General features: G+C 65.4%; 42 protein-coding genes and 1 pseudogene (1 of these 43 running past the window's edge). 18 read left to right on the forward strand and 25 right to left on the reverse strand.

Translation table 11 applies throughout. The annotated features are described in order from the left end of the window. From GCN75_RS12390 to kdpF, 5 genes and pseudogenes are all read right to left on the reverse strand, one after another. Positions 1 to 1,187, reverse strand: a pseudogene (locus GCN75_RS12390) (two-component system sensor histidine kinase KdbD); the annotation flags it as partial. A gap of 57 nt (positions 1,188 to 1,244) precedes the next feature. Next, the gene (gene kdpC / locus GCN75_RS12395; protein ID WP_152282794.1) at positions 1,245 to 1,820 is read right to left on the reverse strand and encodes a potassium-transporting ATPase subunit KdpC; all 576 of its coding nucleotides are present in this window, start codon (positions 1,818 to 1,820) and stop codon (positions 1,245 to 1,247) included. Positions 1,821 to 1,830: 10 nt separating this feature from the next. Beyond that, on the reverse strand, positions 1,831 to 3,909 hold the full coding sequence (kdpB, locus tag GCN75_RS12400) for a potassium-transporting ATPase subunit KdpB (protein ID WP_152282795.1): 2,079 nt from the start codon (positions 3,907 to 3,909) through the stop codon (positions 1,831 to 1,833). 9 nt (positions 3,910 to 3,918) lie between these two features. Further along, positions 3,919 to 5,724 carry a potassium-transporting ATPase subunit KdpA gene (kdpA, locus tag GCN75_RS12405; protein ID WP_152282796.1) on the reverse strand — a complete coding sequence of 602 codons (1,806 nt, stop codon included), beginning with the start codon at positions 5,722 to 5,724 and terminating at the stop codon, positions 3,919 to 3,921. Continuing rightward, a complete protein-coding gene (gene kdpF / locus GCN75_RS12410; RefSeq protein ID WP_152255096.1) occupies positions 5,724 to 5,813 on the reverse strand; it encodes a K(+)-transporting ATPase subunit F in 90 nt (29 codons plus the stop codon). The genes kdpA and kdpF overlap by 1 nt, the downstream gene beginning before the upstream one ends. Before the next feature lie 462 nt (positions 5,814 to 6,275). Between kdpF and GCN75_RS12415 the strand changes: the two genes are divergently transcribed. The 5 genes from GCN75_RS12415 (at position 6,276) to GCN75_RS12435 (ending at position 14,764) form a co-directional block, all read left to right on the forward strand. Continuing rightward, positions 6,276 to 8,273, forward strand: a complete 1,998-nt coding sequence (locus GCN75_RS12415; RefSeq protein ID WP_152282797.1) for a DNA topoisomerase IV subunit B — start codon at positions 6,276 to 6,278, stop codon at positions 8,271 to 8,273. Then, on the forward strand, positions 8,273 to 9,982 hold the full coding sequence (locus GCN75_RS12420; protein WP_152282798.1) for a molecular chaperone HscC: 1,710 nt from the start codon (positions 8,273 to 8,275) through the stop codon (positions 9,980 to 9,982). Before GCN75_RS12415 ends, GCN75_RS12420 begins: the two co-directional genes overlap by 1 nt. A 12-nt stretch (positions 9,983 to 9,994) precedes the next feature. Continuing rightward, positions 9,995 to 11,845, forward strand: a complete 1,851-nt coding sequence (locus GCN75_RS12425; protein WP_152282799.1) for a J domain-containing protein — start codon at positions 9,995 to 9,997, stop codon at positions 11,843 to 11,845. A gap of 48 nt (positions 11,846 to 11,893) precedes the next feature. Beyond that, the gene (parC, locus tag GCN75_RS12430; protein ID WP_152282800.1) at positions 11,894 to 14,248 is read left to right on the forward strand and encodes a DNA topoisomerase IV subunit A; all 2,355 of its coding nucleotides are present in this window, start codon (positions 11,894 to 11,896) and stop codon (positions 14,246 to 14,248) included. A gap of 288 nt (positions 14,249 to 14,536) precedes the next feature. Further along, entirely contained in the window at positions 14,537 to 14,764 is a 228-nt protein-coding gene (locus tag GCN75_RS12435) for a helix-turn-helix domain-containing protein (protein ID WP_193317482.1), read from the forward strand. Here GCN75_RS12435 and GCN75_RS12440 read toward each other — a convergent pair. The 13 genes from GCN75_RS12440 to GCN75_RS12505 form a co-directional block, all read right to left on the reverse strand. Then, on the reverse strand, positions 14,761 to 15,108 hold the full coding sequence (locus GCN75_RS12440; protein WP_152282802.1) for a hypothetical protein: 348 nt from the start codon (positions 15,106 to 15,108) through the stop codon (positions 14,761 to 14,763). The two genes, GCN75_RS12435 and GCN75_RS12440, sit on opposite strands and share 4 nt — an antisense overlap. 26 nt (positions 15,109 to 15,134) lie before the next feature. Then, positions 15,135 to 17,471 (reverse strand): M43 family zinc metalloprotease, encoded by a 2,337-nt coding sequence (locus GCN75_RS12445; protein ID WP_226941342.1) that lies wholly within the window; start codon positions 17,469 to 17,471, stop codon positions 15,135 to 15,137. Positions 17,472 to 17,636: 165 nt separating this feature from the next. Next, positions 17,637 to 18,113: a hypothetical protein gene (locus tag GCN75_RS12455; RefSeq protein WP_152282805.1), complete on the reverse strand. Its 477-nt coding sequence runs from the start codon at positions 18,111 to 18,113 to the stop codon at positions 17,637 to 17,639. Between the two features lie 215 nt (positions 18,114 to 18,328). Continuing rightward, entirely contained in the window at positions 18,329 to 19,546 is a 1,218-nt protein-coding gene (locus tag GCN75_RS12460) for an acetate/propionate family kinase (protein ID WP_152282806.1), read from the reverse strand. Continuing rightward, a complete protein-coding gene (locus GCN75_RS12465) occupies positions 19,543 to 20,958 on the reverse strand; it encodes a bifunctional enoyl-CoA hydratase/phosphate acetyltransferase (RefSeq protein WP_152282807.1) in 1,416 nt (471 codons plus the stop codon). The genes GCN75_RS12460 and GCN75_RS12465 overlap by 4 nt, the downstream gene beginning before the upstream one ends. Positions 20,959 to 20,967: 9 nt before the next feature. Beyond that, positions 20,968 to 23,256: a DUF3141 domain-containing protein gene (locus GCN75_RS12470; protein WP_152282808.1), complete on the reverse strand. Its 2,289-nt coding sequence runs from the start codon at positions 23,254 to 23,256 to the stop codon at positions 20,968 to 20,970. Positions 23,257 to 23,304: 48 nt separating this feature from the next. Beyond that, positions 23,305 to 24,429, reverse strand: coding sequence for an ABC transporter permease (locus GCN75_RS12475; RefSeq protein ID WP_152282809.1), 1,125 nt, complete (start codon positions 24,427 to 24,429; stop codon positions 23,305 to 23,307). A gap of 1 nt (position 24,430) precedes the next feature. Further along, complete coding sequence (gene rbbA / locus GCN75_RS12480; protein WP_152282810.1) at positions 24,431 to 27,178, reverse strand: ribosome-associated ATPase/putative transporter RbbA; 2,748 nt, start codon at positions 27,176 to 27,178, stop codon at positions 24,431 to 24,433. Continuing rightward, on the reverse strand, positions 27,175 to 28,248 hold the full coding sequence (locus GCN75_RS12485) for an HlyD family secretion protein (RefSeq protein WP_152282811.1): 1,074 nt from the start codon (positions 28,246 to 28,248) through the stop codon (positions 27,175 to 27,177). The genes rbbA and GCN75_RS12485 overlap by 4 nt, the downstream gene beginning before the upstream one ends. A gap of 17 nt (positions 28,249 to 28,265) precedes the next feature. After that, positions 28,266 to 29,711 carry an efflux transporter outer membrane subunit gene (locus tag GCN75_RS12490; protein WP_405002808.1) on the reverse strand — a complete coding sequence of 482 codons (1,446 nt, stop codon included), beginning with the start codon at positions 29,709 to 29,711 and terminating at the stop codon, positions 28,266 to 28,268. Positions 29,712 to 29,721: 10 nt separating this feature from the next. Further along, the gene (gene fabI, locus GCN75_RS12495; protein WP_152282813.1) at positions 29,722 to 30,507 is read right to left on the reverse strand and encodes an enoyl-ACP reductase FabI; all 786 of its coding nucleotides are present in this window, start codon (positions 30,505 to 30,507) and stop codon (positions 29,722 to 29,724) included. Next, complete coding sequence (locus GCN75_RS12500; RefSeq protein ID WP_152282814.1) at positions 30,504 to 30,689, reverse strand: hypothetical protein; 186 nt, start codon at positions 30,687 to 30,689, stop codon at positions 30,504 to 30,506. The genes fabI and GCN75_RS12500 overlap by 4 nt, the downstream gene beginning before the upstream one ends. A 431-nt stretch (positions 30,690 to 31,120) precedes the next feature. Beyond that, complete coding sequence (locus tag GCN75_RS12505) at positions 31,121 to 32,563, reverse strand: IgA Peptidase M64 (protein ID WP_152282815.1); 1,443 nt, start codon at positions 32,561 to 32,563, stop codon at positions 31,121 to 31,123. 214 nt (positions 32,564 to 32,777) lie between these two features. Between GCN75_RS12505 and GCN75_RS12510 the strand changes: the two genes are divergently transcribed. Both GCN75_RS12510 and GCN75_RS12515 read left to right on the forward strand, forming a co-directional pair. Then, complete coding sequence (locus tag GCN75_RS12510; RefSeq protein WP_152282816.1) at positions 32,778 to 33,380, forward strand: TetR/AcrR family transcriptional regulator; 603 nt, start codon at positions 32,778 to 32,780, stop codon at positions 33,378 to 33,380. A gap of 8 nt (positions 33,381 to 33,388) precedes the next feature. Beyond that, the gene (locus GCN75_RS12515; protein WP_193317483.1) at positions 33,389 to 34,591 is read left to right on the forward strand and encodes a DUF418 domain-containing protein; all 1,203 of its coding nucleotides are present in this window, start codon (positions 33,389 to 33,391) and stop codon (positions 34,589 to 34,591) included. Here the strand turns inward: GCN75_RS12515 and GCN75_RS12520 are convergent. From GCN75_RS12520 to GCN75_RS12530, 3 genes are all read right to left on the reverse strand, one after another. Further along, positions 34,582 to 35,835, reverse strand: a complete 1,254-nt coding sequence (locus GCN75_RS12520) for a cyanophycinase (protein WP_152255079.1) — start codon at positions 35,833 to 35,835, stop codon at positions 34,582 to 34,584. The genes GCN75_RS12515 and GCN75_RS12520 overlap by 10 nt on opposite strands. Before the next feature lie 145 nt (positions 35,836 to 35,980). Next, positions 35,981 to 38,770 (reverse strand): TonB-dependent receptor, encoded by a 2,790-nt coding sequence (locus GCN75_RS12525; protein ID WP_152282818.1) that lies wholly within the window; start codon positions 38,768 to 38,770, stop codon positions 35,981 to 35,983. A 33-nt stretch (positions 38,771 to 38,803) separates the two neighbouring features. Beyond that, entirely contained in the window at positions 38,804 to 39,811 is a 1,008-nt protein-coding gene (locus tag GCN75_RS12530; protein ID WP_152282819.1) for a MurR/RpiR family transcriptional regulator, read from the reverse strand. 202 nt (positions 39,812 to 40,013) lie between these two features. Here GCN75_RS12530 and GCN75_RS12535 point away from each other — a divergent pair, with 202 nt between their 5' ends. After that, a complete protein-coding gene (locus GCN75_RS12535) occupies positions 40,014 to 41,150 on the forward strand; it encodes a succinylglutamate desuccinylase/aspartoacylase family protein (protein ID WP_152282820.1) in 1,137 nt (378 codons plus the stop codon). Between the two features lie 18 nt (positions 41,151 to 41,168). Further along, the gene (locus tag GCN75_RS12540; protein WP_101482831.1) at positions 41,169 to 42,557 is read left to right on the forward strand and encodes a YfcC family protein; all 1,389 of its coding nucleotides are present in this window, start codon (positions 41,169 to 41,171) and stop codon (positions 42,555 to 42,557) included. A gap of 32 nt (positions 42,558 to 42,589) precedes the next feature. Here the strand turns inward: GCN75_RS12540 and GCN75_RS12545 are convergent, their stop codons facing one another. The 3 genes from GCN75_RS12545 to GCN75_RS12555 all read right to left on the reverse strand — a co-directional run bounded on the left by GCN75_RS12545 (position 42,590) and on the right by GCN75_RS12555 (position 44,695). Further along, complete coding sequence (locus GCN75_RS12545; protein ID WP_152282821.1) at positions 42,590 to 43,855, reverse strand: alpha/beta hydrolase family protein; 1,266 nt, start codon at positions 43,853 to 43,855, stop codon at positions 42,590 to 42,592. An 81-nt stretch (positions 43,856 to 43,936) separates the two neighbouring features. Beyond that, the gene (locus GCN75_RS12550; protein ID WP_152282822.1) at positions 43,937 to 44,362 is read right to left on the reverse strand and encodes a GNAT family N-acetyltransferase; all 426 of its coding nucleotides are present in this window, start codon (positions 44,360 to 44,362) and stop codon (positions 43,937 to 43,939) included. A 135-nt stretch (positions 44,363 to 44,497) separates the two neighbouring features. After that, on the reverse strand, positions 44,498 to 44,695 hold the full coding sequence (locus GCN75_RS12555; RefSeq protein ID WP_152255072.1) for a hypothetical protein: 198 nt from the start codon (positions 44,693 to 44,695) through the stop codon (positions 44,498 to 44,500). Positions 44,696 to 44,960: 265 nt separating this feature from the next. Here GCN75_RS12555 and argH point away from each other — a divergent pair, with 265 nt between their 5' ends. Next, a complete protein-coding gene (argH, locus tag GCN75_RS12560) occupies positions 44,961 to 46,358 on the forward strand; it encodes an argininosuccinate lyase (RefSeq protein WP_152255071.1) in 1,398 nt (465 codons plus the stop codon). Between the two features lie 52 nt (positions 46,359 to 46,410). Here the strand turns inward: argH and GCN75_RS12565 are convergent, their stop codons facing one another. Next, complete coding sequence (locus GCN75_RS12565) at positions 46,411 to 47,067, reverse strand: hypothetical protein (protein ID WP_152282823.1); 657 nt, start codon at positions 47,065 to 47,067, stop codon at positions 46,411 to 46,413. Between the two features lie 674 nt (positions 47,068 to 47,741). On the opposite strand from GCN75_RS12565, the gene GCN75_RS12570 reads away from it, so the two are divergent. From GCN75_RS12570 to GCN75_RS12605, 8 genes are all read left to right on the forward strand, one after another. Further along, positions 47,742 to 50,273 (forward strand): M4 family metallopeptidase, encoded by a 2,532-nt coding sequence (locus GCN75_RS12570; RefSeq protein WP_152282824.1) that lies wholly within the window; start codon positions 47,742 to 47,744, stop codon positions 50,271 to 50,273. A 249-nt stretch (positions 50,274 to 50,522) separates the two neighbouring features. Continuing rightward, entirely contained in the window at positions 50,523 to 51,716 is a 1,194-nt protein-coding gene (locus GCN75_RS12575; protein ID WP_152282825.1) for a type II secretion system F family protein, read from the forward strand. Positions 51,717 to 51,726: 10 nt separating this feature from the next. After that, positions 51,727 to 53,424 (forward strand): GspE/PulE family protein, encoded by a 1,698-nt coding sequence (locus tag GCN75_RS12580; protein WP_152282826.1) that lies wholly within the window; start codon positions 51,727 to 51,729, stop codon positions 53,422 to 53,424. Next, a complete protein-coding gene (locus tag GCN75_RS12585) occupies positions 53,411 to 54,199 on the forward strand; it encodes a hypothetical protein (RefSeq protein ID WP_152282827.1) in 789 nt (262 codons plus the stop codon). Before GCN75_RS12580 ends, GCN75_RS12585 begins: the two co-directional genes overlap by 14 nt. Continuing rightward, entirely contained in the window at positions 54,190 to 54,732 is a 543-nt protein-coding gene (locus tag GCN75_RS12590) for a hypothetical protein (RefSeq protein ID WP_152282828.1), read from the forward strand. Before GCN75_RS12585 ends, GCN75_RS12590 begins: the two co-directional genes overlap by 10 nt. After that, positions 54,720 to 55,346 (forward strand): type 4a pilus biogenesis protein PilO, encoded by a 627-nt coding sequence (gene pilO, locus GCN75_RS12595; RefSeq protein ID WP_152282829.1) that lies wholly within the window; start codon positions 54,720 to 54,722, stop codon positions 55,344 to 55,346. The genes GCN75_RS12590 and pilO overlap by 13 nt, the downstream gene beginning before the upstream one ends. Then, entirely contained in the window at positions 55,343 to 55,882 is a 540-nt protein-coding gene (locus tag GCN75_RS12600; protein WP_152282830.1) for a hypothetical protein, read from the forward strand. Before pilO ends, GCN75_RS12600 begins: the two co-directional genes overlap by 4 nt. After that, positions 55,879 to 57,671, forward strand: partial view of a secretin and TonB N-terminal domain-containing protein gene (locus tag GCN75_RS12605; protein WP_226941344.1) — the 5' portion only. Its footprint extends 112 nt past the window's final position; 1,793 of the gene's 1,905 nt are visible here — the first part of the coding sequence; it begins with the start codon at positions 55,879 to 55,881; its stop codon lies off the right edge, out of view. Before GCN75_RS12600 ends, GCN75_RS12605 begins: the two co-directional genes overlap by 4 nt.

Genomic DNA, 57,671 nt, shown 5'->3' on the forward strand with positions numbered 1-57,671 from the left:
GCCTCGTCGCCCGCCGCGCGGCGGGGCGCCGCATCGGCGGCCGGCAAGCCCACTTCGATCAGGTCGATATCGGGCGCTAGGCTGGCCATGCGCGCGGCCGGCGGCGTATGCCACAGGCGCGCCAGCGCGCCGGCGCGGCCACGGCCCACGATGACTTTCGAGATATTCGCGCTGCGCGCATACTCGACCACGGCGCCGGCAATGTCGGCCGACGGCACTATGGCCGTGCGCGCGCCCAGGTCCTGTGCCAGCTTCAGGGTTTTCAGGATGCGTTCGCGCTCGCGCGCCGGCAGGCGCTGCAGGCGCGGCGTTTCCACGTACAGCGCATGCCATTCCGCGTTCAGCTGGCTGGCCAGGCGCGCCGTACTGCGGATCACGTGTTCGCCTCCCGCGTGCGGTCCCACGCAGGCGAGCAGCGCGACCCCCGTCTTCCACACAGGATTGATGGATTTTTCGACGCGGTAAGCCTGCACGTCGTCCTGCACCCGGTCGGCCGTGCGGCGCAAGGCCAGTTCGCGCAGGGCGATCAAATTACCCTTGCGGAAAAAATGCTGCGACGCCCGTTCGGCCTGCTGTGGCTGGTACACCTTGCCCTGCTTCAGGCGGCGCAGTAATTCATCGGCGGGAATATCGACCAGCACCACTTCATCGGCGCGGTCGAACACCGTGTCAGGCAAGGTTTCAGCCACGCGCACGCCCGTGATCCCGCCCACCACGTCATTGAGGCTTTCCAGGTGCTGCACATTCACGGTCGACAGCACGTCGATGCCGGCCGCCAGCAATTCCTCGACATCCTGCCAGCGCTTCGGATGGCGCGAACCGGCCACGTTCGAGTGCGCCAGTTCATCCATCAGTATCAGCGGCGGCGCGCGCCGCAGCGCTTCGTCCAGGTCGAACTCGAACAGGGTCTTGCCCCGGTATTCAATCGCCTTGAGCGGCAGCACGGGCAAGCCGTCAAGCTGGGCCGCCGTATCCTGGCGCCCATGCGTCTCCACCACGCCCACCAGCAAATCCTGGCCATCGGCCAGCAATTTGCGAGCAGCGGCCAGCATCGCATAGGTCTTGCCGACGCCGGCCGAGGCGCCGAAGTAAATGCGCAGCCGGCCGCGCGCGGCTTTCTTTTCCTGCGCCTGCACTTGCGCCAGCAGGGCATCAGGGTCGGGGCGTTGGCTGTCGTTAGGGAGCATGGGCATCTTTAATATCAAAACCAGGGGCAAAACCGGCGGCTCCGCCCCTGCATCATCTTACTTCGCGGCCGCATCGAGCGCCAGATTCAGTTCCAGCACATTGACCCGCGGTTCGCCGAAAAAGCCGATATACGCGGTTTTCTGTACCTTGGCGATGGCGTTTTCCACCTGCGCCAGCGGCACGGCGCGCACGCGGGCCACGCGCGGCGCCTGATACAGGGCGCCCGCCAGGCTGATTTCCGGATCCAGGCCGCTGCTCGACGCCGTCACCAGGTCGACAGGGATCGGGTTGCGGTTGCCGGGATCGGCCGCCTGCAGGGCGGCGATGCGCGCCTTGACGGCGTCCACCAGGGCCGGATTGCTCGGTCCCTGGTTGGAGCCGCCCGAACCGGCGCCATTGTTCGCCATCGGCGCGGTGGCCGATGGCCGGCCCCAGAAGTACTGGGGCGAGGTGAAGGACTGACCGATCAGGCTCGAGCCGACTGGCTTGCCGCCGCGCTCGACGATGCTGCCGTTGACTTCATCGTTGAAAGCCAGCTGGCCGATGCCGGCCGTGGCAAACGGATAGACGACGCCGCAGATCACGGTCAGCGCGGCAAACAGGACCAGGGCGGGACGTACGATAGTGCTCATGATGGTTCCTTTAGACTAAATTGAGAGCGGACAGCAGCATGTCGATCAGCTTGATCCCGATGAAGGGCAGGATGATGCCGCCCAGGCCGTAGATCAGCAGGTTGCGGCGCAACAGGCTGGCTGCGCCGATGGCGCGGTATTGCACGCCCTTCAGGGCCAGCGGAATCAGCACGACGATGATCAAGGCATTGAACATCACGGCCGACATGATGGCCGAGGCGGGGCTGGCCAGGTGCATGATGTCGAGCGCCTTCAGCTGCGGATACGTGCCCACGAAGGCGGCCGGGATGATGGCGAAGTACTTGGCGATGTCGTTCGAGATCGAGAACGTCGTCAGCGAACCGCGCGTCATCAGCATCTGCTTGCCGATCTCGACGATTTCCAGCAGCTTGGTCGGATTCGAATCCAGGTCCACCATATTGCCCGCCTCCTTGGCCGCCTGCGTGCCCGAATTCATGGCCACGGCCACGTCGGCCTGGGCCAGCGCGGGCGCATCGTTGGTGCCGTCGCCCGTCATGGCCACCAGGCGGCCTTCGGACTGGTAGCTGCGGATCAGTTTGAGCTTGTCTTCGGGCGTCGCTTCGGCGAGGAAGTCGTCCACGCCCGCTTCGGCGGCGATGGCAGCTGCCGTCAGCTTGTTGTCGCCCGTGATCATCACCGTCTTGATGCCCATACGGCGCAATTCCGCAAAGCGCTCCTTGATGCCGCCCTTGACGATATCCTTCAGTTCCACCACGCCCATGACGCGGCCGTCGTCGACCACCACCAGCGGCGTGCTGCCGCGGCGCGCGATATCGTCGACGGCGCGCGCTACCTCGGCCGGATACGGCTGGCCCAGCGCTTCCACATACTTTTTCATGGAGTCGGCCGCGCCCTTGCGCAGCTGGCGCACCTGCTGTTCGCCCGGAATATCCACGCCGCTCATGCGCGTTTGCGCCGTGAACGGTACGAAGGTGGCGTGCAGGTTGCCCATCTCGCGTTCGCGGATATTGAACTTCTGCTTGGCCAGCACGACGATGCTGCGCCCTTCCGGCGTTTCATCGGCCAGGGAAGCCAGTTGCGCCGCGTCGGCCAGTTGCTGCTCCGTCACGCCGGGCGCCGGTACAAAGCTCGACGCCTGGCGGTTGCCCAGGGTGATGGTGCCGGTTTTATCGAGCAGCAGCACGTCCACGTCGCCCGCCGCTTCCACGGCGCGGCCCGACGTGGCGATCACATTGGCCTGCATCATGCGGCTCATGCCGGCCACGCCGATGGCCGACAGCAGGCCGCCGATGGTGGTCGGGATCAGGCACACGAGCAGCGCGATCAGCACGGTGATCGTGACGGGCGTGCCGCTGCCGGCTGCCGCCACGGAAAACAGCGAGTACGGCAGCAGGGTCACGGTGACGATCAGGAAGACGATGGACAGGGCCACGAGCAGGATCGTCAGGGCGATCTCGTTCGGCGTCTTCTGGCGCTTGGCGCCTTCGACCATGGCGATCATGCGGTCGATGAAGGCTTCGCCGGGATTGACGGAAACGCGCACCAGCAGCCAGTCCGACAGCACGCGGGTGCCGCCCGTGACGGCGGAAAAATCGCCGCCCGATTCGCGGATCACGGGCGCCGATTCGCCCGTGATGGCGCTCTCGTCGACGGAGGCCACGCCGGCCGTCACTTCGCCGTCGGCGGGAATCACGTCACCCGCCTCGACCAGCACCGTCATGCCCTTGCGCAGGTCGGTGGCCGGCGTGGGCAGCCAGGAGGTGCCGTACTTCGGCGTCTGCATTTTTTTCGCCATCACCGTCTGCTTCAGGGCGCGCAGCGAGGCCGCCTGGGCCTTGCTGCGGCCTTCGGCCAGCGCTTCGGCGAAGTTCGCGAACATCACGGTAAACCACAGCCAGACGGCGACGGCGACGATGAAGCCGAACGGCGCCTCGCCTTGGCCATTCAGGGCCTGGATGGCCAGCAGGGTGGTGATGATGCTGCCCACGTAGACGACGAACATCACGGGGCTGCGCCACTGCGTGCGGGGGTCGAGTTTTTTGAACGCATCGACGATGGCGGGGCCAATCAGTGCGGAATCGAACAAGGTCAGGCTTGTGCGTGACATGGTAGCCTCTTATTTTATGAAAAGTTGCAGGTGTTCCACGATCGGGCCCAGGGCCAGCGCGGGAACGTAATTGAGCACGCCGACCAGCACCACCACGCCGATCAGCAGGCCGATGAACATGGGGCCATGCGTGGGCATGGTGCCGGCATTGACCGACAGGCGCTGCTTGCCTGCCAGCGAACCGGCCACGGCCAGCACGGGCACGATCACGCCGAAGCGGCCGAACCACATGGCGATCGCCAGCATCACGTTATAGAACGGCGTGTTGGCGGACAGGCCGGCAAACGCGCTGCCGTTGTTGTTGGCCGCAGACGTGAAGGCGTACAGGATTTCGGAGAAACCGTGCGCGCCCGGATTGGCCACGCCCACCGTGCCCGGTTCGACCATCACGGCAATCGCCGTGCCCGTCAATACAAGGGCTGGCGTGACCAGGATGGCCAGCGACACCATCTTCATTTCATAGGCCTGGATTTTCTTGCCCAGGTATTCAGGCGTGCGGCCTATCATCAGGCCGGCGATGAAGACGGCCAGGATGGCGAACATCAGCATGCCGTACAGGCCCGTGCCCACGCCGCCGAAAATCACTTCGCCGAACTGCATCAGCAGCAGCGGCACCATGCCGCCCAGGGGCATGTAGGAGTCGTGCATGGAATTGACGGCGCCGCAGGAGGCTGCCGTCGTCACCGCCGCGAACAGGGTCGAGGAACTGATGCCGAAGCGCGTTTCCTTGCCTTCCATATTGCCGCCCGATTGCAGGCTGCTGGCCTGCTGGTCCACGCCCAGGGCTTGCAAGACGGGATTGGCTTGCTGCTCGGCGCTCATCACGCCGGCCGTCATGACGACAAAGATCAGGGTCATCGCGGCCAGCACGGCCCAGCCCTGGCGCATGTCGCCCACCATGCGGCCAAACGTGAAGCACAGGCCGGCGGGAATGATGAAGATGGCCAGCATCTGCAGGAAGTTCGACAGCACGGTGGGGTTTTCGTACGGATGCGAAGAGTTGGCATTGAAGAAGCCGCCGCCATTCGTGCCCAGCAGCTTGATCGATTCCTGCGACGCGACGGGGCCCATGGCGATCGTCTGCGTCGTCGCCACTTGCGCTTCCATCACGGGCTTGCCGGCAGCGTCCAGCACGGGCTGGCCATCGGCCGTCACTTTCGGCGTTTCATACGCCACGTGGTCGAGCAGGGTCACTTCCTTGTAGGCGGAAAAATTCTGGATCATGCCTTCGCCCATGAAGACGACGGACAGGGCCAGCGACAGCGGCAGCAGGATGTACAGGGTGGAGCGCACCAGGTCGACCCAGAAATTGCCGATCGATTTGCCCGAGCGCGAGGCGAAGCCGCGCACCAGCGCGAAGATCACGGCAATGCCGGTAGCGGCCGAAAAGAAGTTCTGGCACGCCAGGCCCAGCATCTGGGTCAGATAGCTCATGGTCTGCTCGCCGCCGTAGCCCTGCCAGTTGGTATTGGCGACGAAGCTGACGGTGGTATTGAACGAGGAATCGGGGCTGACGGCGCCCAGGCCCTGGGGATTCAAGGGAAAAAAGCCCTGCAGGCGCTGCAGGCCGTATACAAAGACGGCGCCCACGGTATTGAAGACGATCAGGGCGATGGCATAGCTTTTCCAGCCCATGGCCTTGTCGGCAGGCAGGCCGGACCAGCGGTACAGCAGGTTTTCCAGCTTCTGCAGCCAGCCCAGGCCGCGCACGGGGCCATCGCCAGCCACCTTGGCCATGTACAGGCCCAGCGGATAGCCGGCGGCCAGCAGCACGGCCAGGAAAGCCACCAGCAGCAATATCGATTGCGTCGTCATCACAGTTCCTCCGCCTTCAGCAGCGCCACCAGCAGGTACACGAACAGGCCAGCCGACACGACGGCGCCCAGCACATAAAACGCGTTCATTTGACGCTCCCTAATTTGTCGCAGGCGACGGCAAAGCCGGCGGCCACGACGAAAAACACGGCAATCAAGCCGAGATACACGATATCCATTCCCACCCTCATTCAGGTTTGTTTTGATAGTGTGCAGATTAGCCAAAAGGGTCTAAAAAATTCGTAAAGACTGGGGAGGCAGCTGTAAACAAGATGTAAAAACGGAGGCTTTACCGCATAAAATCCATCACAATTGGCGCCAAACCACGCGCGCAGCGCACTGTTGTTGCCCTGGAGTAGCGCTATTGCTCGCGGGACAAGATAGAATGCGCGAGCGTCCGCACAAGGACGCCATGCCTGCCGCACTGCCCTCCCCCAGTGACGCTGGACGAGATATACTGTATATTCATACAGCTATCGCCGCCGCTGTCATTGCGCCATGCAGTGCCCTGGCCTGGCGTTCCAACCACTGTCTTTATTAGCTTGAACACGTATGGCCACTAAAAAACCAGCATCCGACTACAGCGAATCATCCATCCGTGTCCTGAAAGGACTGGAACCCGTCAAGCAGCGCCCGGGGATGTACACCCGCACTGAAAATCCGCTGCACATCATTCAGGAAGTGATCGACAATGCCTCCGACGAGGCGCTGGGCGGTCATTGCACGCATATCGCCGTCACGCAAAACACGGATGGCAGCATCACCGTGGAAGACAATGGCCGCGGCATTCCCGTCGGCCTGCACCCGGAAGAAGGCGTGCCGACGGTGGAAATCGTGTTTACACGGCTGCACGCGGGCGGCAAGTTCGACAAGGGTTCGGGCGGCGCCTACGCGTTCTCGGGCGGCCTGCACGGCGTCGGCGTGTCCGTCACCAATGCGCTGTCCACGCGGCTGGAAATCACCGTCTGGCGCAAGGAAAGCGACGGCAACGGCCTGCACCACATGGTGTTTGCCAATGGCGACGTGATCGAACCGCTGAATTCGCGTCCCGCCCCGCGCGACGGCAAGAAGTCCGGCACGCGCGTGACGGCCTGGCCCGACGCGAAATATTTTGACTCGCCGAACATCTCGCAAACCGAGCTGCAGCGCCTGCTGCGCTCGAAGGCCGTGCTGCTGCCCGGCGTCACCGTCACGCTCACCAACGCGAAGACGGGCGATACGCAGACCTGGCTGTACGCGGAAGGCTTGCGCGGCTACCTGACCGAATCGCTGGCGCAGGTCTCGAATGGCGAAACCCTGATTCCCCTGTTCGAAGGCGCGCAATATGCGGGCCCGGACTCGGAAGGCTTTGCCGAAGGCGAAGGCGCCGCCTGGGTCGTGGCATGGACGGAAGAAGGCGCCATCGTGCGCGAATCGTATGTCAACCTGATTCCCACCTCGAATGGCGGCACGCACGAATCGGGCTTGCGCGACGGCCTGTTCGGCGCCGTGAAAAACTTCGTCGAAATGCACTCGCTGCTGCCCAAGGGCGTGAAACTGCTGCCCGAAGACGTGTTCGCGCGCGCTTCGTTCGTGCTGTCGGCGAAAGTGCTGGACCCGCAATTCCAGGGCCAGATCAAGGAACGCCTCAATTCGCGCGACGCCGTGCGCCTGGTCTCGACCTTCGCCAAGCCGCCGCTGGAACTGTGGCTGAACCAGCACGTCGACTATGGCAAGAAGCTGGCCGAACTGGTGATCAAGCAGGCGCAATCGCGCCAGCGCTCGCTGCAGAAAGTGGAAAAGAAAAAATCCTCGGGCGTAGCCGTCCTGCCCGGCAAGCTGACGGACTGCGAATCGTCGGACATCGCGCGCAATGAACTGTTCCTCGTCGAGGGCGACTCGGCGGGTGGCTCGGCCAAGATGGGCCGCGACAAGGAATTCCAGGCGATCCTGCCCCTGCGCGGCAAGGTCCTGAACTCGTGGGAAACGGACCGCGACCGCCTGTTCGCCAATAACGAGATCCACGATATTGCCGTCGCCATCGGCGTCGACCCGCACAGCATCGGCGACACGCCCGACCTGTCCGGCCTGCGCTACGGCAAGATCTGCATCCTGTCCGATGCGGACGTGGACGGCTCGCACATCCAGGTATTGCTGCTGACCCTGTTCTTCAAGCACTTCCCCGCGCTGATCAACAAGGGCCACATCTGCATCGCCCGTCCGCCCCTGTACCGCGTGGACGCGCCGGCGCGCGGCAAGAAGCCGATGCAGAAGATCTACGCGCTCGACGACGGCGAACTGCTGGCCATCGAGGACAAGCTGCGCAAGGAAGGCGTGAAACAGGGCGCCTGGTCGATCTCGCGCTTCAAGGGCCTGGGCGAGATGAACGCGGAGCAGCTGTGGGAAACGACGATGAACCCGGACACGCGCCGCCTGCTGCCCGTCACGCTCGGTGAAATCGACCACATGACGTCCGCCGCCCGCTTCAATATGCTGATGGGCAAGGGCGAAGCGGCCGGACGCCGTGCCTGGATCGAGGAACACGGCAATGAGGCGGAGGCGGATATCTGATGATCATCGGCATCGACCTGGGCACCACCAACAGCCTGGTCGCCATCTGGCGCGACGGCAAGGCTTCCATCATCCCGAATGCGCTGGGCGAACACCTGACGCCGTCGTGCGTGAGCATCGACGACGACGGCACCGTGCTGGTGGGCCGCGCCGCGCGCGAGCGCCTGCAGACGCACCCGCAGCTGACGGCGGCCGTCTTCAAGCGCTACATGGGCAGCGAAAAGAAGATCACCCTCGGCACGCAGCAATTCCGTCCGGAAGAGCTGTCGTCGATGGTGCTGCGCGCGCTGAAGGAAGATGCGGAAGCCTTCCTGGGCCACAAGGTCGAGGAAGCCATCATCACCGTGCCCGCGTATTTCAGCGATGCGCAGCGCAAGGCCACGCGCATCGCCGGCCAGCTGGCGGGCTTGCGCGTGGAGCGCCTGCTGAATGAACCGACGGCCGCCGCGCTGGCCTACGGCATCCGCGACAAGGAACAGGAAAGCAAATTCCTCGTCTTCGACCTGGGCGGCGGCACCTTCGACGTGTCGATCCTGGAACTGTTCGAAGGCGTGATGGAAGTGCGCGCCTCGGCCGGCGACAATTTTTTAGGGGGCGAAGACTTCGTCACCGTGCTGGTCGACGCCTTTTTGGAAGGCAGCGGCCTGCGCGACGCCGTCGGCAGCCGCCTGCTCGACCCGCGCCAGCAGCAGCTGCTGCGCGATGAAGCGGAGCGCGTCAAGCGCCTGCTGTCGGAACAGCCGTCCGTGCGCATGGCCACGCGCTACCAGGACAAGGAATACAGCTGGGAGATCAACGAGGACAAACTGGCGCAACTGTGCGAACCGCTGCTGGCGCGCCTGCGCCTGCCCGTGGAACGGGCGCTGCGCGACGCCACCATCCGCGCCGCGGAATTGAATGAAGTGGTGCTGGCCGGCGGCGCCACGCGCATGCCGCTGGTACGCAAGCTGGTGTCGCGCATGTTCGGCCGCTTCCCCGCCATCCACCTGGACCCGGACGAAGCCGTGGCGCTGGGCGCCGCCGTGCAGGCGGGCCTGAAGATGCGCGACGCCGCTCTCGATGAAGTGGTCATGACGGACGTGGCGCCGTATTCGCTGGGCATTTCGATTTCGCGCCAGGTCGGCGCGAACCAGTACGAAGGCGGGCATTACCTGCCCATCATCGAACGCAATTCCGTGGTGCCCGTCTCGCGCACGGAAAACATCACCACAATCTACGACAACCAGAAGGAAATCAACGTGGCGATCTTCCAGGGCGAGTCGCGCCTGGTGGCCGACAACGTCTTCCTCGGCAAGATCAGCTTCCCGATTCCCGCGAAAAAGGCGGGCGAGATCGGCATCGACGTGCGCTTCACCTACGACATCAGCGGCGTGCTGGAAGCGGAAGTGACGGTGCTGGCCACGCAGGAAAAGCACAAGATGGTCATCAGCGACAACGCGGGCGTGATGACGCCGGAACAGATCGAGCAGCGTTTTCTTGAACTGGCCGACCTGAAGATCCACCCGCGCGAGCAGCTGGAAAACCGCACCCTGGTCACGCGCGCCGACCGCCTGTACGAACAGTCGCTGGGCGACGTGCGCCAGTACTTGGCCGCGCATACGGCCAATTTCCAGGCGGCGCTGGAGACGCAGGACCCGAGCACCATCCGCAAGGCGCGCCAGGCACTGGATGACGTGCTGCGCCAGGTCGAGAGCGAGAGCTTTTTGTAGATGGACGGCGGCATGCACAACGGGCAGCGCAGCCTGTGGGATATCCTGGACACGGAGCCGACCGGCGACGAGCGCGCCCTCAAGCGCGCGTATGCGAAACGCCTGAAGGTGACGCGTCCCGAAGACGATCCTGCCGCCTTCCAGGAGCTGCGCGACGCGTATGAATATGCGCTGCGCCACGCGCACCTGTTTGCCGCCGACCTGCAGGAGCAAGGGCACACGGCGCCCGTGGCGGCGCCTGAAGCGACGGCCGAAACGGCGCGCGTCGAAACCGAGCAGGCCGAAGCGGCGCCCGCGGAACCGGCCGATCTGTGGGGCATCGTCGACGACGCCGCGCAAGACACGGGCGCAGAACTGTGGGGCGTGATAGCAGAACCCGCGCCAGCACTGGCGCCACCGCCGGAACAATGGGGCGTGGTCGCCATCGACCCGGTCCAGGAAGCGGCCAGCCTGTGGCAGGCATTCCTGGAGCAGACGCGGCACCGCAACGGAGCGGCTCTGCTGCCCGGCTTCCTGGAGCGCGAGGAGCTGCTCAACCTTGACGTGCGCGAGGAATTCGACCTGTGTGCGCTGCGCTATTGCGCCAGCGCCGGCTACGACCTGCCGCTGCGCCAGGCCCTGTTCGAGCAGCTGGGCTGGGAACACGATTTTGCCTACCTGGGCCGCAGCCATGGCGACCTGGTACGCGCTGCCGTGCAGCGTTACCGGGCGGACCGCTCGTTCGCCCATTTCAGCGACAACCGCGACAGCTATCCGGGCCTGGACTGCATCATGTCGCAGCAAGCGCCATCGGCCTATGCGCGCCAGCTGTTCGACCAAAAATTCAATCAGCAGCTGCGCGAGCTGCTGCAGACGATACGCTGGCAGCATGCCGAAATGCTGGCCTACAAGCTCGATATGGACTTGTTCGAGCGATGGGAGCAGGCGGTATTCTCCAAGCGCTACTTCAAGCAGACGGCGCTGGCCTCGGGCGGCCTGGGTTTCGTGCTGCACTTCATGCTGGCCGGCGTGCTCGATGCGGGCGGTTTCAAGCTGGGCGACATCGGCGCCTATGCCAGCCAGCTGGGTTTCCAGGTGCTGGCCTTTGCCCTGCTGGCCGTGCATGCCTTGCGCTGGCCGGCGCCGCTGTTCACGCGCCTGGACGCGTTGCAGGAACGGCTGCAGGAGCGCCTGCCCGTGCTGTGGGCGCGACCAGGCTTGCGGCAACTGGGCTGGATCGTGCCCTATGTACTGCTGGCACTGCTGCTCTTCCTGCCCGAACGCAGCGACACGATGCGCCTTGTCGCCTCGGCCGGCTTGTGCGCGTCGGCCTTGCTTGCCTATGCGATGAACCGCCAACTGCTGCATGGCATGCTGCTGCTCCTGTCCCTGGGCCTGTCGCTGTTCGTCGGCATGTTCATGAGCGGCAAAGGTCCGGCGGCGCTGGCCATCGGCGAAGCCATGCCATTGATGTTTTGCCTGGCCGCGCTGGCCCTGCGCAGCGCGACGGGCCTGTATGGCGATTGCCGCTTCCCCGAGGCGCTCTTGCCGCGCCTGCGCGCAGCATGGCTGATCGGCTGCGCGGGCCTACTGCTGCAATTGCATGTGCAGCAGCTGCCGGCCGCCCTCGTCGGCGCCGCATTATATGTCTGGTCGTGTGCGGGCTTGCTGTTTTCTCCCAGCGATTTCCGCTGGAAGACGATGTGGCCGCTGGTGCTGGCGCCATCGATCGGCAGTTTTCTGCTGGCCGCCCAGGCGCCGTCCGTCCGCGCCATGCCGATGATGCATAACAGCGTCGAACTGGCCGTGGCCGTGCTGTATCTCACCTTGCGCTACATGTATCTGACGTACGGCAAGTCCTTTTCCAAATCCGGGCTGTCATAATCAGCTCCACGAATTCAACCGCAACCACTTAATACCGAAACAAGCGCCATGTCCACACAAACCAATTTATTTGACGATGCCCAGCCTGAGCCGATCGAGCCGGATGAACCGGTATTCGACGGCGAAGCGCTGACCCTGTCCACCTTCGCCGAGCGCGCCTATCTCGACTACGCCATCTCCGTGGTCAAGGGCCGCGCCCTGCCCGACGTGTGCGATGGCCAGAAGCCCGTGCAACGCCGCATCCTGTATGCGATGAACGAGCTGGGCTTGAACTCCACGGCGAAGCCGCGCAAATCGGCGGCCGTGGTCGGCGACGTGCTGGGTAAATTGCACCCGCACGGCGACCAGTCCGTGTACGACGCGCTGGTGCGCATGGCGCAGGATTTCTCCCTGCGCTACCCGCTGATCGATGGCCAGGGCAACTTCGGCTCGCGCGACGGCGATGGCGCCGCGGCCATGCGCTACACGGAAGCGCGCCTGACGCCGATCGCCAAGCTGCTGATGGATGAAATCGGCATGGGCACGGTGGACTTCCAGCCCAACTACGACGGTTCGACGGAAGAACCGAAGCTGCTGCCGGCCCGCCTGCCGATGGTGCTGCTGAACGGCGCATCCGGCATCGCCGTGGGCCTGGCCACAGAAATCCCGTCGCACAACCTGGCGGAAGTGGCCAAGGCAGCGGTGGCCATGATCCGCGATCCGAAGATCACGCACGCCGAACTGATGGCCATCATGCCCGGCCCCGACTTCCCCGGCGGCGGCCAGATCATCACGCCGCCCTCGCAGATCCAGGACATGTATGCGAGCGGCCGTGGCAGCATGAAGGTGCGCGCGCGCTGGAAGATCGAAGAGCTGGCGCGCGGCCAGTGGCAAGCCGTCGTGACGGAACTGCCGCCCGGCACCTCGTCGCAAAAGGTGCTGGAAGAAATCGAGGAACTGACCAATCCGAAGATCAAGCTGGGCAAGAAGGCGCTGTCGCCGGACCAGGTGGCCCTGAAGGCGCTGATCCTCAATTCGCTCGACACCATCCGCGACGAATCGGGCCGCGCCGCACCCGTGCGCCTGGTGTTCGAACCGAAATCGAAGAACCAGGACCAGACGGAATTCATGCTGATGCTGCTGGCGCATACGTCGCTGGAATCGTCGACCTCGATCAACCTGGTGATGATAGGCGGCGATGGCCGTCCGCGCCAGAAAGGCCTGGGCGACATCCTGCGCGAGTGGATCGACTTCCGCTTCGAGACTGTCACGCGCCGCACCGGCTACAAACTGGGCAAGGTCAAGGACCGCATCCATATCCTGGAAGGGCGCGAAGCGATCCTGCTCAATATCGACAAGGTGATCCAGATCATCCGCAATTCGGATGAACCGAAAGCGGCCTTGATCGAAGCGTTCAAGCTGTCCGAACGCCAGGCCGACGACATCCTGGAAATCCGCTTGCGCCAGCTGGCGCGCCTGGAAACGATCAAGATCCAGCAGGAACTGGCCGAGCTGCGCAAGGAAGAAAAGTCGCTGCAAGACCTGCTCGACAACCCGGGCTCGATGAAGCGCGCCATCATCCGCGAAATCGAAGCGGACGCCAAACAGTTTGGCGACGCGCGCCGCACCCTGATCGAGGAAGCGCAGAAAGCCGTGGCCGAACAGAAAGTGGTCGATGAACCGGTCACCGTCATCATTTCGGAAAAAGGCTGGGTGCGCGCGCGCACCGGCATCGGCCACGATGCGGCGCAGTTCACCTTCAAGGCCGGAGACAGCCTGCATGGCGCCTTCGAGTGCCGCACGGTGGACACTTTGCTGGGTTTTGGCAACAACGGCAAGATTTACTCGGTTCCCGTCTCGGCGCTGCCCAACGCGCGCGGCGACGGCGTGCCGATCACGACCTTGTGCGACCTGAGCGGCGGCACGCCCGGCAACGCCGTGCGCATCCTCCATTACTTTGCGGGCAATGGCGCCACCAGCCTGCTGCTGGCGACGAGCGCCGGCTACGGCTTCATCGCCAAGGCGGGCGACATGACGAGCCGCCTGAAGGGCGGCAAGGCCTTCATCACTCTCGATGACGGCGACGTGCCTCTGGCGCCGAAGGTCATCCCAGAAGCAGCCAGCGCCCTGGCCTGCCTGACGGAAGGCGCGCGCCTGCTGGTGTTCGGCCTCGATGAAATGAAAACCCTGTCCAAGGGCGGCACCGGCGTCAAGCTGATCGACCTGGACGCCAAGGACAAGCTGCTGGCCGTGCAGCCGATCACCCAGCGCGGCGTGGTGGTCTCGGGCATCGGCCGGGGATCGAAGCCACAGGATGCGTCGCTGGGCGCCACGGCTCTGACCGACCACTTCGGCAAGCGCGCGAAGAAGGGCAAGGCATTGGCGGCCAAGCTGAAACCGGTCTCGATGGCGGCGATCGGCTGACAGGCTGACAGGCTGACAGGTACGGCCGCGAGGCCGTGCGCAGTGCAGAAAAAGACAGGTCCGCCTGTCTTTTTTTTCGCCTGCCCTGGCACCTGCCACGGTCCCTTCCACGGTCCCTGCCTCGGCTCGTGCTACGGTCCCCGCTTCCTGCTCCGGCTCCGGCTCCGGCTCCGGCTCCGGCTCCAGCAAGCGTCACCGGTCCTGCAATAATTTTGCATATTCCCCGTCCGCCTCCGTTATCCCTGCAGGCATGCCATCGGCATGCCGCCCCACCACAGGAGTACAGGGATGAGCAACAATATTTCAGGCACGCTGCCATGCGCCAGCTTGACCCCGGCCGAGCGACTGGTCGCGGCCATGGCGGCCGAAGGCTTGCCGTACAAAAGCATCGCCAGGGAACTGGGCAAGTCGCCGGCCACCGTCCGCAACCAGCTGCATGCGATTTACCAGAAACTCGGCGTGGGCAACCGCACGGCGCTCGCATACAAGCTGCGCGGCGAACCCGGCGAGCCTTAGCGCCGCGACAGGCGCAGCACGTCGGGCGTCGCTTCGACGATGTCGATCACACCTTGCTCTCCGGCGGCGGCATCAACGGCATAGCGGCCCATGCCCAGCGGACGCAGCCGGGCAACGGGGCCGGCGCGGGGCCGGTCATCGGGGCCGGGCGCCATGCTGGTCATGCTCGCCTCCCCGCCTGCCAGGCTCCCGGTTCCGCCTCCGAACTCCAGCACCTTGCGCCCCTTGCGGCTGGGCGGAAAGGGAAACGTGGCCGTGGGCCGGTACACCTCGATACCGTCCGCATCTTCCTCGAAGGAATGCGTCCAGCTACCGCTGGGCAAAACCATCGTCATGCCGTGCATGCTGCCTCCCGTTTAAAACATGAACGTCAGAAACACGATACCACGCCGCCCAGGCTTTCATAGCCGCTCACGGAGGGCGACCAGGCCGTGCCGTTCCACGCCTTGTGGAACAGGGCGCCATTCGTTCCCGTGACAAACACGTCGAGGCGGTTCGGCGCCCACGCCGTGGCGCGCGGACGCGAGGTGCTGATGCCGCCCAGGTTCTCAAATCCCGTCAGCGACGGACTCCAGGCGCTGCCGTTCCACGCCTTGTGGTACAGCGCGCTGTCCGTGCCGATGACGAACAGGTCGAGCCGGTTGGGCGCCCACGACACGGCTTCCACCTCGCCCACGCAGATGCCGCCCAGGCGCTCGAAGCCATCGTTCGACGGCCCCCATTTCGCGCCGTCCCACCACTTGTGGTACAGGGCGCCATCGGTGCCCGTGACGAATACGTCGAGGCGGTTCGGCCCCCACGCCACTGCCTTGGGCGACGAAGTGCAGATGCCGCCCAGGCGCTCGTAGCCCGTCAGCGACGGCCCCCAGGCCGTGCCGTCCCACCACTTGTGGTACAGGGCATGGTCCGTGCCGATGACGAACACGTCAAGGCGGTTCGCTCCCCACGCCACGGCTTCCGGCTGGCCCAGGCAAATGCCGCCCATGGCTTCATACCCCGTCAGCGACGGCCCCCAGGCGCTGCCGTTCCACCATTTGTGGTACAGCCCGCGGTCCGTGCCGACGACAAACACGTCGAGGCGGTTCGGCCCCCAGGCCACGGCGCGCGGATCTCCCACACACAAGCCGCCCAGCGCCTCATAGCCGGTCAGGGACGGCCCCCAGGCCGTGCCATTCCACCACTTGTGGAACAGGCCGCTGTCGGTGCCCGTGACAAACACGTCCAGCCGGTTCGGCGCCCACGAAACCGCCTGCGGCGCACTGGTGCCGATGCCGCCCTGCCCTTCGTAAGCGGTGGCGGAGGGTGCCCAGGCCGTGCCATTCCAGGCCTTGTGGTAGAGCGCGCGGTCCGTGCCCAGCACGAAGACGTCGAGGCGGTTCGCGCCCCAGGCCACGACGGGCGAGGAACTCTGGCGCGGCGTGGCGCCCGTGCCGCCAGTCCCGCCCGTCCCGGTGCCGATGCTGGCGCGCGGTCCGTCGAGGCAAGCCTGCATGCGCGCCACCTGGCCCGCCGTGAACATGAACATGGCGGGATCGTCGACATAATCCATGTAGTTCATGAACATGTCGCCATTCGGTCCATTGCTGCAGGAAATATGCGGGAACGACGGCTGGCCCGTGTTCGGCCCGCCCTGGTTCGGCGTGTCGGCCACATTGTCCGTGCCCGAGCAGCCCGTGCCGTCGTCTCCCCAGATATGGTTCAGGTTCAGCCAGTGGCCGATTTCATGCGTGGCCGTGCGGCCCAGGTGGAACGGCGGCGCCGCCGTGCCGGTCGTGCCGAAGGCCGATTGCAGGATCACCACCCCGTCGGTGGCGGCCGGACCACCGGGAAACTGCGCGTAGCCCAGCAAGCCGCCGCCCAGCTGGCACGCCCAGATATTCAGATAGCTGTCGGCCGGCCAGGCATCCATGCCGCCCGTCGCCTGCGACTTGACGGCATCGTCCGCGCCGAAGGATGCCACCGTAGTCTGGCGCCGCTCGATGCCGCTGGTCGCCGCGCCATGGGGATCGGTCGTGGCCAGCGCGAACTCCACGCGCGCATCGGCCGTCAGCGGCAGGAACGGCGCCGGCGTGCCGTTCACATCCGGGTTGACGCGCCGGAAATCGCGGTTCAATACGTCGATCTGGCTGGCGATCTGCGCATCCGAAATATTTTGCGCGGCCGTGTTCCACACCACGTGCACCACCACCGGTATCTGCGTCACGCCGGAACGTCCGGCGACGCTGCCGCCGCCCCCATAGAGCCCGGCCAGGTTTTCGATATCGGCGCGTACGCCCGCATAGGACTGATCTTCCGTCAGCAGGCGGCGGTGCACATCCATCGTGGCGCAGGTGCGCACCTGCGGCGTGCCGCCGCCCTGCCCCCCTCCGCCGCCGCCCATGCCGCCACCGCCATCATCGCCATCATCGCGGCCGCCGCCCATGCCGCCGCCATCGCCCACGTGCATGCAACTGGCGCCGGCCATGCCCTGCGATGCCTGCTGCATGCCACCACCAGGCATGCTTCCGGCTGCGGCTGCGGCATGCGTGGCGGCCTGCTGGTCCGCGTATGACACGCCCAGGCGCGGCCCCGGCATGGCGTCGCTGCTCCCGGCGGCAACGCTGGCGTGGATATCGCCCTCGACCGGCATCGCCTGCATGGAAGACATGGCGGACATGCCTTCGGCCGAACCGGTAGCCGGTGCTTTTTTCGTTTTAGCGGTGCTCATGATGTCTCCTTCGTCTATTTGCCAGCTCACTATGGCATGACGAAAAGCGGAGCATTTGCGCCAGATCAAGGCTGGCAAGCGGCGGCAGCGAAAAGCCGCGGACGTAAAAAAAGACAGCCGAAGCTGTCTTTTGGGGCCTGCAGGCCGTGGCCTGCAAACGGGGAATTACTTGGCGGCGGCAGCCTTGACTTCAGCGTCGGCCTTGGCCTTCGCTTCTTCCGTCTTGGTGGCGGCGAGGGCCTTGTCGGCATTCGCTTCCACTTTTTCCTTGGCGACCTTGGCGTTCGCTTTCACGGCAGCCTTGGTGGCTTTCGCATCGGCCTTGGCATCGGTTTTGTCTGCCTTGGCTTCCGCTTTCAGCTTGTCTTCCGCATCGGCGTTGGCGACTTTGTCGTGGGCCTTGGCCTTGGTTTTATTGGCCTTGTGATGGGCGTCGGCTTTCTTTTCGTCGGCCTTCATTTCTGCCTTGGCGACATTGGCGTCAGCCTTGGCATCGACCTTGGCTTCCGAAGCGGCAGCCTTGTTGACATCTTTTTGTGCGGAAGCCTGGGCTTTCACGACCGCTTCCGTTGCGGGTGCGGTTTGAGCGAAGGCAGCGGTAGCAAACAGGGTGGCGATCAGAGCGGCGAGTAATTTGTTCATGATGAGACCTTTCAATATGGATTCGAGTTATTTTTACTAAAGGCGGGCAAAATGTTCCAAATTTGCCAGGCATCGGGCTGTGGTTGACAGCAGCTCGATGGCATGACTTCATAGTAAAGACAAAGCAGCAACCACACAGTGCGTTAGCGCACTCAACGGAAAATATGTGCAATTCGGCAAATTTTCCATTGAGCACGCTGCCGGCGTTCAGGACCTCATGCGCACACGGCCAATGCCGCGTGGCGGGCCGCCACCCATTCCTCGTTGGCCGGTTCCACGCCCACCACGATGCGGCTGGCATCGGTGGAAATACGGCTGGCGTTGCGCGCGTTCGCTTCGCTGTCGAGCACGGGACCGATGAAGCCCAGCTCGGCGCAGATGCGCTGGCGCAGCTCCGCGCTGTGCTCGCCGATACCGGCCGTAAACACCAGCATGTCCAGCCCGCCCAGCACGGCCGTCAGGGCGCCGATCTCGCGCACGATGCGGCGGATGTACAGGGCCAGCGCGGCGCGGATGCGCTCGCCCGTGGCATCCTGCCGGCCCTGCTGCGCCAGCAGCACGGGCGGGTCGGCCGACACGCCGGACACGCCCAGCAAGCCCGATTCGTGGTACAGCACGTGCGCCACTTTTTCCAGCGACAGTTTTTCGATTTCCATCAGGTAGATGACGGCGCCCGGGTCCAGCGAACCGCAGCGCGTGCCCATCATCAGGCCGTCGAGCGCGGAAAAGCCCATGGTGGTGGCCACGCTGTGCAGATTGTCCATCGCGCACAGGCTGGCGCCGCTGCCCAGGTGGGCCACGATGACCTTGCCGCGCGCGACGGAGCCGAAACGCTGCTCCAGCACCAGCGACTGGTATTCGTACGACAGGCCGTGGAAACCGTAGCGGCGCAAGCCCCGCTCCCACGCATCGTACGGCAGGGCCAGCATCTGCTCGACCTGCGGCACCGTGTGGTGGAACGCCGTGTCGAAGCACGCCACCTGGGCGATATCGGGGCGCGATTCGAGCAGCACCTCGATCGCCTCCAGGGCGAACGGCTGGTGCAGGGGCGCCAGCGGGACGAAGCTTTTCAGGTCCGCCAGCACGGCAAAATCGATGCGCACGGGGGCGAAATACTTGCTGCCACCGTGCACCACGCGGTGCGCCACGGCGCGCAACGGGCGCCCGGCCAGCTGCGCCACGACTTGCGCGCGGATGTATTCGAGGGCCGCGTGGTGCGGCTGCGCCGGATCCAGCTGCAGCGGGACGGCAGGCAGGCCGCCGGCCCGGTAGGTGGCATGTTCGCGGCCGATGCCTTCGACCTTGCCGCTCCATTGCGCCTGCTGCGGCAGCACGCCGTCCGCCTGTTCGAACAGGGCGAACTTGATGCTCGACGAGCCGCAATTGAGCACCAGGATCAGGGTGCCGTCTGCATATGTCACGGGTGCGTTCATGGCGGCGTGCTCCGGTAATGGTTGGCCAGCATCACGGCGATGGCGCACGAGGCGATGCGGCTGGCGCGCGAGTCGGCGCGGCTGGTCAGGATGACGGGGATCTTCGCGCCCAGCACGATGCCGGCGCTGTCCGCGTCGCCCATGTATTCGAGCTGCTTGGCCAGCATGTTGCCGCTTTCCAGGTCGGGCACCAACAGGATATCGGCGCGGCCCGCCACCTCCGAGACGATGCCCTTGACGGTAGCGGCAGCGATCGAGACGGCGTTGTCGAAAGCCAGCGGGCCGTCGAGGATGGCGCCCGTGATCTGGCCGCGGTCGGCCATCTTGCACAGGGCGGCGGCATCGAGCGTGGCCGGCATGTCCGCGTTCACCGTTTCCACGGCGGCCAGGATGGCCACGCGCGGCTGGGCCACGCCGATCACGTGCGCCAGGTCGATGGCGTTGCGCACGATGTCGGCCTTCATGGCCAGGTTGGGCGCGATATTGATGGCGGCGTCGGTGATGATGAAAGGACGCGGATACGCGGGCGTCTGCATCAGGAAGCAGTGGCTGATGCGGCGCTTGGTGCGCAGGCCGGCGCTGGCGGCCAGCACGGCCGACATCAGTTCATCCGTGTGCAGGCTGCCCTTCATCAGCGCCTCCACTTCGCCCTTGCCCGCCAGTTCGGCGCCGCGCGCGGCGGCCGCATGGCTATGCTCGACGTCCTCGATGGCGATGCCGGCCAGGCTCAGGCCAGCTTCCAGCGCCACCGCTTCCAGGCGCGCGCGCGGCGCCACCAGCACGGGCGTGATCAGGCCGGCCGCATGCGCGTCGAGCGCGCCCGACAGGCTCAGTTCATCGCAAGGATGGATCACGGCCACCTTGATAGGGCCCAGGGTACGCGCATGTTCCAGCAGGCGCCGCGTGCCGTCGCCGTTGTGCAGACGCACTTCGGGCAGGGTGGCGCGCTGGCGTTCGATCTGTTCGGCGGGCGCGATCACCTGCGCCTCGCCGTCGAGCACCACGGCGCCATGCTGGTTGACGCAGCGGCACGCCAGGGTCACGTGGCGGCTGCGCGGATCGAGGGCCGTGACGGTGACGCTGATGGCCAGGGTGTCGCCCACGCGCACGGGCTGCAGGAAGCGCAGGGTCTGGCCCGTGTAGACGGTGCCGGCGCCGGGCAGGCGCGTGCCCAGCACGGCGGAAATGAGGGCCGCGCCCCACATGCCGTGGGCGATGACGCCCTGGTAGCGGCTGGAGGCGGCAAATTCGGCGTCCAGGTGCTGCGGGTTGTCGTCGCCCGACATCACCGCGAACAGGGCGATATCGTCCATGCTCAGGGTGCGCGTGATGCTGGCGCTGTCGCCGATGGCGATCTGGTCGAAGGTGCGGTTACGCACGATATGCAAATCATCGTCTTGGTTGGTAGTCATCGTGGTCTTCTAGGCAGGGGTAATGTTTTTGGCGGATTTGGCCTTGGCCTTGGTCCGGGAAGCAGGCTGCGATGCCGGCTGGGATGCGCGCGCGGCCGGCGGCAGCGCCCTGGCTTGCGCCTGGATGGCCCGGTCGAATACCTCCAGCATCTGCTGCAGGCTCGCTTCCTCGTCCGGCGTCGGCGCTTCGGGCACTTGCAGCACCTGCTGCAGCCATTCGCCCAGCGCGCCGATGGCATCCGGTTCCGCACGCGACAGCAAGGTCGGCAAGGCAGCGATGGCGGCATCGAAATCATGCAGCATCAAGCGCGCCTGCTGGCGCACGATGCCGCGGAATTCCTCCATGCTGAAATCCTGCGTGTACTGCGGCTTGATCAGTTTCAAGGCCAGGTTGACGCGGCGCTCGTCGGCGATCATGCGGAAGCGGTAGATGTAGAACAGCGCGCGCACAGCCGCTTCCACCAGGCCGCCGCGCTGCATGTCCTCGTCCATCTTGCGCGTTTCGCAGCGCACGTATTCGCAATGCTCGGGCGAGATGCCGGGATGGGGGCGCGGCGGCGTAGTGTCGCCGATGGCTTGTCCCGTCAGCGCCTGCACCAGGGGCGAGCCGTACACCAGGTCGAAGGTGGTTTCCTGCACCGTATCACGCCAGTCGCGCCAGCTGTTCAAGCCGGCCGTGATGGCGCCGGAGATGGCTTCCTGCATGGCCAGCAGCGGATTGTCGGGCGCCACCGGCTGGCGGTGAGCGCGCACTTTTTCCGCCTCCCTGGCCACCAGCTTGGCCAGGGGATTGTGGTCGGTCCAGCGCTCGTACGATACGCGCAGCGGATGCGACAGCTGCAGGAAACGCGCCGACTGCGGCGTGACCATGGCGCGCACCCACGGCTGCGCGAACGTGCGGTACAGCGCCAGGTTCACTTCGGACACGCGCGCGGCGGCGGCGAACTTGCGGTCGTTTTCCACGCCAGGCTGCACGATGGCGCGCACGTCCTCGATGCCGCGGTGCTCGACCTGCAGCACGTAGTCGCCGCTGGCCAGGTCGGCGTTCGGCGTGTCGGGCGTCTTGTCGACGATCCGCGCTTCGTAGATGCCGGCCGGCAGCAGATTGATCAGGTCGATATTGCTGGCGAATTTCTGGTGTTCCTTGTGCCCCACCTTGGCCGAGACGAAGATGCCCAGGTGGCCGATGCTGTCATGCACGGCGTAGACAATGGTCTGGTCGTGCATCAGCACATCGTTGTCGTCGCGGTACAGGTCCGTGATCCAGCCCAGCGCCTGCGGCGGCGGCGTGATGTTGTCGCCGTTCGAGCAGAACACGACGATGGGCGAACGGATATTGCGCAAGTCCAGGCGCACGCCGTCGGAGGTGATCAGTTCGGCCGTGGCCAGGCGGTTGCCGATGAACAGATTGTCGACGATGTACTGCATCTCGACGTCGTTGAGGAACACGTGGCCGCCCCAGTATTTTTCAAATTCCAGGTAGCGCGGCGCTTCCGTGTCGATGTTCGCGTACAGGTTGTACTGCTTGGTCCACAGGGTGTTGGCCGGGTTCAGCTTCTCGAAATTCTGCACCAGGCTGGCGCCGTCGAAGCGCCCGTTGCCCAGGTCGCCCGCCAGCGCCGTGGCCCAGCTGCCGCCCATCAGCCCGCCCGCGTAGCGCATGGGGTTGCGGCCATGCCAGCCGGCCCAGTACGACACGGGCGCGCCGGCCACGATGATGGGGCCGAACAGTTCCGGACGCATGGCGGCCGTCATGAGGATCTGCCAGCCCGCCTGGCAATTGCCGATGACGACGGGTTTGCCCTCGCTGAGCGGATGCAGGGCGATGACTTTCTCCAGGAAGGCCGCCTCGGCGTGCATCACGTCTTCCACCGTCTGTCCCGGCACGGGATCGGGCAGGAAGCCGATGAAGTAGCATGGATGGCCAGCGCGCAGGGCCACGCCAATCTCGCTTTCCGCCTTGAAGCCGCCGATGCCGGGACCATGGCCGGCGCGCGGATCGACGACGACGAAGGGGCGTTTCGATGGATCGGGCTGCGGCGCATCGGGCGTCAGGATGCGCGCCAGGCCGTAGTTGACGGGGCGCGCCAGCTCCAGGCCGGACATCACCAGTTCGGCGGGAAAATCCAGCACGTTCGGCACTACCTCGGCCAGGTGCTCCTGGTACTGGTTGCCGCGCCGGCGCATCACGTCCGCATACAGCACGATGCGCTGCCACGAGTCGCGTGCATAGTCGCCCAGCATGCCCAGGGACGGCAAGCCGCCGGTGGAAAAAAATGGAGCAGATTCGATCTTCATGGCTATCCTTTTCATGCAAACAGGCGCCGGAACATTCCGGCGCCGGGCCTACGCCATCTGGCTGATGGTCTTGCGAAAACGCGCCAGCGCGAAGGTAAACAGGGCCGTGCCGATTGCCAGCAGGGCCAGGAACGGTTTCCATACCACGTCGATGCCGGCGCCCCGGTACAGGATCGCCTGGCTCAATTCGACGAAATGCGTGGTCGGGGCGATCAGCATGATGTTCTGCACCAGCTCGGGCATGCTTTCGCGCGGCGTGCTGCCGCCCGAAAGCATCTGCAGCGGCAGCAGCACGAGAATCAGCAGCATGCCGAACTGCGGCATGCTGCGCGCCACGGTGGCGAGGAAAATTCCCATCGACGTGGTGGCAAACAGGTGCAGGGCCGCGCCGCACAGGAACAGCGCGATCGAGCCTTCGATGGGCACGTGCAGCATGCCGCGCACCACCAGGTTCAGCGACAGGGCGGCGGCCAGCAGCACCACCAGGCCCATCGACCAGACCTTGCCCAGCATGATTTCGGCCGGCGTCACGGGCATCACCAGCAGATGTTCGATGGTGCCGTGTTCGCGTTCGCGGATCAGGGCCGCGCCCGTGAGGATGATCGACAGCATCGTCACCTGGTTGATGATTTCCATCAGCGAGCCAAACCACGCCTGGCTCAGCGAAGGATTGAAGCGCGCGCGCATCACCAGTTCCACGGGCGAGACCGTCGCGCCCCGGTAGCGTTTCGCGAATTCGGATATTTCGCCGGCGACGATCTGCTGGATGTAGCCGCTGCCGCTGAAGGCCTGGCTCATGCGCGTGGCGTCCACGTTCAGCTGCAGCTCCGCCTGGCGTCCGCCCAGCACGTCGGCCTGCAGCTTGGGCGGTATCGTCAGCACGAACGTGTACTGGCCCGCATCGAGGCCCGCATCGACCTGGCTCTGGTTGATCATGGCCGGCGGCGTGAACTGCGGCGGGAAGAAGGCCGAGGCGATGCGCCCGGACAGGGGCGAACCATCCTCGTCGACGATGGCGATCGAGGCCATGTGCAGGGTTTCCGGCTTGGCCGTGGCGGCCACGTAGATGGCCAAGGTGAACGTGTAGAGGATCAGGATCAGCATCATCGGGTCGCGGATCAGGCTCCAGATTTCCTTCACGCCCAGGCGGTAGATGTTTTCAAGATGCCGCATATCAGCTCTCCTGTTTCTTCAGCAGCGCCACCGTCACGCCGAGGATCACGGGGATCGCCACGATCAGGGGCCAGAACGAGGCATGCAGGTCGCCGAAGCCCAGCGCCTTGTTGAACACGCCACGGCTGATATTGAGCATGTGCGTGGCCGGATACATCAGGCCGATCGCCTTGCCCACGCCTTCCATCGACGAGACGGGATTGAGCAGGCCGGAAAACTGGATGGCCGGGATCATGGTGCCGATCATCGTCACGAACAGGGCCGCGATCTGGCTGCGCGTAAAGGTCGAAGCAAACAGGCCGATGCCGGTGGCGCAGATATTGAAGATGAAGGTGGCGCCGATCAGGGTCGGCAGGCTGCCCTTGATCGGCACGCCGAAGGCGGTGACCGCCAGCAGCGCCATGAGCACGAAGTTGAGCATGGCCAGCAGCACGTAGGGCACCTGCTTGCCGAGCAGGAATTCCAGGCGCGTGACGGGCGTCACGTACAGATTGATGATGGAACCGAGTTCCTTTTCGCGCACCACGGACAGCGCCGCCAGCATGGCCGGCAGCATCAGCAGCAGCAGGGGAATCACGGCCGGCACCATCGCCGGCAGGCTTTTCACGTCGGGGTTGTAGCGGTAGCGCGTCTCGATGGCGACGGGGTTGCTCATCTTGATGCCATAGCGGTGCAGGGCCTGGTCCGCCAGCCACAGCTGGTGCATGCCCTGCACATAGCCCTGCACGGTTTCGGCGCGCATCGGCATGGCGCCGTCGATCCACGCGCCCACCTGCGCCGGCGCGCCGCGCTGCACGTCGCGCGCGAAGCCGGGCGGAATCTCGATGGCCAGCGACAGTTCGCCGCTGCGCATGCGCTTGTCGATATCGGCATAGTCGCGCAGCGGCGGGCGTTCGACGAAGTAGCGCGAGCCGGCCAGGTTGTTCGTGTAGTTCTGGCTCAGGGTCGTCTGGTCGTGGTCGAGCACCGCGTAGCTCAAGTCTTCGACATCCAGGCTGATGCCGAAGCCGATCACGAACAGCAGCAGCACGGAGCCGCCCAGCGCCAGGGTCAGGCGTACGGGATCGCGGCGCAGTTCCAAGGTTTCGCGCCACATGTAGCTGAGCATGCGTCCCAGGCTGAAGCGGCTGCGTTTATGCTCCTGCTGCGGCTCCGGCGCTGCCGCCTTCTGCACGGGCGCCTCGCTTTCCTGCGCCGCGGCCGTGCCGCCGCCCGCCTCTTCCAGGTAGGCGATGAAAGCCGCTTCCAGCGACGGCGCGCCCTTCTTGCGCACCAGTTCGGCCGGCGCATCGCTGACAAGCACTTTCCCCGCATGCATCAGCGAGATGCGGTCGCAGCGCTCGGCCTCGTTCATGAAGTGGGTGGAAATGAAAATGGTGACGTGGTCGCGCCGCGCCAGCTCGATCATCAGGCGCCAGAAATTGTCGCGTGCAATGGGGTCGACGCCGGACGTGGGCTCGTCGAGGATCAGCATTTCCGGCTTGTGCACCATGGCCACGGCCAGCGACAGGCGCTGGCGTATGCCCAGCGGCAGGCTGTCGGGCAAGTCGTCCATCACCTCGCGCAAGTCGAAGCGCTGCGCCATTTCATCGATCCTGGCCGGGATCTCGCCTTGCGACACGTGGAACAGGCGCGCATGCAGCACCAGGTTCTGGCGCACCGTCAGTTCGCTGTACAGGGAAAACGCCTGCGACATGTAGCCGACCCTGCGCCGCGTATCGATATCGTTGGAATCGACTTCCTTGCCGAACAGCCAGGCCTTGCCTTCCGTGGCCGGCAGCAGGCCCGTGAGCATCTTCATGGTGGTCGACTTGCCGCAGCCGTTCGAACCGAGGAAGCCGAAAATCTCGCCGCGGCCGATGCGGAAATTCACATGGTCGACGGCCGTGAAATCGCCGAAGCGCATGGTCAGGTCCTTGGCCTCGATGGCCACGTCCTGCGCGCTGGCCGCGTCCAGCGGCGTGATCACCACGGGCTGGTGGCCCGCGCGCTTGGCCTCGGGCAGCAGCTTGATGAAGGCCGCTTCCAGGTTGTCGCTGTGCGTGCGCGCCAGCAGCTCGGCCGGCGTGCCCGTGTCGAGCACCTTGCCGTCATCCATGGCCACCAGCCAATCGAAGCGCTGCGCCTCGTCCATGTAGGCGGTGGCCACCATCACGCTCATCTGCGGGCGCTGCACGCGGATGCCAGCGATCAGGTCCCAGAACTGGGCCCGCGCCAGCGGATCGACGCCGGTGGTCGGCTCGTCGAGAATGAGCAGGTCGGGATCGTGGATCAGCGCGCAGCACAGGCCCAGCTTCTGCTTCATGCCGCCCGACAGCTTGCCCGCCGGGCGCGCCAGGAACGGGTGCAGGCCCGTGCTGCGGGTCAGCTGGTCGATGCGGCGCCGGCGTTCGGCCGCGTCGTGACCGAACAGGCGCGCGAAAAACTGCAGGTTTTCCTCGACCGACAGGGTCGGATACAGGTTTTTGCCCAGGCCTTGCGGCATGTAGGCGATGCGCGGACAGACGTCGTCGCGGTGGCGCGCATCCTGCATGTCGCCGCCCAGCGCCACGACGGTACCTTGCTGCACGGCGCGCGCACCGGCCACCAGCGACAGCAGGCTCGATTTGCCCACGCCATCGGGACCGATCAAGCCCACCATGCGGCCGGCCGGCACGTCCAGGTCGATGGCGTCGAGCGCCACCGTCTTGCCGTAATGCTGGCTGACGCCCTTGATGCTGACAACAAAGGAAGTGGCCGCTGCACTCACTGCGGAACCTTCGCCGTCAGTTCAGCGGGCCATGCCTGCTGCGCATCGAGCCGCACCCAGGCCACGCCGGGCAAGCCCACCTTGACCAGGGCCAGGTGCTTTTGCAGCAGCTCGCGGCTGATCTGCGCCTTCACGCGGAACATCAGTTTCTGCCGTTCGCTGGCCGTTTCCACCGTTTTCGGCGTGAACTGCGCGCTGGCCGCGACAAACGAGATCGTTGCCGGAATCACGTAATTGGGCGCCGCGTCGAGGATGATGCGCACTTCGCCGCCCAGCGCCACCTTGCCGGCCGCCGTCTCGGGCAGGAAGAAGGTCATGTAGACGTCCGACAGGTCGACCAGGTTGAGCACCTTGCCGCCGCCAGCCAGCACTTCGCCCTGCTGCGCCACCAGGTACTGCACGCGGCCGTCGCGCGGCGCCGCCAGCTGGCCATCGGCCAGGTCGGCGTCGATGCGCGCCGTGGTCGCCTCGGCGGCCGTCACGGCCGAACGGGAACCGACCACCTGCGCCCTGGCCGCGTCGATGGCGGCCTGCGCCGCCGTCACCTGCGCCTTGGCCGCGTTCAGGGCGGCGGCCACGCTGCGCACGCGTGCGCGGTCGTCGTCGAGTTCCTGCACCGAAGAGGCGCCCTCCTGCGACAGGGTTTCCGAGCGGGCCAGGCGGCGCCTGGCCGCATCGAGTTCGCTTTCGCGCTGCGCCACCATGGCCAGCGCGGCCGCCTTGTCGCTTTCGCGCACGGCCACCTGCGCCTGCGCGCCCACCACGGCGTCGGATGCCTGCTGCTGGCGCGCGCGCGCCTCGTCGCGCTGGGCCGTCAGCGAATCGACCTGCATGGTGGCCAGCGGCTGGCCCGCCTTGACGAAGTCGCCCTCGCGCACGAGGATCTCCTTGACCCGGCCGGCCAGCTTGGTGGCGACATCGATCTCGGTCGCCTCAATGCGGCCATTGCCGCTAACGAAACCTTCGCCGGGGCCCGTGGGACGCATTTTTTTCCAGGCCACAAAGCCCAGCACGAGGACAGCCACGAGCAGCGCGGCGGGAACAAATTTTTTCTTCAATTGTGGAGTCATGGTATCGGCAATCGCGTTTAATTATTGGTGAACGTGGCGGCAGCTGGCGCGCCGCCGCCCAGGGCGGCGTACAGGCTGACCTGGCTCGACAGCAGCGCGCGGCGCGTCTGCACCAGCTGCTGCTCGACCGTCAGCAAGTCGCGCTGCGCATCGAGCACTTCCAGGTAGGGCGCGGCGCCATTGTCATAGCGCAGCTTGGCCAGGCGTGCCCGTTCGCTCTGCGCGGCCAACGTCGTCTTGCCGATGTCGACCTGCAGCGCCAGCCAGCGCCGGTTCGACAGCGCATCGGCCACTTCGCGGAAGGCGCCCTGCACGCTCTTTTCGTAATTGGCCACGGCCACGTCGCGGCGCACCTCGGCCAGGTCCATATTGGCGCGGATGCGGCCCGCGTCGAAGATCGGCAGCACCAGGCGCGGCGCGAAATTCCAGGCGCCGCTGCCCGAATCGAACAAGCCGCTCAATTCCGCGCTGGCCGTGCCGTAGGCCGCCGTCAGCGAAATCGACGGGAAGAAGGCGGCGCGCGCGGCGCCGATATTGGCCTGCGCGGCGCGCAGCTGGTGCTCGGCCGCCACCAGGTCGGGACGCTGCGTGAGTAACGCCGAAGGCAGGCCCGCATGCAGCGGCTGCAGCACGCTGGCGTCGTCGAAGCGGCGCACCTCACCCGCCACCGGCGCCAGGTCGACGGGGCCGCCCACCAGCTGGGCCAGCGCGTGCGCCTGCACGGCGCGCGCCTGTTCCAGCTGGGCCGACAGGGACAGGGCCTGGCTGAGCAGGGTTTCCACCTGCGTCAGGTCCAGCTTGGAAATCGAACCCACCTCAAAGCGGCGCGTGAAGATGCGCAGCGATTCGGCGCGGCTGTCGACCGTGGCGCGCGCCAGCGCCACCCGTTCGTCGAGTTCGCGCAAGCCCAGGTAGCCATTGGCCACCTGCGCCACCAGGGCCACGCCGACGGCGCGGCGCGCCTCGTCGCTGGCCAGCAGGGTTTGCAGCGCGCTGTCCTTCAGGCTGCGCACCCTGCCCCAGAAGTCGAGTTCCCAGGCGCTCACGTTCAAGCCTGCCTGGTACTGCGCGCTCGTCATGGGACGGCCCGTCACGCTCAGGTCGCCGGGCACACGCGCACGGCTGCCGGAGGCGCCCAGCGCGATGGTGGGGAACTGCTCGGCGCGCTGGATGCCATACGCGGCGCGCGCCTCTTCCACGCGCAGGGCGGCGATGCGGATGTCGCGGTTATTGGCCAGCGCCTGCGCAATCAGTGCCTGCAGGCGCGTGTCGGCAAAGTAGGCTTGCCAGGCGATGTCGGTAGCCTGCGCACCGGCGGGATCGGTTTCCGGATACCGGGCCGCCACGGGCAGCGGCGGCGGTGCGTACTGCGGCGCCATCGAGGCGCAGCCGGCCAGGACCAGCGTGGCGGCCAGCGCGGCCAGCCTGGCGCGTGGGAATACAACGGGAACAGCCATGGTCATCATCTTCCAGTCAATTCAGAATGTTGTAGCCGCCATCGACGTACAGGGTGCCGCCCGTGATGGCGCGCGCGCCGTCACCGGCGAGGAAGGCGCACAGCGCGCCCACGTCCTCGATGGTGGCCAGGCGCCGCATGGGCGAGCGTTCGATGGCGTCGGCCATCAGGCGGTCGAAATGGGCGATGCCGGAAGCGGCCCGCGTTTCCAGGGGACCGGGCGAAATGGCGTTGACGCGGATGCCTTGCGGACCCAGTTCCGCCGCCAGGTAGCGCACGGAGGACTCCAGCGCCGCCTTCACGGGGCCCATCAGGCCGTAGTCGGCGATGACTTCCTCCGCGCCCAGGTAGCTCATGGTCATCAGGCTGCCGCCGTCCGGCATCAGCGGTTCGGCCAGCTTCGCCATGCGCATGAAGGAGTGGCAGGAAATGTCCATCGCCTGCGCAAAGCCGCCGGCGGAACTGTCCGTGACCCTGCCATGCAAATCCTGCTTCGGCGCGTAGGCGATGGAGTGGACGACGAAGTCGAGCCGCCCCCACTGCCGTTCGATCTGCGCGAACAGCGCTTCGAGCTGGCCCGGCACGGCCACGTCGAGCGGCGCCATGATGGCCGCCTGTACTTGCTGCGCCAGCGGTTCCACGTGCGGGCGAGCCTTGTCATTGAGCCAGGTGACGGCCAGTTCGGCGCCGGCCGCGCGCAGCGCGCTGGCGCAGCCCCAGGCGATGCTCTGCCCATTGGCGATGCCCACCACCAGCCCCCGTTTTCCCTGCAATGGCAGGAACTGCGGCGCGGGCGCCGTCATGGCTTGTTCGGACGCAGGGCGGGCCACGGCGTGGCCGCGTTCACGCATTGCACCGCGCCGGCGCACACGGAGGCCGCGCACGTGGCCAGCGTCACGCCGCCGGCACGCGCATACGGCAAGGCAATCGGGGTATGGGGATGGAGGGTACTGCACGCGTCAGGCGCGGGGATCTGCATCTTCATGAATCTGGCTTCCGTCACTGAAATTCGAGGCCCGCGCCAGTGCATTGTTGGGGAACTGGTACGGGGCGAAAATTACTCTACAGCATTTAGATGCGTAATTCGTGATGAGTCCGGTCCGCATGCATGACGCTTTTGAGCTAGGTCAACTATAAGTGCGATTGCGGCGATGCAACATTGATGTACATCAAATTCTACATCAATATTATTTAAATGAAACAAATTGTAAGCAATCGAATCGCCGTAGCTATTTGATAACTGTATCGGGCTGACGGGAAGAAAATGGGGGCGGCAAACGACAAGTGGTATGGCCTGCAAAACCAGTGCAGATGCGCGGCGGCGGCGGGGGAACGGCGGAAAAAGGCAAAAATGGGGGCCATGCTATTGCAATGCAACATGGCCCACCATGAATTACAGGAATGGCATGGAGGCCATTATTTGCCTGGCCCCGGGGCGGAACGCGAATACAGGTCGATGATGGTGCTGATGCCATCTTGGCAGACGGAGCAGAACGTCTCGCTGCGGTCGAACATGATGCACTGCATCTCGGGCCGGTAGTAGCCGGACGACTCGTAGTTCGCGCCTTCGAAGGCGCCCACGGCATGGCGCTGCGGCGCCTTCAAGAACAGCTGCTGCGTGTACGCCAGGTCGGCCTTGAACAAGTCGCTCATCTCGCTTTCCGGGCGGTTGGCAGCGCGCAGGGCCGCGCGCTGCTTCTGGTACTCGCGCGCATGGCTGTCGTACGCTTCCTTGGGCCACGGCGTGGGCAGCGGCGTGCCGGCCTTCACGTGGCTTTTCCATTTCAGCCTGGCAGGATCGCGCAGCGCCGTGGCGTTCGGCTCCCACGGTTCCTGCCGCTCGCCATTCGACTGATAGGCGACGGGCGACGTGTAGTACTCGTCGGCCAGGCCGGCGAAATGGTGGCCGAATTCATGCACGAACAGGTAATTGGCCCAGTCGTTGTTGGCCGCCGCCGTGCTGAACTGGCCGAAGATGCCGCCGCCGCCATAGGTATCGTTGTTGACGAGGATCTCGATGAATTCGTACGGCGCATATTGCGCCAGGTCGCGCAGGGCGCGGTTGTCCGTGGTCAGCACATAACGCTCGCTGCCGAAGATATCGTAGCGCGTGCCCAGCGGCGAGGCATGGTGCACGCCCGTCGATGGACGCGACACGCCCGACTCCTGCGTCGGCGCGGCCATGGCCCACACGTTGAAGTCATTGGCCCGCTCGCGGAACGGCGAGACGGTAAACAGGTGCTCGGCCAGTTTGCGCGCCGTCGCTTCGAACTTGCCCATTTCGGCGGCCGTGTAGCCGTCGCCCATGATCAGCAGGTCGACCTTGTCGGGCGATGGCCCGCTGATGCGGATCGGGATCGGCTTGACGGGGGCCGGCGGCTGCTTGCGGATCACGTCCTGCGCGGCCGGGTCGACATCGGTGCTCCACACGATGGAAAACAGGCCGCGCTCGTCGCGCTTGAGGATGCGCACGCGCACGGGCTGCTCGGGCTGCGGGAAGCGCACGGATTCCTGGAAGGCCCGCGTCGTGGTCTTCGCTTCATCGGTGCTGGCCCACTCGCCGAAGATGGTGGAAAAGCCGCGCGAATACAGCACCTTGCCCGACTTGATATCGACCACTTCCAGCATGTTGTTGCCGCGGTTGCTGTCGTCGATGGTACGCGCCATGTTGCCCGCCCATGGCAGCGGTTCGACCAGCACGCGCTCGACCGCATAATGTTCGCCCAGCGCATTGCCGCTGTGCTGGTAATCGAGGCGCATGGTAGCTGGCTGCGGCGCACCGGCAGCGTGCGCGACAGGAAGCATGCCGGCGGCCAGCGCCAGCGCGCATAGGAAGGATCGGATCGGGGTCTGCTGCATGTCATTCCTAAAACGGTAGAAAAACAGGTGAAGGGAACGGTTTTCCAAACAATCAGCGGGCCTGCCGGCAGGCGCGGGAAAAACCGCTGCGGCACATTGTAGCGACAGGAAGGAAGCGTGCAAAGCACCCATTGCGCGCGATGCGCTTGACCATGTCGTCCGCTCCGATTATATTAGACTGACTAGTCGATTAATTAAAAGGAAAGCACACCGCATGCGCACCATCGATCCCGACAAACACGCGGCACGCCGCGACGCCATTCTTGCGGCGGCGCGCCAGTGCTTTGCCCGCAAGGGTTTTCACCAGACCAGCACGGCCGCCATCTGCGCGCAAGCCGGCATGAGTCCCGGCAACCTGTTTCACTACTTCCCTACCAAGCAAGCCATCATCGCCGCCATCGTCGACCAGGAAGGCAGCGAAACGGCCGCCTACTTCGCCGGCGTGCAAGGCAGCGCAGATCCCCATGGCGCGCTGCTCGACTTCATGGACCTGGTGCTGGCACTGGCGGCCGACGGGGACTTTGCGGGACTGGCCCTGGAAATAGCGGCCGAGGCGATGCGCGACGCGGATATCGCGGCCAGGGTTGCCCGCAACGATGGCGTGCTGCGCGCGGGCGTGCAGGCGCTGCTGGAAAGCGCGGCCGCGCAAGGCCAGGTCGACGCCGCGCTCGACCCCGCGCAGACGGCCAGCTGGCTCGCGGCGCTGATCGACGGCATCTTCAACCGGGTCGCCGTCGATCCCCATTACGCACCGCTGGCGCAGCGCGCCAGCCTGCACCTGCTGCTGGCGCGCTTCCTGCGCCCTGCCCTCGCATGAAGGCCGCCATGCCAAGCCCGCCCACGCGCATCGCCGACGTCGACGCCCTGCGCGGCTGCGCCCTGTTCGGCATTTTGGTCGTCAACATCGGCGCCTTCGCCACGCCGTGGTTCGGCCTGGGATTGACCGATCCGGCCTTTCACGGCAGCGTGGACCGCGCCACGCACTTCCTCGTCGCGCTGCTGTTCGAGACCAAGTTCTATCTGCTGTTTTCCTTCCTGTTCGGCTACAGCTTCACCTTGCAGATGCAGGCGGCCGCACGGGCCGACGCGCCGTTCGTGCCGCGCATGCTGCGCCGGCAGGCTGGCCTGTGGCTGATCGGCGCCCTGCATGCGGTGTTCCTGTTTCATGGCGACATACTCACCACCTATGCCGTGCTGGGCATCGTGCTGCTGGCGCTGCACCGCTGCGGCGAGCGGCCCGCCCTGGCCCTGGCCTGTCTCCTCGTCGCCGCCTGCGTGGCGTTCTGGTCCTGCATGGCGTGGCTGCAAAGTCTGCAGCCTGCGGGCGACGCCGCGGACAATGCCGTGGCGATGGCGCGGAAAGCGGCCGCCGCCCTGGCTGCCTACCATGCCACGCCGGCCGCCGTCGTCAATCAGCACCTGCGCGAACTGAGTGAAATCTGGATCGTCCTGCTGCTGGTGCAGGCACCCTGTGCGCTGGCCATGTTCCTGTGCGGCCTGGCCGCCGGCAAGCGCGAGATGCTGCTGCACGCAAGCGATTACCTGCCGCTGCGCCGGCGCCTGCTGCAGGCCGGCGCAGTGGCCGGCCTGCCCGGTGCCGCCATCTATGCGTGGACTTCCGTGTATGGCGACAGCCAGGCATGGCAGGTGGCGGGGCTCGCCGTGGGACTGGCCAGCGCGCCGCTGCTGGCGGGCGCCTACCTGGCGCTGGCGCTGGCCCTGTTCGAACGCCTGCGCGACGGCACGCTGTTTGCGCTGCTGGCCGACACGGGCCGCATGGCCCTGTCGAACTACCTGCTGCAGTCGGCCGTCTGCGCCTGGCTGTTCCTCGCGTATGGCGCGCGGCTGATGGGCAGCGTATCGCCGCTGGGCGCGCTGGCGCTGGCCGCCATCATCTTCGGCCTGCAGTTGCCGTTGAGCCGCTGGTGGCTGCGCCGCCACGCGTATGGCCCCGTCGAGTGGCTGCTCAGGGCCCTGACGATTGCGGCGTGGCCCCGCTGGCGGCGCGCCGGCGCCGGCTATTTGTAGCGGTACAGCGGCTGGCGCAGCTGGATGGGACGGATGTCGAGGCGCAGTTTCAGCACCGAATACGCTTCCGCCTCGGTCGAGCTGTAGCCGACGCTGTTGACGGTCTTACTGAAGCGGAACTCGAAGCCCAGGTCCGGATACGGGTCGCGCGGATTGCCGAAGGCGATGCCGATGGCTTCCTGCTGGGCGTTGTCGATCAGGTTGCCCATCAGGTCCAGCACGGCGTTGTTGCCGAGGATGTCATTGGTGAAAACGGGTTCGCGCATGTCGGGCTGGTTCGGATCGAGCTTGTTGTCGGCCTTGTCCGGCGACGGCGTAAACACGCGCGTGACGAGGTTGAATTTGTCTCCCCGGTCCAGGTAGCTGATGGCCGCATTGCTGATGTTGAAATTTTTCACGCCGCGGTCGCTGATGGCGCCCGACAGGTCGATCAGCAGGGCGCCGCTATAGCCGATGACTTCCACGTCGCGCATGGCGTCGACCACCATGGCGCTGTTTTCATCGATGCCCAGGCCCAGGTGATAGCCTTTTTTCAGCATCACGGGAATCATGCGCGCAAAGCGCCCGCGCACCAGCAGATGCTGGTCCACGAAAACGTCGCTGCCGATGAAGCCCAGTCCGGGCGCGATCTCGCGGCCGTCCGTCACGCCCATCTTGAGCATGTCGAGCACGGGTTTGGCGTCGTAAAACATGGTGGTGCTCATGATGGCCGCGCCGGCGCTGGAACCGGCAATCACGCCGCCGTTGCGGTAGACCGACCAGATGGCTTCCAGCGCGGCCGTGCGGCTGCCGTCCGGGCGCAGCAGGGCTTGCGTGATGCGCCCCTGGTCGCCGCCCGCAAAATAGATGCCGGTGGCCGACTTGATCTGCGTGACGATGGCCGGGTCTTCGGCTGCCTTGCGGTAATCGCGGTTGGGCAGCTTGACGGCCAGCGGCACGAAAAAGGCTTCGGCGCCGTATTGATTGAGTTTTTTGATGATGCTTTCACCCGATTTTTCCGGGTTCATCGCGGCCGAAGCCAGCACGGCGATACGTGCGCCCGGCCCGCCCGACAACTTGACGATGCGCTGCCAGACTTCGGCATTGTCGGCGCGCAGGCCGCCGCCGATGATGACGAGCGTGCCCTGCGGCGCGCTGCCGATGGCACTGCCGCCAGGTGCCGCCACGGCATGGACGCTGCACAGTGCCAGCGCGAACAGCAGCGCGGCGCGGAATGTGTGATACAGGCTTGAAGATGATTTCATGGTGCCTTTCGAATGCAAAGAAAGGGGCGCGCGCCGGACGCGCGCCCTTGCTGCCAATACTGCTGCTTGCAACCCAACCCCATCGAACTACGATACTACCCGCTGCGTGTGACAGCGGTATTGCGGCAGCTCCAGTTTTTCCGCCCTATTTGAAGCTGTAATTGGCGCTGGCATAGAAGCGCCGGCCGCGCGGGTCCGTATACGTCGGGTCGTAGCCGGACAGGAAATAGTACGCCTGGTTCGAGTACGGCGGACTGGTATTGAACAGATTCTGTATGCCCGCGCGCAGCTTGAACTGCTTGCTGACGGCATACGCGCCCGACATGTCCCAGATCGAATACGCCTTCACGCGGTTGGCCGCCACCACGCTGCCGTTATCCGTGTTGATGGCCGAATTCTGGTCCTGGTAGCCGCTCGAATACGTGTTCGACAGGCTGGCCGAATACGGGCCGTGGTCCCAGTCCACGGTGATCGTGTGGCGCCAGCGCTGCACCACGCCGTCCGTGACAAAGGTATTCAGGTTGCTGATGAAATCGTCGCCAGGGCTGGTCTGGATTTTCGAATCGAGCACGTACGTGCCGCTCAGGTGCCCGCCGAAACGTCCCCATGCCGTCCTGACGCCATGCAGGTCGGCCGTGATATCGATGCCCGATGCTTTTTGCGCGCCGCGGTTTTCCTTGCGCAGCTCGATGTAGTCGATTTCATTGTCAGCGTTGCGATGTACGAGGTCGCCGTACTTGCCCAGATTGCCCAGGATGATGTCGTCGCCGATTTCGCTGATCAGGTCCGTGCGCTTGATGTTCCAGTAATCGAAGCTGAAGGTCCAGTGCTGGCTCGGCTCGAGCACCAGGCCGGCCGTGAACTGGCGGCTGCGCTCCGGTTTCAGCTTGTCGTTGCTGTAGCGGCGCGTATCCCAGTTATCGGCGCAGACGGAGTAATCGTTGTTCTCGCTCGCGCAATACACGGGATCGGGCAGGGTCGACGTGCTGCTGTAGGCCGTGGGCCGGTGCAGGTCCGACATCGACGGAGCGCGGAAGCCCTTGCCGGCCGAGGCGCGCATCAGCACCTGCTTGCTGGGCATGTAGGTCAGGCCGATCTTCGGACTGAGGGCGCCGCCTACCTGCTGGTAATGGTCATAGCGGCCCGATAGCTGCGCCTGCCACTGTTTGGTAAACGGCAGCAGCAGTTCGCTGTAGATGGCTTGCACGTTGCGGCTGTCGCTGGTGGCCACGCCGCCTTCCGGCGCCGCGTCGTTGTTGATGTTGTCGCTCATCAGCAACGCCGAGGGACGGAATTCCGTGCGCTCGCGCCGCACCTCGCCGCCCACGGCCAGCGCCATGTCGCCGCCGCCCAGCGCCATCAGCGCGCGCGATGCCTTGAAATCGAGCGAGTCCATGGTGCCGCGCGCATGGCGCACCTCGTCATTGACCTGGATGCTGTCGAGCAGCGCCTTGCCTTCCGCGCTGGACGGGCCAAAGGGATTGATGCGGCCATCGGCGATGCCCTCCAACAGCTTGTCGTACAGGACATAGCCATGCGTGTCGCGGTCCTTGACCACGTTGACGCTGTGGTTCAAGCCCACGTCATAGTCCCAGCCGGCCAGCGTGCCGGTGGCGCCCACGACGAAGCGCTGGCTTTCGCTGGTCAACTCGCTGGTGCGCATGCCCGCCTCGTTCAGGCGCATGCGCAGTTCCAGTTCGCGTCCCACCGGTTCGCCATCCTCGTCGAGCGCCGTATCGAAACCGGCATTGGCCAGCTGCGGCACCTTGCTGTAATCGAGATAACCGATGACGCGTGCCGACGAGCCCACGTAATAGCTGCGCGAGCGGCTCAGCGCCACTTCCGCATACAGCTGGTGGTCGTTATTCAGTTTCAGCACGCCGCGCGTGAGCAGGTTCTGCTTGTCCGTCTTCGGATACAGCTCCGTGTCGCCCATGTAATCATAGGTACAGGCATCGACGCCGCCCGTGCCCGCCGGCAGGTACAGATTGGCCGGCGGCGCGCAGTTCGGGATCGAAAAATTGATCTGGCGGTTGCTGATCGGCTGCCCGTTGAGCAGGAAATCGTTGTCCTGCAAATGCGTGCGCTGGGCGCCGCTGAGGCGGATATTCGCCGGACTGGTAAAACTGGACAGCAAGTGCCCGAGGCGCTGCGGCACCTGGAGGTTCGGAATGAACTTGCGCTGCGAAGAGCTGAGGCGGTCGGTTTTTTGCAGGTCGACCACGGCAAAGATATTGTAGCCATCCGTGGCCAGGTCGCCCGTGCCGGCCGTGATGCTGGCCGTGCGCTTGCCGGCGCCGCCTTCCTGCGTGCCGCTGCCATACGCATTCAGCTCCACGCCCTGGTAATCCTTGCGCGTAATAAAATTAATGACGCCGCCGATGGCGTCCGTGCCGTACAGGGCCGAGGCACCGTCGAGCAGCACTTCCACGCGCTGCAGCGCGGCGGCGGGGATGTTGTTCAGGTCCACGCCCGCATCGTCGCCGGGCGAGGCAAAGTTGGCCATGCGCCGGCCATTGAGCAGCACCAGCGTGGACGACGTGCCGACACCGCGCAGGTTGGCGCTGTTGAAGCCGCGCTGGTCGCCGCCGATATTGATGCTGGCGCCATCGGTCAGGCCGCCCACGTTGGCCGACACGCGGGCCATCAGCTCGGCCGCCGTGGTCACGCCCGCCTTTTCGATATCGGCGCGCGTGATGACCTGCACCGGCAGCGCCGTCTCCGATTCCAGGCGCTTGATGGCCGACCCCGTGATTTCCACACGCTGCATTTTTTTCGCGGCAGGTTCGCCATCCTGCTCCTGTGCCAGCGCGCCATTGCCCAGCATGCCCAGCGCCGCCGTCACGCTCAAGGCGCCCAGCGCCAGGCGCACGGCATGTGCCAGTGCCGCTTCACGTGGCAGTGCAGGCCCGCCCTGTAGTTTTTCCTTATGCATTCCAACTCTCCCCAATGGTATTGACCCTGATTTTTATAATGACTGCTTTTTATGGACTGCCTTGCGCTGCTGTGCTGCTGTTTTCCTGGGAACCTGCACCCCATGCTCGCCGCCATACAGGTAGGCGGCGATCACTTCGCTCAGGCGTGCTGCCTTGTCGACGTTGTCCTTGTTCGACACCATCAGCGCCACGGCCAGCGCCTCGATCATGGCCAGCGCCGTGCTGGCGCTGCTGGGCAGGACGGGATGCGTGCTTTGCGCAAATAGCGCATGCTCGGCCAGCTCGGCCAGCGGCGAGGCGGGCGAATCGGTGAGCGCCACGATGCAGGCGCCGCGGTCGCGCGCGAAGCTGGCCAGGCCGATGCAATCGAGCGTATAGCGGGGAAACGAAATCACCACCAGCACGTCCTGCGCCGTCAGGTTGACCAGGTGCCCGGCCGCCACTTCCGAGCCGCCGATGCCCACCACTTCCACCACATGCGGGCAAAACGGCTGCAGATGCTGCACCAGCATGCCGGCCAGGTTGGCCGACAGGCCAAAACCCATCACATACACCACCTTGGCGCGCGTCAGGCGCCGCACCACAGCGTGCATGTCGGGCAGCGACAGGGCGGCAGACGTGGCGGCGATGTTCGCGGCCGCATATTCCAGGCTTTCCGTGACGGGCGAGGTGGCGCGCGCGCGCCGCTCTATCGTATGGCGCAGCTTGTCGACGGGCTGCAGCAGCGATTGCAGGGTTTCGGCCATGGCGCCGCGCATGGCCGAATAATTCTTCTGGCCGATGTCGCGCGCGAAGCGGCTGATGGTGGCCGTCGACACCTGGCAGTTGTCGGCCAATTCCTCGATGCCCAGCGCAATGACGCGCATCTGGTTGCGCAGCAGGTAGTCGGCGATCTGCCGCTGCGAAGCCGAACCGCCGGCCAGCACGTGCATCAGCGCCTGTCCCAGCGGAGACTGCGCGAAGGCGGCATCGGGCGACGACAGCGCGGCGGCAGGTGGCGTGCGGGCGCTGCTTCTGGCAGGACTGGCGGATGCTTTCATATCACTGGCGGCCTGTGTTCTTGGATACTGCGGATGAATGGCGGAAAGGCGAAATCGGGTCGCTGAAACTTACTGTACTCATATCAAAAAGAAAACTCAACAAATATTTGTAAAAGGATTTTCATTGATTTACTTCGTGAAAATAATGCTACATAATCGACCGAAATCCATCAACCGCGCCCCGTTTTGGGGCGAATTCACCATGCAAGTACAACAGCATCCCATCTCCACCGCGCACGCCAGCGTGTCCTGCCAATTGAGCAGTTTTCACTTCGGCGGCACGGCTGCCGCCAGCCGCAGCGGCAAGAAGGTGTACATCCAGGCGGCGCTGCACGCGGACGAGGTGCCGGGCATGCTGGTGTCGCAATTCCTGCGCCGCGAACTGCTGGCGCTGGAAGCGGCGGGCAAGATCCACGGCGAAATCATCCTGGTGCCGGCCGCCAATCCGATCGGCCTGGCGCAAGCCATCCATGGCGCGCCGTTCGGCCGCTTCGACCTGACCACCGGCATCAACTTCAACCGCGCCTACCGCCACGTGGCCGATGAACTGAAGACCACGCTCGATGGCCTGCTGGGACAGGATGCGCAAGCCAACGTGGCGCTGATACGCCGGCATGCGCGCGAGGCCGTCGCCGCCTGGCGGCCGGGTACGGATGCGGAGGTACTCAAGAAAACCCTGCTGGGCATGGCCATCGACGCCGACATCGTGCTCGACCTGCATTGCGATAACGAGGCGGCCCTGCATATCTATACGGGCACGCCGCTGGCGGCGCAGATCGCGCCCCTGTCCGCGCTGCTGAGCGCGCGCGCCGTGCTGCTGGAGCTGGCGGCCGGCGAAGAGCCGTTCGACGAAGCCTGCAGCCGCCTGTGGTGGGATCTCGACGCGCACTTCAAGGGACGCTATCCGATCCCCGCCGCCTGCCTGTCGACCACCATCGAATTGCGCGGCGAAGTGGAAGTGAGCTACGCCCTGGCCGAACGCGACGCCACCGCCCTGCTGCGCTTTCTCGCCATCGAGGGCGTGCTGGAGATTGCCGGCGCCGGCGACGACCTGCCCGCGCCGCAATGCGCACCGACGCCGCTGGCCGGGGTGGAACCGATCCTCGCGCCGCATCACGGCGTGCTGGTCTACCTGCGCGAAATGGGCGACGTGCTGGCCGCCGGCGATGCGCTGGCCGACCTGATCGATCCCGTCAGCGGCGAGACGACGACCTTGCGCTGCACGGTCGCCGGCGTCTTCTTCGCGCGCAGCGCGCACCGCCACGTCCTGCGCGGCATGAACGTCGGCAAGGTCGCCGGCGCCGTCGCCTTCCGCGGCGGCAGCCTGCTGAGCCAATAAGTGTCACAAAAAAGCGCCATGAGAAAATTCAAGCTCCCCAACACCTTCGTCCTGCTGTGCGGCATCCTGGCCATGATCGCCCTGGCGACGTGGCTGGTGCCAGGCGGGAAATTCGATACGCAGCTGGTCAACGGCAAGCAGCTGATCATCCCCGGCACGTTCCACTACGTGGACAACAAGCCGCAGGGACTCGCCGCCCTGATGATGGCGCCCATCAAGGGCTTCGTCGACGCCAGCCTGATCATCGGCTTCGTGCTGATCGTCGGCGGCGCCTTCGCCGTGCTGCAAAAGACGGAAGCCTTCGACTCGCTGATCAAGGCGATCGCCAAGGCCCACACCAGCTCGCGCTTCGTGCGCGCCGCCATCATTCCCGTCTTCTTCACCATGTTTTCCCTGGGCGGCGCCACCTTCGGCATGAACGAGGAAGCGATTCCCTTCATCCTGATCTTCGTGCCGCTGGCGCTGGCCCTGGGCTATGACACCATCACGGGCGTGTCGATTCCCTTCATCGGCTCGCAGGTGGGTTTTTCAGCCGCCTTTTTGAACCCGTTCAACGTCGGCATCGCGCAGGGCATCGCCGGCGTGCCGATCTTTTCCGGCATCGGCTACCGCCTGATCGTCTGGGCCATCGCCACGGCCGTCAGCATCGTCTTCCTGATGTGGTACGCGGCCCGCATCAAGCGCCATCCGGAAAAAAGCCCGACCTATCTGCTCGACATCGAAAAGCGCAGCGAGCACTCGATGGACCTGGACAGCTTTGCCGGCATGACGCGCACGCACCGCGCCGTGCTGTGGATTTTCATGGCGACCTTGCTGACGATGGTCGTCGGTGTCGTCAAGTACGACTGGTTCATCGATGAAATCGCCGCCCTGTTCCTGGTGATGGCCATCGTCGTCGGCCTGGTGGGCCGGCTCGACATGGACAGCCTGGTGGCGTCCTTTGTCCAGGGCGCGCGCGACATGGTCAGCGTGGCACTGGTCATCGCGCTGGCGCGCGGCACCATGATCCTGGCGCGCGACGCGCAAATCATCGACACCATGCTGCATGCGCTCACGCCCCTGGTGGCCTCGTCGAGTCCCGTCTTCGCCGCGCAAAAGATGTTCTTCATGCAGTCGGTGATCAACTTCTTCATCCATTCCGGCAGCGGCCAGGCTGCGCTGACCATGCCCATCATGGCGCCGCTGGCCGACCTGGTGGGCGTGACGCGCCAGACGGCCATCCTGGCCTTCCAGTTCGGCGAATTCACTACGCCGATGATCCCCACCTCCGGCATCACCGTCGGCGTGCTGGCGCTGGCGCGCGTGCCCTGGATTACGTGGGCCAAGTGGATGATCCCGCTGCAGCTGATTTACCTGGTGCTGGCGCTGCTGCTTCTGATTCCGCCCTGCCTGATGCACTGGCAATAGGAAAGCCGCGGCGACGCACGGCCGCCGCGGCTTTATTTGCGAGACGCCCGCCCGTAAGGTCCCTCGACGCGGCCCTTGGCCCAGTCGGCCATCAGATCGTAATAGCCTGGCGTGATGGTGGTGGGCTTGCGCGTTCCATCCGCTGCCTGATCGTAGCTGCGCATGCCGTGATCGGCCTGCGGGAAGAGGTAGATGGAGATGGACTGGCCCTGGCTGCGCAACGCCGCCAGGCGCTCCACGGTGACAGCCGGCGGCGCCTGGCGGTCATCTTCCGCCAAGGCCCATAGCTGCGGCACCGCGACCTGGCGCAATGCCTGCACGGGATCTTGCGACCAGTCGACACCGAGCTTGTCGAACTGCGGTATGCCATGCTTGCGCAAGTCCTCGACGGGCATCGCCAGGAACACGCCCGTGTAGCCGCCCTTGACGAGTGCAAACCACGGTTCCTTGCCGAATCGCTGCTGCACCCCGGACAAGTCGTCCAGGCCGTCCTTGTAGCCTGACTTGACGAGCCTTGCCGTGATATCCGTCACCGTCCGGGCCTTGGCGAGGACGTCGTCGCCATAGCCGCGGTCGCGCAATTCCTTGGCGACCTGCGCCGCATCCTGCTCCGCGATATCGACCGCCAGGCCATAGCCGATGCCGAGAAAGTCCGCCTTGGCGCGCGCTTGCGCCAGTGGCGCGATCCAGCCGCCCTGGCTTACCCCCATCAGGCCGAAGCGGCCGTAGCGGCCTTGCGCCAGCCGCCTGGCTTCGCGCGACGCGGCCACCAGGTCATCGGCCAGGCGCGGAAAATTCTGCGTATATTCACCTTCGGACAGGCCGGTGCCCCGCTTGTCGTACACGAAAACGGACACGTCCCGTGCCACCATCTGGTAAGGATCGCGCGCGCGGCCGATCCAGCCGCTGCCTTCGGAACCGTGGGCATACACGACCAGCGGCGTATCCTTGCCTGCGCCCGGCGCTTCCATCAAGCGGCCTGCGAGCATGACGCCGTCCGATGCGAAGCGCGTATCCGATTCGGCCAGTGCCACTTTCGGCCAGCGCTCCTTGCCGCGGACAAGCACGGCGTCCTTTCCGCATGCGAGCAGCGCCCCGGCATCCTGCGTGTTGCCGACCGTCCCGTCGCTGAAGGTATAGCTGTATCCCTTGCCCCCTTGGGTAAGGGCGACGAAATCCGTCTGGTCCTGGCGGAAAATGCCCGTCTCGCAAGGCGCCGGACTGAATGCCTCCGGCAGGGGTGCGCCAGTCGCGGTGAGCGAAACGGCAAGGAGAGGCCAGAGAAAGGAAGAGGTCATGGAGTCAGGGTCCGTCAGGGGGATCGACACAATGGAAATGGCAGGGCTGGACCGGGGCCGCGCGCAAACCGCGCCAGCCGTTCACTGCCGGTACAGATCGGGAAAATAGCGTTCCATCAGCGTCTCCGGCCGGAGCGGCGCCGTAAAGCCGTAGCGCGCATACAGGCCATGCGCCGTGCTGGTGGCCAGCATGAAGCGGCGCAAGCCCTGCAAGTCGGGATGTGCCATCACGGCCTCCATCAGGCGCTTGCTGTAGCCGCGGCCGCGGTACTCTTCCAGCACATACACGTCGACCAGATAGGCAAACGTGGCGTAGTCGCTGACCACGCGGGCAAATGCCACCTGGCGGCCGTCCAGCGTGCCGCCGAAGCAGAGCGAATGGTCGATCGCGCGCTGTACGGTGGCCAGTGCGATGCCGCTGGCCCATGCCGATTGCGTGCTGAGAAAATGGTGAATGGCTGGAACGTCGAGTTCCGCCTTGTCGCTGCTGATCGTCAAATGTGGCATCACGCTGTCCGCCTGTCGTGGAAAAAACCGATCATCGGCGATTTTTGTGCTGCTGTCACCTGGGCAGGAAAGAACCGGGGGCGCCGCCCGTCCTGATTGCCGGTGAAGGGTACTGCCTGCATTGCATGGCCGCGCTTACAGTGCGGCTTTTTCTTCGGCGCTCAGGCGCTTGGCGCTGACGTGCACGGTGTGCATGGTGGCCTGGTCGGCGCTGGCGACGATGGCGGCAGGCGCGGCGCGGAATTTCGGCACGGCGGCGGTAGCCAGGCTGGTGGCGGCGGCGATGGCGATGACGGCAACGAAGATGGCTTCCATGTTTTTAGCGATGTTCATGATGGTTCCTTTGGGTGGCTGGTTGTGTGCTGCGATGATTGAACTGTAGGCCGATCACGCTTGAACCACCATCGGATTGCGACAAAACGCACGATTTGCGGGACAGAATACAAAAAGCCCGGATGAAACGCGCAACGGCGCCCGCGCCGTGGCATTTCAGGCGTGCCAGCCCCATTCCTGGCCATTTCAGGGCCCTGCAAGCCCCTAAAAGCCCTACCACAGGCCAACCTTGTTTATAATCGCCCTACACTAAAGGACTTCTTTCATGACTGATCAATTCTCCAAAAAGGGCGAAGCCTGGTCGGCCCGGTTTTCCGAACCGGTCTCGGACCTCGTCAAGCGCTACACAGCTTCTGTATTTTTTGACAAGCGCCTGGCGCTGTTCGACATCGAAGGTTCGCTGGCCCATGCGGAAATGCTGCATGCGCAAGCCATCATCAGCCCGGCCGACTACGCGGAAATCCAGCGCGGCATGGCGCAAATCTCGCAGGAAATCGCCGCCGGCCAGTTCGAATGGCTGCTGGACCTGGAAGATGTCCACCTGAATATCGAAAAACGCCTGACCGAGCTGGTAGGCGATGCGGGCAAGCGCCTGCACACGGGCCGTTCGCGCAACGACCAGGTGGCAACCGACATCCGCCTGTACGTGCGTGCCGCCATCGACGACATCACCGCCCTGCTGGCGACGTTCCGCAGCGCGCTGACGGACCTGGCCGAGCAGCATGCCGACACCATCATGCCGGGCTTTACCCACATGCAGGTGGCCCAGCCGATCACCTTTGGCCACCACATGCTGGCCTACGTGGAAATGTTCGGCCGCGATGCCGAGCGCATGGCCGACTGCCGCAAGCGCGTCAACCGCCTGCCGCTGGGCGCCGCCGCACTGGCCGGCACCACCTTCCCCATCGACCGCCTGCGCGTGGCCAAGACCCTGGGCTTCGACGACGTCTGCCACAACTCGCTCGACGCCGTGTCGGACCGCGATTTCGCCATCGAATTCTGCGCCGCCTCCGCCGTGCTGATGATGCACGTGTCGCGCATGGCCGAAGAACTGGTGATCTGGATGAGCCCGCGCATCGGCTTCATCGACATCGCCGACCGCTTCTGCACCGGCTCGTCGATCATGCCGCAAAAGAAAAACCCGGACGTGCCGGAACTGGCGCGTGGCAAGACGGGCCGCGTGTATGGCCACCTGACGGGCCTGCTGACCCTGATGAAAGGCCAGCCGCTGGCCTACAACAAGGACAACCAGGAAGACAAGGAACCGCTGTTCGACACCGTCGACACCGTCATCGACACCCTGCGCATCTTCGCCGACATGGCCGGCGGCATCACGGTGAAACCGGAAGCGATGCGTGCGGCAGCCCTGCAAGGCTACGCCACGGCGACCGACCTGGCCGACTACCTGGTCAAGAAGGGCTTGCCGTTCCGCGACGCGCATGAAGCGGTGGCCCTGGCCGTGCGCGCCTGCGTCGACGCCGGTTGCGACCTGGCCGACCTGTCGCTGGAGCAGCTGCGCGCCTTCTCGCCCCTGACGGACGAAGACGTGTTCGAAGTGCTGACCCTGGAAGGCTCCGTGGCCGCACGCGACCACGTGGGCGGCACGGCGCCGCGCCAGGTGCGCGCCGCGATTGCCCGCGTACGCACGCAGCTGGAAAAATAAACGGCGCCTGCGCCTGTCCACGCCCCGCTGCATCGCTGCAGCGGGGCGTTTTTCATTGCGCGACGATTTTCGACAGCACGGAAAACGCCGCCCCCGTCTGCGATGCTTCCAGCAGCAAGGTCAGCTCCGTGTAGGTGCAGATGATGTTGATCAGGTTGATGCGCTCCCACGCCAGGCGCTTGAGGATGGCGTGATACACGCCTGGCGTGTAGCAGGTTTCGGGTGCCAGGTGCAAGGTCACGGCCGTGACCCGCTCCAGGCGCGCCAGTTCCTGCTCTGCGCCGAAGACCTCCTCCACCAGCGCATGCAGCGAGCGGCTGCAGATCACCATCACCTCGTTGACGCCGCGCGTCACCGTAATGAACGTGCCGCGCTGGGGGGCGGCCAGCGCCAGCAACTGGCGCTGGCAGGCGTAGGTCTGGTCGGAATAGCGGTAGGTAAAAATCATCAATTCGCTGCGCGTGGACAGTTCGCCCGCGCGGTGCGCCAGCACGATCTCGCGGCTTTTCTGCTGCGGCATCCGCTCGGCCAGGCGGCGCAGCGCCATCACCACGGCCGCCTGGCCCACGGGCTTCCATAGGTCCGTCTGCAACTGCGGCTGCAGCTGGCGCGCCAGCTCCGACAGGTTAAGCAGGCCCCGGCCCAGTCCCTCGCTGAGAAAGGCCGACTCCATCACGATCTGTTCCACTTTGGTCGCTATCGAAAGCATAGTTCTTCGGGCCGGTGATTCCGGTGCACGCACCAGGAGCCGGCAACCCTTCCTGAAAAAAAGGATGCACTGCGCCAGCGGCCGCGCCGGGCGGCGCGGTCGGACTCGCTGAGAAGAACCCCCTCGCGGGGGAAGAGCCAGGTAGCGGCGGCTAGGAAGGCGGATGCAGCATGAATGCCGCTCCAGAGGGGAAATGGCTGAAACCAACAGCAGAAAACAGAACTGACGTCATGTGAAACTCCCGATTTTTTTCCCGATGCGCTGTATCTGGACGCGGTCATTGCCGCGTGCGCTTTTTTTGTCCTCGCGTAGCCCGCTGGGGATCACGCGAATACCTAGTGTAGATCGCAACATTTAAAAAATGCAACAGTGTTTTTCCAACAGAACGCGCCATTTGACGAAGTAGTCCAAAACAAAAATTGCAGCTTGCGATAAATCAAACTTTCCTCTAGTGCAGCGCCGATAAATGTTCAATTCTTAACAAAAATTCGTGTAGTGACCCATTTCTTGAATTTTTTGACATGGCGATATCGACAAGTTTAGTGTCCCCCTACCCGGCGTCATGCCACCACAAAACGACAGGCTATCCGCCTGCCGCCAGGCCCGTCGGGGTGGCCATCAGACATCGCGGCCAGTTCATTCACCATTTCCTTAACCGATACCATGGAGCAGAAATGAATTTACGTTTGACGATAGTTGCCGCATCCATCGCCGCCCTGCCGCTGATGGCCACCACGGCCGACGCCGCCACGCCGCTGCCACAAACCCTGATGGCCGCGCCGGTCACCCTGGCCTCTCCACAAGAGAACGCCAGCCTGGTCAACAAGCTGGCGGCGCAGGCGCGCAGCCGCGGCCTCAATACCGAACATGGCTTTGCCGTCGGCGCCCAGCATCCGGGCGTCAGCGGCACGCGCGTGAGCCGCGTCCAGCACACCTACAAGGGCTTGCCCGTCTTCGGTTCCGAGACGGTCGTGGTCAGCAACAACGCCGGCGACATCGTCAGCGAATCCGTGTCGGACCGCGCCTCCGGCCTCGGTAGCGGCGGCGTCAATTCCGTCACCCGCAGCGCCACCACCGATATCGACACCACGCCGGCCGTCAGCGCCGCCGCCGCCATCGCCGCCGCAGTGAAAAACATCGGCGTGCCGGCCGTCGACCATGTGCCGCCGCAGGCGCAGCTGCTGATCTATCCCGTGATGAAAACAGTGCGCGTGGCTGGCGCCGAGAACAAATCGGAAGCCGCGCTGAACGCCCTCGACGTGCAGGACGTGGTCGACCACTACGAGCTGGCCTACCTCGTGCAGACGCGCATGATCAGCGGCAACAAGCCCGTCTACTACGACACCATCGTCAGCGCCAAGGATGGCCGCATCCTGCGTCAATGGAAAGCCCTGAAAACCGTGGCCGGCATCGGCAACAGCCAGTACAACGGCCAGGTGCCGCTCAACACCACGCTCACGGGCAGCACCTACACCATGAAGGACCCCAGCCGCGGCACGGGCGGCAGCTTCGGCGGCATGGCCATCACGAATGCCAACCACGGCACCACCTCGGGCAGCGTGTACAGCAGCACCAGCAATACCTGGGGCGACGGCCAGCAATACATCAGCGGCGGCAGCACCACCAACGCCAACGGCCAGACGGCAGCCGTGAACGCCATGTGGGGCCTGATGAACACCTACGACACGCACAAGAATGTGCTGGGCTGGTCCAGCCTGGACGGCAACAACACGGCCACGCACATCGCCGCCCACGTCAACACGGCCTACGACAACGCCTACTACGACAGCAGCTGCAAGTGCATGTACATCGGCGACGGCGGCAGCTCGTTCAACAACCTCGGTTCCATCGACGTGATCGGCCACGAAATGGGCCACGGCATCACGGACGCTACCTCGGGCCTGATCTACTCGCAAGAATCGGGCGGCTTGAACGAATCGAGCTCGGACATCGCCGGTGAAATGGTGGAAGCCTATGCGCGCGCCGGCGGCACGGGCACCAGTATCCCCAACACGGGCAACGATTGGATGACGGGCAAGGAGATCGCCAAGAATGGCCAGCCGCTGCGTTGGCTGTACAAGCCAAGCAAGGATGGCAGCAGCCCGAATGCGTGGAGCAGCACCATCAAGAACCTCGACGTCCACTACAGCAGCGGCCCGAACAACCGCATGTTCTACTTCCTGTCGCAAGGTTCGAACTCCACGTCCAGCAGCGACTACTACAGCTCCTACCTGAACAAGAGCCCGCTGGCCATGACGGGTATCGGCAGCGACAAGGCCTACCGCATCTGGTTCAAGGCCGCGACCACCAAGTTCACCTCGTCGACCAACTACGCCGATGCGCGCAACAAGGTGCTGCAGGCAGCCGAGGAACTGTATGGCGTGGGCAGCGCCGAGTCGATCGCCGTCAAGCGCGCCTATGCGGCCATCAACGTGGGCGCCGACGTCGATGAATCGACCACGGGCGGCGCGGTGAGCATCACCAGCCAGCCGGCCAGCATCACGGTCGCACCGGGCGCCACCGCCTCGTTCGCCGTGGGCGCGGGCGGCGGCACGGCACCGTACACCTACAAGTGGTACCGCAACGGCGCCGTGATCAGCGGCGCCACGTCGCCCGCCTACAGCTTCACGGCTGCAGCGGCCGACAACGGCGCCGTCTTCAAGGCCACGGTGACGGATTCGTCCTCGCCAGCCGTGACGGCGACGTCGAACAACGCCACCCTGACGGTGGGCACCAGCAGCGCCACCGAACGCGTGACGAACGGCGGCTTCGAGTCCGGCGCCACGGGCTGGAGCGGCACCACGGGCGCCATCGGCACCTTCACGGGCCAGGTGGCGTATGAAGGCACGCAGTACGCCTGGCTGGGCGGCAATGGCGCCACGGCCAGCGAATCGCTGACGCAAAGCGTGGCCATTCCGGCCGCCGCCACGTCCGCCAGCCTGAGCTTCGCGCTGCACATCGACACGGCGGAAACGGGCAATACCGTGTACGACAAGCTGGTCGTCACCGTGAAGAACAGCGCCGGCACCGTGCTGGGCACCCTGGCCACGTATTCGAACGTGAACAAGGCAGCCGGCTACCAGATCCGCACGTTCGACCTGATCGCCTACAAGGGCCAGACCGTGCAGATCTCGTTTGCCGCGACCGAGGACGCTTCGCTGCAAACCTCGTTCGTGATCGACAAGGTCAGCCTGGTTACCCAGTAAGCGGCTGAACATGCGGGCGGCCGGCCAATTGCGGCCAGCCGCCCGCATTTAGCAGCACAACACGATTGATTTTCTGGCAATTCCAGTCTACCCTGAGGCAACTCACTGCATCTTGCTGCTGCCGGTACCCGCGACGAATTGAACTTTTTTTGGATTGTTCCCGACCGATGCCTACTTTGACCGCACGCGCCTTCCCCCATAACAGCCTGTCCCCGTCCGCTTCCGTCGCCATGCTCACCTGAGCCGACGATGCAGTTCCACCTCCAGGTGCAGGGCCCGGCGGGCAGCCAGGCGCTGGCCATCGACGCCCCCAGCGAGGCCGAGGCGATCCGCGCGGCCGTGCGCGGCGGATGGCGCGTGCTGGCCGTCGATGACGGCAGTGCGCAGGATGCGGGCGCCGCGCCGCGCGCGGGCAAGCAGGGGCTGCCCCTGCTGCAATTCAGCCAGGAGCTGCTGGCCCTGCTCGAAGCGGGCCTGAACCTGGGCGAGGCCATGGCCACCCTGCACAACAAGGAAACGCGCCCTGGCGCCAAGGCCACGCTGGCCGCCATCGTGCTCACCCTGCAGCAGGGGCAAAGCTTTTCCGACACCCTGGCCGGTTTTCCCGACATCTTCCCCGACATCTACATCGCCACCGTGCATGCGGCCGAACGCTCGGGCAACCTGCCCGAGGCGCTGGCGCGCTTCGTCGGCTACCAGCTGCAGTTCGACGCCATCCGCAAAAAACTGATTTCCGCCGCCATCTACCCGTGCATGCTGCTCGTCGTCGGCGGCCTGGTGACGCTGTTCCTGCTCGGCTATGTGGTGCCGAAGTTCAGCGTCGTCTACGAAAGCTCGGGCCGCGAAATTCCCTGGATGTCGCAGATGCTGCTGGGCTTTGGCCAGACCCTGGCCGCGCACCCGCTGCTGTGCGCCGGCGCGCTGGCCGCCGCCGTCGGCGCCGTGGTCTTCGGCGCCGCCAATGCCGGCGCGCGCCAGGCCCTGGTCCTGCGTCTGCTGCGCCTGCCCGTGCTGGCCGGGAAGGCGGCGGAATTCCGCCTGGCCCGCTTTTACCGCGCCCTGAGCCTGCTGCTGCATGCGGGCATCCCCCTGCACAAGGCGCTGGCCATGGTCGCGCCCATGCTGCTGCCGGCGCAGCAGGAGCAGCTGGCGCAGGCGCGCCGCGCGGTGCAGGAAGGCATGCCGTTTTCCACCGCGCTGGAACAGGCCGGCATGGCCACGCCCGTGGCGCAATCGCTGCTGAAAGTGGGAGAAAACACGGGCCGCCTGGGCGACATGCTGGAACGTTCGGCCAAATTCCACGATGAGGAATTTGCCCGCTGGGTGGACTGGGCTTCGCGCCTGCTCGAACCGCTCTTGATGACCATCATCGGCGTGGTGATCGGCGGCGTGGTGGTGCTGATGTACATGCCGATCTTTGAACTGGCCGGGAGCTTATCTTGAGGGTCATGCCATGAACGCACGCGACGAAGAACGGGCCGTGCTCGATGCGGCCATGCTGCGCCGCGCCCACGCCAGCGCGCTGGAACAGGGCCGTCCGCAGATGGCCGTGCTGCAGGAAACGGCGGCCCTGCCGCCCGAAGTCTTCCTGCGCCAGCTGGCTGCCCTGTTCCGCTATCCGGCCTGGACGATGGCCGAGCTGCAAGCCGCCTTGCCCGCGTTTGCCCTGCTGCCCTACACCGATTGCGCCCAGCGCGACTGCGTGCTGCTGCAGCCGGGCGTTCCCGGCGTGCCGCCCGTGCTCGTCATCGGCAACCCCTTCAGCGAAGACCTGCTGCAGTGGGCCGACTTCGCCCTGTCCACGCCCTTCACGGTGGCGCTGGCGCATCCGGACGACCTGGCCGCCTACCTGCAGCAGCAGGAAAGCGTGCAGCAGGCGATGCAGGAAATGCAGCATGGGGACGACGTGCCGGGCCTAGACCAGAGCATCGAGGACATCTCACTCATTCGCATCAGCGAAGACAGCAGCCCGGTAGTAAAACTGGTGAACTCCACCATCTACGACGCCCTGAAATTCCAGGCCAGCGACATCCACCTCGAATGCGACGTGGCCAGCCTGGTCATCAAATACCGCGTCGACGGCGTGCTGGTGCAGGCGGGCCAGGTGCAGGGCCTGGCGATGGCGGAACAGATCATTTCGCGCATCAAGGTGATGGCCGACCTCGACATCGCCGAGCGCCGCATCCCGCAGGACGGCCGCTTCAAGGTGCGCGTGAAAGGGGCTGAGATCGATTTCCGCGTCTCCATCATGCCCAATATCTTTGGCGAGGACGCCGTGCTGCGCCTGCTGGACCGGCGCGCACTGACGGAGGCGGCGCAGGCGCTGCGCCTGGAAAGCCTGGGCCTGAACGAGGATGCCATCGAACAGATACGGCGCCTGGCCGCCAAGCCGCACGGCATGCTGCTGGTGACGGGTCCCACGGGTTCCGGCAAGACCACCACCTTGTACGCGGCCATCACGGAAATCAACACGGGACGCGACAAGATCGTCACCATCGAAGACCCCGTCGAATACCGGCTGCCGCGCGTGCTGCAGATTCCCGTCAACGAAAAAAAGGGGCTGACGTTCGCGCGCGGCCTGCGCTCCATCCTGCGCCACGATCCCGACAAGATCATGATCGGCGAGATCCGCGACGACGAGACGGCGCAGATCGCCGTGCAGGCGGCGCTCACGGGCCACCTGGTATTTACCACCGTGCACGCGAATAACGTGTTCGACGTGGTGGGCCGCTTCCTGCACATGGGCGTCGACGCCTACAGCTTTGCGGCGGCCCTGAACGGCATCGTGGCGCAGCGCCTGCTGCGCCTCAATTGCGCCCATTGCGCCGTCGACGCCAGCGCCGAAGTGCTGGCCGATGCGCAGCAGCTGCGCGACAGCGGCCTGGCCCTGCACCAGGTGCAGGACTGGCAATTCATGGCCGGCAAGGGCTGCGGCCACTGCCGCGGCACCGGCTACAAGGGCCGCAAGGCCGTCGCCGAGGTCCTGATGCTCAGCGACGCCATGCGCGAAATGATCTGCACGCGCGCGCCCCTGAGCCAGATGAAGGAAGAAGCGGCGCGCAACGGCTTCCGTCTGGCGCGCGAGGCGGGCCTGGACCTGGTGCGGCGCGGCGAAACCACTTTAGCGGAGCTCAATCGTGTCACTTATTGAACGCGTTACCCGGGCCACCGTATGCCTGCACCTGGCGCCGCACGGATTGGACGGCGTGCTGCGCCGCGCCGGCCGTCCCGTAGCGGACAGCGCTTTTCACGTGCCCATCCTGAACCCCGACGCCAGCTGGGAAGTGGCGCTGGCAAGCTTGCGCGGCTGGCTCGAACAGCACAATGAAAAAAAACTGCCGCTGGCCGTCAGCCTGGCCAGCCGCTGGTGCGCCATGCTGATGGTGCCGTGGAGCGGCGCCCTGCTCGACCGGGCCAGCGCGCAGCGCTTCCTGCACAGCCAGTTCGCCGCCGTCTACGGCGATGGCGCGCGCGCCTGGCGCCTCGCTGCCGACGACGCGCCGTACGGCAAGCCGCGCCTGGCCTGCGGCATCGATGCGGCCCTGCTGCAGGGCGTGCAGGATGCCGCCGCCGCGCATGGCCGGCGCTGCCTGTCCATCGAACCCGTCGTGGGCCCGGCCTGGCGCAGCATCGCCGGTAGCAAACCTGCCGCCTTCGCCCTGGTGGAAGGGGGACGGCTGCTGCTGGCCACCAGCAGCGGCGGGCGCATCGCAGCCCTGCACAGCCAGTCCTGCGCCGCCGCCTGGGGCGACGAACTGGATCGGGCGTGGCGGCGCTGGAACTTGCGCGCGCCGCAGCTCGATGCGATCGAACACGTGGCGCTGCTGGACCTGAGCGGCGAGCCGCAGGATGCACTGCCGGCGCGCTTCCAGCCCGTCGCCGTGGCCAGCGCCGCGCACCTGATGCGGGAGGCCGCATGGGCCTGAGCCGCCTGGAATTGCTGGCCCCCGGCGCAATGCAGACGTTCAGCGGCTGGCGCCTGGCCCTGTGCCTGGCAGGCGCCCTGCTGCTGTTGCCGGCCGCCGTGTACTGGCTGGTGCAGGCGCAGGAAACGCGGCGCCTGGAAGCGCAACTGGCCCAGCTGCAGCCCGCGCGTCCCGTGCGCGCCCCCCTCTCGGCGGCCCAGCAGCGCGAACGCGACAGCGAACTGAAACAGGTGGCCGCCGCCGTGCGCCAGCTCAACCTGCCCGTCACGCGCCTGGTCAAAACGGTGCAGGCGCCGCGCGACCTGCGCGTGGCCCTGCTGGGACTGGACCTGAACGCGCAGCAGGGACAGGATGGCGCCAGCGTCCTGAAAATCGCCGCCGAAGCGGAAACGCCACAGGACATGCTCAACTACCTGGCCTTCCTGAACCAGCAGCCCATGTTCAGTTCCGTGTACCTGCTCAAACACGAGATGAATGCGAACGCTCCCGAACACCCGTACCGTTTTCAGCTGGAGGCGCAATGGCGGCAATAAAATCCGTGCTGAAAGCCAGCACGCCCGTGGCGCGTCCACGCCTGCAACTGCGCCTGCCGCCGCGCCTGAGGTGGGAAGCGCAACGGCTGTGGCGTACTTTGGGCTGGCCCAGCGCCATCGGCGCGGCCTGCCTGGCGCTGGCCGCCTTCGCCATGCAGCAAGGCGATGCGCTGGCTGCGCGCCAGCAGCAACTGGCCGCGCAACTGGCCGCAGCGGCGAAACAGTCGGTGCAGCCGCCGACCGCCATCGCGCTCGATGCCGACGCCGACGCCGACAGCCTGGCCGCTTTCCACGCCTACCTGCCCGCGCATGACAGCATTCCCGAGCAGCTGAAAACCTTGCTGGAGGTGGCGCAGAAGAGCGGGGTCACCCTGGCCAAGGCGGACTACAAGCCGCAGGAAGATGGCAATACGGCCTTCCTGCGCTACCAGATCACCCTGCCCGTGAAGGCCGAATACACGCAGCTGCAAACGTTCATCGTCGACGCCTTGCAGGAGCTGCCCACCCTGACGCTCGACTCCGTGCTCTTCAAGCGCGAGCAGATCGAAGCGGGCGAGATCGACGCCCGCATCCAGTTCATCCTGCTGGTGAAGAAGCCGGAGGTACGCCGATGAAAAAAGCCGTACTGGGAGGCGCCGCCGTGGCCACTTTGCTGGCCGCCCTCTTCGCGCCCGAGGACGAAGGCAGCATCGTGGGGCCGGCCACCGCCACCACGCGCCAGGTGGAGCGGGTGGCGCCAGCGACCGTGCTTCCCGATGCCGCCGCGCCGGCGCCTGGCCGCCCGCTGGCGATCCATCCGCGGCGCGCGCTCGACGATGACGAAGCGGCTACCCTGTTTGCCAAGCAAAGCTGGCAGCCCGATACGCCGAAAAAGATCATGCTCGACCAGCAGGCGGCGCAGGCCACGCTCACCGTCGCCGCCGTCGACGCGAATGCACCGCCGCCCTTGCCGTTCCAGTTCCTCGGCCGCTTCGTCGACGAAGGCAAGGCTGCCTACTTCCTGCAAACGGGCGACCGCAACGTGGTGGCGCGTCCCGGCGACACGCTCGAAGAGCGCTACCGCTTCGACGGCGTGGTACAGGGCGCACTGCAATTTACCTATCTGCCGCTCAACCAGAAACAGACACTCGCCGTAGGGGACCTCAATTGAAACGACGCGCACCACGTACTATCATCACCCTGCTCCCGCTGCTGTCCCTGCTGGCCGCCTGCGCCGGCAACCAGGCCTACAACGACGGCCAGGCCATGCTGGGCGCCGGCCGCACGGAACAGGGCCTGGCCCTGCTGGAACAGGCGGCGCAAGCCGAGCCGACCAACGCCAAGTACCGCATCGCCGTCACGAACGGCAGGATGCGCGCGCTGAACAACCTGAATGGCCGCGCCGAGGCGCTGCGCCAGCAGGGCAACCTGCCCGGGGCGCAAGCGCTGTACCGGCAGGCCCTGGCGCTGGACGCCAGCAACGACGTGGCGCAGCGTGGCCTGGACGGCCTGGCGCAGGATGAGCGGCATCGCAAGCTGGTGCAGGAAGCGCAGGCCAGCTACCAGCGCGGCGGCGAAGCGAATGTCGCGCAGGCGCAGGAAGCCTTGCGCCAGGTACTGCAGGAACGCCCCGCACAGCGCGAGGCGCTGGCCCTGAAAAGCCGCATCGGCGACGAGCAGGCAAAGGCGCGGCCGGCCGGCGGCAAGCTGGCGGCCGCCTACCGCAAACCCGTGACCCTCGAATTTCGCGACGCGCCGCTGCGCTCCGTGTTCGATCTTCTCAGCAAGGTATCGGGCCTGAACTTCGTCTTCGACAAGGAAGTCGACCCGGCCCTGCGCGCCACCATTTCCGTGCGCGACACCAGCATCGAGGAAGCCATCGCCATGCTGCTGGGCGCCAACCAGCTCGAACAGAGCGTCACCAGCGACAAGTCGATCACGATCTACCCGAACACGCCGCAAAAGGTGAAGGATTACCAGCAGCTGGTGGTGCGCACCTTCTTCCTCGCCAATGCGGACGTCAAGACGGTGGCGTTTTCCATCAAGACCCTGCTCAAGGCCAAGGACGTCGTCACCGACGAGCGCCTGGGCATCATCATGCTGCGCGATACGCCGGAAATGGTGCGCATGGCCGAGCGCATCATCAACGTGCAGGACCTGGCCGACCCGGAAGTGATGCTGGAGGTGGAAGTGCTGGAAGTGAAGCGCACGCGCCTAATGGAACTGGGCGTACGCTGGCCGGACCAGGCCAGCCTCACGCTGGCCGGCGTCGGCACGGGATTGGGCGGCCTGAAGGTGGCCGATCTGCACCGCATCAATGGCGACAACATCAACCTGGCCATCGGCGGCGTGACGCTCAACGCCAACAAGACCGATAGCGACAGCAATATCCTGGCCAACCCGCGCATCCGCGTGCGCAACAAGGAAAAGGCCAAGATTCTCATCGGCGACCGCGTGCCCGTCATTACCGTCACGACGAATAACGGCGTCAGTTCCGACAGCGTCAACTACATCGACGTGGGCCTGAAGCTCGACGTCGAGCCGAACGTCTACCTGGACGACGAAGTGGCCATCAAGATCAACCTGGAAGTGTCGAACGTCGTCAAGGAAGTGATCAGCAAGACGGGTACGCAGGCTTACCAGATAGGCACGCGCAGCGCCTCCACGGTGCTGCGCCTGAAGGATGGCGAAACGCAGGTACTGGCGGGCCTGATCAGCGACGAAGACCGGGGCACGGCCAACAAGGTGCCCGGCGTGGGCGAACTGCCCGTGCTGAACCGCCTGTTCGGCAGCCAGAAGGACGACGCCATGCGCAGCGAAATCGTGCTGTCGATTACGCCGCGCCTGCTGCGCAGCATCCGCCGCCCCGACCTGATGACGGCCGAATTCAATTCCGGCACCGAGGCCTCCGTGGGCGGACGCGCCAGCGTGGGCGGCAGCCCCGAATCCGTCGCCGCACC

The organism is Janthinobacterium violaceinigrum (genome assembly GCF_009208555.1).
Lineage (GTDB): Bacteria > Pseudomonadota > Gammaproteobacteria > Burkholderiales > Burkholderiaceae_D > Janthinobacterium > Janthinobacterium violaceinigrum.

Coding starts and splice junctions, on each gene's coding strand:
- kdpC (WP_152282794.1), bottom strand. CDS start 1,820: ATGAGCACTATCGTACGTCCCGCCCTGGTCCTGTTTGCCGCGCTGACC.
- kdpB (WP_152282795.1), bottom strand. CDS start 3,909: ATGTCACGCACAAGCCTGACCTTGTTCGATTCCGCACTGATTGGCCCC.
- kdpA (WP_152282796.1), bottom strand. CDS start 5,724: ATGACGACGCAATCGATATTGCTGCTGGTGGCTTTCCTGGCCGTGCTG.
- kdpF (WP_152255096.1), bottom strand. CDS start 5,813: ATGAACGCGTTTTATGTGCTGGGCGCCGTCGTGTCGGCTGGCCTGTTC.
- GCN75_RS12415 (WP_152282797.1), top strand. CDS start 6,276: ATGGCCACTAAAAAACCAGCATCCGACTACAGCGAATCATCCATCCGT.
- GCN75_RS12420 (WP_152282798.1), top strand. CDS start 8,273: ATGATCATCGGCATCGACCTGGGCACCACCAACAGCCTGGTCGCCATC.
- GCN75_RS12425 (WP_152282799.1), top strand. CDS start 9,995: ATGCACAACGGGCAGCGCAGCCTGTGGGATATCCTGGACACGGAGCCG.
- parC (WP_152282800.1), top strand. CDS start 11,894: ATGTCCACACAAACCAATTTATTTGACGATGCCCAGCCTGAGCCGATC.
- GCN75_RS12435 (WP_193317482.1), top strand. CDS start 14,537: ATGAGCAACAATATTTCAGGCACGCTGCCATGCGCCAGCTTGACCCCG.
- GCN75_RS12440 (WP_152282802.1), bottom strand. CDS start 15,108: ATGCACGGCATGACGATGGTTTTGCCCAGCGGTAGCTGGACGCATTCC.
- GCN75_RS12445 (WP_226941342.1), bottom strand. CDS start 17,471: ATGAGCACCGCTAAAACGAAAAAAGCACCGGCTACCGGTTCGGCCGAA.
- GCN75_RS12455 (WP_152282805.1), bottom strand. CDS start 18,113: ATGAACAAATTACTCGCCGCTCTGATCGCCACCCTGTTTGCTACCGCT.
- GCN75_RS12460 (WP_152282806.1), bottom strand. CDS start 19,546: ATGAACGCACCCGTGACATATGCAGACGGCACCCTGATCCTGGTGCTC.
- GCN75_RS12465 (WP_152282807.1), bottom strand. CDS start 20,958: ATGACTACCAACCAAGACGATGATTTGCATATCGTGCGTAACCGCACC.
- GCN75_RS12470 (WP_152282808.1), bottom strand. CDS start 23,256: ATGAAGATCGAATCTGCTCCATTTTTTTCCACCGGCGGCTTGCCGTCC.
- GCN75_RS12475 (WP_152282809.1), bottom strand. CDS start 24,429: ATGCGGCATCTTGAAAACATCTACCGCCTGGGCGTGAAGGAAATCTGG.
- GCN75_RS12485 (WP_152282811.1), bottom strand. CDS start 28,248: ATGACTCCACAATTGAAGAAAAAATTTGTTCCCGCCGCGCTGCTCGTG.
- GCN75_RS12490 (WP_405002808.1), bottom strand. CDS start 29,711: ATGACCATGGCTGTTCCCGTTGTATTCCCACGCGCCAGGCTGGCCGCG.
- fabI (WP_152282813.1), bottom strand. CDS start 30,507: ATGACGGCGCCCGCGCCGCAGTTCCTGCCATTGCAGGGAAAACGGGGG.
- GCN75_RS12500 (WP_152282814.1), bottom strand. CDS start 30,689: ATGAAGATGCAGATCCCCGCGCCTGACGCGTGCAGTACCCTCCATCCC.
- GCN75_RS12505 (WP_152282815.1), bottom strand. CDS start 32,563: ATGCAGCAGACCCCGATCCGATCCTTCCTATGCGCGCTGGCGCTGGCC.
- GCN75_RS12510 (WP_152282816.1), top strand. CDS start 32,778: ATGCGCACCATCGATCCCGACAAACACGCGGCACGCCGCGACGCCATT.
- GCN75_RS12515 (WP_193317483.1), top strand. CDS start 33,389: ATGCCAAGCCCGCCCACGCGCATCGCCGACGTCGACGCCCTGCGCGGC.
- GCN75_RS12520 (WP_152255079.1), bottom strand. CDS start 35,835: ATGAAATCATCTTCAAGCCTGTATCACACATTCCGCGCCGCGCTGCTG.
- GCN75_RS12525 (WP_152282818.1), bottom strand. CDS start 38,770: ATGCATAAGGAAAAACTACAGGGCGGGCCTGCACTGCCACGTGAAGCG.
- GCN75_RS12530 (WP_152282819.1), bottom strand. CDS start 39,811: ATGAAAGCATCCGCCAGTCCTGCCAGAAGCAGCGCCCGCACGCCACCT.
- GCN75_RS12535 (WP_152282820.1), top strand. CDS start 40,014: ATGCAAGTACAACAGCATCCCATCTCCACCGCGCACGCCAGCGTGTCC.
- GCN75_RS12540 (WP_101482831.1), top strand. CDS start 41,169: ATGAGAAAATTCAAGCTCCCCAACACCTTCGTCCTGCTGTGCGGCATC.
- GCN75_RS12545 (WP_152282821.1), bottom strand. CDS start 43,855: ATGACCTCTTCCTTTCTCTGGCCTCTCCTTGCCGTTTCGCTCACCGCG.
- GCN75_RS12550 (WP_152282822.1), bottom strand. CDS start 44,362: ATGCCACATTTGACGATCAGCAGCGACAAGGCGGAACTCGACGTTCCA.
- GCN75_RS12555 (WP_152255072.1), bottom strand. CDS start 44,695: ATGAACATCGCTAAAAACATGGAAGCCATCTTCGTTGCCGTCATCGCC.
- argH (WP_152255071.1), top strand. CDS start 44,961: ATGACTGATCAATTCTCCAAAAAGGGCGAAGCCTGGTCGGCCCGGTTT.
- GCN75_RS12565 (WP_152282823.1), bottom strand. CDS start 47,067: ATGCTTTCGATAGCGACCAAAGTGGAACAGATCGTGATGGAGTCGGCC.
- GCN75_RS12570 (WP_152282824.1), top strand. CDS start 47,742: ATGAATTTACGTTTGACGATAGTTGCCGCATCCATCGCCGCCCTGCCG.
- GCN75_RS12575 (WP_152282825.1), top strand. CDS start 50,523: ATGCAGTTCCACCTCCAGGTGCAGGGCCCGGCGGGCAGCCAGGCGCTG.
- GCN75_RS12580 (WP_152282826.1), top strand. CDS start 51,727: ATGAACGCACGCGACGAAGAACGGGCCGTGCTCGATGCGGCCATGCTG.
- GCN75_RS12590 (WP_152282828.1), top strand. CDS start 54,190: ATGGGCCTGAGCCGCCTGGAATTGCTGGCCCCCGGCGCAATGCAGACG.
- pilO (WP_152282829.1), top strand. CDS start 54,720: ATGGCGGCAATAAAATCCGTGCTGAAAGCCAGCACGCCCGTGGCGCGT.
- GCN75_RS12600 (WP_152282830.1), top strand. CDS start 55,343: ATGAAAAAAGCCGTACTGGGAGGCGCCGCCGTGGCCACTTTGCTGGCC.